Below are 57,671 nucleotides of genomic sequence, written 5' to 3' on the forward strand. Positions count from 1 at the left end.
GGGTACGCCCGATCAGCGCATGGCGGCCGACCGGCCCGCCGATGGTGTTCGACAGCGCATGACCGACGACGTCGGTGCGGCTGGGCAGGTCGCGGTCGTCGGCGCTGCGCAGGTCCGCCGCCGGCGCCGGAGGCTCTGCCGTGACGGAGGAGACAACCGAACGCCCTATGCGCTCACCCCGCCGGCTGGCGGCGGGGGCGGTGGTGGAGGCGGCGGAAACGGCTCCGGCATCGGGAAGCCCGGCGGCGGCGGCTCGTCAAAGTCCTGTGGTGGTGGCGGCGGCGAATACCAGTCGTTCTGCACCGGGATAGGTGCGCTGGCCGGCACCCCCGCGAAACCGCCGATCTCAGTGGGCTTGGGGAACTGCACGATCGGGTCGCCCCACAGCGCGCCATCCATGCTGGCTTTCCAGATGTCGGCTGGCAGGCCCGCGCCGTATACCGGCCCGCCCCACTTGTTCGTCAGCGGTTCGTCGCCGCCGGTGGTGCCCACCCAGACCGCGGTCGACAGGGTCGGCGTGTAGCCGACCATCCAGGCGTCCCGGTTGGCCCCGGTGTTGCCCAGCTGGGTGGTGCCGGTCTTGGCGGCGGCCGGCCGGCCACCCGCCAGGTCATGTCCACCCGACCAGCTGGGGATGGCCTTCATGGCGTCGGTCACGTTGTCGGCGACCGCTTTCGGGATCCGCTGCTCGCCGGAGTCCTTGGCGGCCGCGATGTCGAAGAGCACCCGGTCGTCGGGGCCCACGACCTTCGCGATGAAGTGCGGTCGGTGATACATCCCGGAGTCGGCAAGGGTGGCGTACGCCGACGCCATGTCGATCACCCGAGTCTGGTACTGGCCGAGCACGATGCCGTTCTCCGGGGGCCCGCCAAGGCCGTCCTGGGACAGGGTGTGCGCGACACCCGGGAAGCTCTCGGCGACCCCGAGCTGGTGTGCGGCATCGGCGACGTCCTGCGGTCCGTGCTTGAGCTTGAGCATCAGCCGGTAGTAGGCCGTGTTGAGCGACCGTTTGAGTGCCTCGGCGATGTTGCAGACACCGCAGCTGGCGCCGCCCACGTTGCTGATCTTGGTCTTGCCGACCGTCAGCGGGCCGCTGTCGATCTGCTCACCCAGGCCGATGCCCTGCTTCAGCGCCGCCACCAAGGCGAACACCTTGAACGAGGAACCGGTCTGCAAGCCGGCCTGGGCGAAGTCGAAGCCGCCGACCTCGTCGCCGCCGTAGTAGGCCCGCACCGCGCCGTTGCGTGGATCGATGGAGACCACGGCGGTCCGCATAGTCGGTCTTTGCCCAGCCATGGTCGCCCTGACGGCCTTCTCCACCGCCCGCTGTGCCTTCATGTCGATCGTGGTGGTGATGCGCAGTCCCTCCATGTTCAGGGTCTGCTCGTCGATGTGGAACATGTCGAGCAATTCCTCGGTGACCTGGCGCTGAATCAGCCCGTTGGGCCCGGAGGCCTGGTCGGCATTGCGCGCCTGGTCGGGCGGGATGGTCGTCGGGAAGAACTGCTTGGCCCGCTCGCTGAGTGTCAGGGCGCCGGTCTGCACCATGCCGTCGAGTACCCAGTTCCAACGCTCAACGGCCCGATCCCGGTTGATGGCCGGATCCAAGGCGGATGGCCGCTGAATCACCGCCGCCAGCAAAGCACCTTCGGAGATGGTGAGGTCCTCGACCCGCTTGTCGAAGTACGCTCGGGCGGCCGCGGCGATCCCGTAGGTGGTGCGGCCGAAGTAGATGATGTTGAGGTAGGCCTCCAGCACTTCGTCTTTGGGCCACGCCTCCGACATCTTGGTGGCGATGACGAGCTCTTTGCCCTTGCGGACCAAGCCGCCCATGCCGGCCCGCTCCGACCCGACCAGCGCGTTCTTGACGTACTGCTGGGTGATCGTCGAGCCGCCCTGGGTGTCACCGCCGGTCAGGTTGTTCTTGACCGCCCGGAACAGCCCCGAGACCGAGAAGCCGGAGTTGGTGTAGAAGTCGCGGTCCTCGGCGGCCAGCACCGCGTCACGTACGTGAACCGGCACTCGGTCGAGTTTGATGTCAATCCGATTCCCGTCCGGCGGAACGATTTTTGCCAGCTCAGTACCGTCGGCTGCCAGGATTGTCGACACCTGAGTGGTGTGGATGTCACCGGGTTCGGGGACCTCCACGGCGCGGTAGGCCATCCCGAAGGTGACGACCGGCACCACCAGCAGCACAGCGGTGGCGGCGTACAGGCCACGTCGGGCCCAGAGCCAATTCCGCCGCCGTCGGGCCCCGTGCTGGTCCGGCTCGTCATCGAGATCTGTCGGCGGTTCCTCTGGTACACAGAGCTTTTCGCTGTCCGGGCGGGGCCGCTCCATGGCGGCCTTGACCGCTTCGAGGCGCTCCTGGCGATCCGCCTCGTCATCGGAGCTCTCGCCGGAGTTGTGCGCGGAGCCGTCGGCGTCCGCGCCATTTGCTTCGTCGGTCGGCTTGGCGTCGGTCGTCGTCAAGAAGTGCTCTTCTTCAGCGCTGTCGGCACCCGGCGCTGTCGGGCCCTGGGTTTTCACCGGCGCCCAGGGCATCCCCGCGGGTTGGAGTCAGGCTTCCGGCCCTTCGCCAACCCGATTCGGGCGCAACCCATTTCGGCGATCGGCGAAGTGCTCAGCAGCCAGTCGTCCCCCACGCGTCGCTGCAGTCGCATGGCCAACAGACTACTTCCGTGGACTCACTATCGGGTTGAAACCAGGTCACAAACGCACTACGGCGCAGCGGGCGGCTGCTCTGCCGGCGGTGGACCGCCCGGTTCGGGCCCGGGCGGCGCCGCCGGTGCAGGCGGAGCGGCCGTGATCGTCGTGGGCGGACCGATCGGGATGGTGATGCCCGGGGCGATCTCGATGGTCGGCTGGATGACGGTCTCCTCCGGTGGCGGCGGCGGGCCGGCGTCCATCGGCGGGGGTGGTGGCGGCGCGGCCGGTACGCCGGCATAACCACCGATCTCGGTGGGCGTGGGGAAGGATTCGTTGGGGGTGCCCTTCAGGGCGCCATCCATGGTGGCCTTCCAGATGTCGGCCGGAATGCCCGCGCCGTAGACCGGGCCGCCCCACTGATTCACCAGGGGTTCGTCTCCCCCGGTGGTGCCCACCCAGACCGCGGTCGACAGCGACGGCGTGTAGCCGACCATCCAACCGTCGCGGTTGGCCCCGGTGTCGCCCAGCTGGGTGGTTCCGGTCTTGGCCGCCGACTGCCGGCCGCCGGCCAGGTTGTGCCCGCGCGACCAGCCCGCGATGGGCTGCATGGCGGCGGTGACGTTGTCGGCGACGGCCTTGGGGATGCGCTGCTCGCCGGTGTCTTCGGAGGTCTTCGCATCGAACAGCACACGGCCGTCGGCGCTGACCACCTTCTCCACGAAGTGCGGCGGGTGGTAGATCCCGGAGTCCGCCAGCGTCGCGTACGCCGAGGCCATGTCGATCACCCGGGTCTGGTACTGCCCCAGCACCACTCCGCCTTCGGGCGGGCCGCCGTCCTGCGACAGGGTGTGCGGCACACCGGGGAAGCTCTTGGCGACCCCGGCCTGATGCGCGGCGTCGGCGACGTCCTGCGCCCCGTTCTTGAGCTTGAGCATCAGCCGGTAGTAGGCGGTGTTCAGCGAGCGCTTGAGCGCCTCGGCGATGTTGCAGACACCGCAGCCCTCGCCCTCGGCATTGGTGATCTTGGTCCGGCCGTTGTCGAGGGTCAGCGGCGAACTGTCGATCTGGTAGCCCAAGCCGATGCCCTGCTCGAGCGCGGCCACCAGCGCGAACACCTTGAACGACGACCCGGTCTGCAAACCGGCCTGGGCGAAGTCGAAGCCGGTCGCATCCGAGCCGCCATAGTAGGCGCGCACCGCACCGTCACGCGGGTCGATGGACACGACCGCCGAGCGCATGTTGGGGATCTGGTCCTTGAGGTAGGTGGTGACCGCTTCCTCGGCGGCCTCCTGCGCCTGGGGATCGATGGTGCTGGTGATCTGCAGGCCCTGGGTGTTGAGCGTCTGTTCGTCGATGTTGAACAGCTCGAGCAGTTCCTGGGTGACCTGCCGCTGGATCAGCCCGTTGGGCCCGGTGGTGATGTTCTGGGTGCGGGCCAGCTCCGGCGACACCGTGAACGGAAACTCTTGGGCGGCACGCTCACCGGCGGAAAGGGCTCCGGTCTCCACCATGCCGTCGAGCACCCAGTTCCACCGGTCGAGGGCGCCTTCGGGATCGACCGCGGGATCCAGCGTGGACGGCCGCTGGATCAGTGCGGCCAGCAGCGCACCCTCGGCGATGTCGAGTTGCTCGACGGGCTTGTCGAAGTAGGCCCGAGACGCCGCGGCGATTCCATAGGCGCCGCGGCCGAAGTAGATGATGTTCAGGTAGGCCTGCAGCACATCGTCTTTGCGCCACGCACTGGACATCTTCGTGGCGATCACCAGTTCTTTGGCCTTGCGGACCAGCCCGCCCATGCCGGCCCGTTCGGATCCGACGAGGGCGTTCTTGACGTACTGCTGGGTGATCGTCGAACCGCCCTGGGTGTCACCGCCGAAGAGGTTGTTCTTGATCGCGCGGGCGAAGCCCGACACCGAGAAGCCCGGGTTGGAGTAAAAGTCGCGGTCCTCGGCCGCCAACACCGCGTTACGCACGTAGACCGGCACCTGGTTGATGTCGATGTCGACCCGGTTGCCTTCCGGCGGAATGATTTTGGCCAGCTCGGATCCGTCGCTGGCCAGGATCGTCGACACCTGGTTGGTCCGGATGTCGCCGGGCGAGGGCACATCGGTGATGGAGTAGGCCATCGCGAACGTGATGACCGGCAGCAGCAGCATCACCACCACAGCGATATAGAGCCCGCGCCGGACCCACCGCCAATTCGGCGGATGCGCACGCAGCCACTCCAGCGGATTCGGCACGGCCGGTGCGTCGGTGGGAGCAGAGTGCTCGGCCCGCCGCGGCGGCTGCGCGGCCGGTTTCTCGGGAGGCGGCTCGCGCCGCGGGATCCGGCCGCTCAGCGTCTGCTCGCGTTGCGGGGGCGCCCCGTCGAGGGCCGCCCGGACCGCGTCGATCGGGTCCCGCAAGTCGGCGGTCACGGCGTCGTCGACCGCGGGAATGATCGCGGTCAGTCGGTCATCCGGCCCCGCCGGTGGGCGTCGGCTGCCGGCGTCGGAGGGCCGGGGCGAGCCAGCATCGGACCCGTCATCGTGGTGTTTACTCACTGGCGGTACGGGCTCCGCTGCGTGCCGGCCGTCGACCGCGGGATCCCTTGGGCGGGCGCGCGATGCCCAGCACGTATGACTTCACCAGATGATTCCAGCTACAGGTCCGGCAGACCTCGACCACGTGCACCGAGAACTCCGGGTAACGGGTGGCCAGCAGCACCAGCTCCTCGGCGGACCGCGCCGAGCCCGAGACCGGACCCAGATGGTCGCCGTAGACCCAAGACACCAGGGTGAGCTGCTCTTTGCGGCAGATGGGACAGACCACCGCGCTCTGCTTGCCGTGGAACTTCGCGGCGCGCAGCAGATACGGGTTGGCGTCGCACACTTCGGAGACCCCGGTACGTCCGGAGTAGACCTCGGCCAGCAGGGAACGGCGCCGAAGCGCGTAGTCCACTACCTGTCGCTGCAATCGCACGCTGACCAGAGTACGTCGGGTGCTGACCGGCGGTCGCGATCAACGCCCCCAACCGCCGCTAACCGGCGGATTCGGCGTCACCACGGGGCGGAGTTCTTCTACTATCGTCGCCGTGGCGACACGGCAGACCGCGGGCACCCGAGCCAAAGACAGCGACCGGGAAGACGTCTGCCGAATCCTGGACAGCGCCCTGGGTGAGGGGCAGCTTTCCAGCGCCGAGCACCAGGAGCGGATCAGTGCCGCCACCCGCGCCGTGACCCTGGGAGATCTGTATTCACTGGTCAGCGACCTGCAGACCGAGACCGCGCCGGTGAAGCTTCCGACGTTGGGCAATCCCGCGAAATTCGCCGTGCGCAGCGTCGCCGTCAAAGCACTGGCCGCGTTGGGCACCGCCGTGCTGGCGGGCATGCTGCTCGGTTGGGCGATGTACGGAAACACCAGCTCCCCGCTGAGTTTCACCTCCGACCCCGGCGCCAAGCCGGACGGTGTCGCGCCGCTGGTGCTCACCCCGCCGCGGCAGCTGCACTCGCTGGGCGGGCTCACCGGCCTGCTGGAGCAGGCCCGCCAGAAGTTCGGCGACACCATGGGCTACCGGCTGGTGGTCTATCCCGAATACGCGTCCCTGGAGCGCGCCGACCCAGGCGAGGAGCGCCGCAAACTGGACTACTCCTACCGGGGCGGCTGGGACGATCCGTCCACCTCGTCCCGAAGCAGTGACGACGTGCTGGTCGATCTGGGCGCATTCGACGTGAAGACCGTGGTCGGGATCCTGCGCGGCGGCGCCGAGACGCTCGGCATCAAACCGTCCGAGGTGAAAAACACCTACCTGATCGTCGATCCGGCCAGGGATCCGACGACGCCGGGGGCGCTGTCGCTGTCGGTCTACGTTTCCAGCGACTACGGCAGCGGCTACATCGCCTTCGCCGGCGACGGCAGCATCAAGCGCATCAATTACCCGTCCTGAACCAGCTTTACCTCCCCTGAACCGCCGGATTCGCCTGCCTGAACACCGGGCGAACAATAGCCACTTGGGCTTGGTTATATCGGCGCGATACTATGGCGCGAACCGTCGACCGATCGTAGCTACGCCACCTGGAGGAGGTGATTGGAGTGCTTGAGCTTGCCATTTTGGGCTTGCTGCTCGAGTCTCCGATGCACGGCTACGAACTCCGGAAGCGGTTGACCGGTCTGCTGGGTGCGTTCCGGGCGTTCTCCTACGGCTCGCTGTATCCCGCGCTGCGGCGCATGCAGCTGGCCGGAGTGATCGCCGAGGACGCCGCACCGACGGGGACCCCGGTGCGCCGGGCCCGGCGGGTGTACCGGCTGACCGACGCCGGCCGTCAGCGGTTCAACGAGCTGGTGTCTGACACCGGCCCGCAGAACTACACCGACGACGGCTTCGGAGTCCACCTGGCGTTCTTCAACCGCACCCCCGCCGAGGCTCGGATGCGGATCCTCGAAGGCCGCCGCCGGCAGGTGGAAGAACGCCGGGAAGGCCTGCGCAATGCGGTGGCACGGGCCAGCAACTCATTGGACCGCTACACCCGCCAACTGCACCAGCTCGGGCTGGAATCCAGTGAGCGGGAGGTCAAGTGGCTCAACGAGCTGATCGCGGCCGAACGCGTATCGCAGGGTCGGGCCGAACAACCCTGAGCCTGCCGGACGCGGGCATCGGGGAAACACAACAGCACGTCAGCAGTGAAAGCAGAAAAAGGAGAGCGTCGAAAATGACTGAGCAAACGACGGATGTGCGGGTCGCCATTGTCGGCGTCGGTAACTGCGCGTCCTCGCTGGTCCAAGGCGTCCAGTACTACCAGAACGCCGATGACACCTCGACGGTCCCCGGCTTGATGCACGTGCGCTTCGGTCCGTACCACGTCCGCGACGTCAAGTTCGTCGCCGCGTTCGACGTGGACGCCAAGAAGGTCGGCTTCGACCTCTCCGAGGCCATCTTCGCCTCGGAGAACAACACCATCAAGATCGCCGACGTGCCGCCGACCAACGTCATCGTGCAGCGCGGCCCGACCCTCGACGGCATCGGCAAGTACTACGCCGAGACCATCGAGGTGTCCGACGTCGAGGCCGTGGACGTAGTCGCCGCGCTGCGGGAAGCCAAGGTCGACGTGCTGGTCTCCTACCTGCCGGTGGGATCGGAGGAAGCCGACAAGTTCTACGCCCAGTGCGCCATCGACGCAGGCGTGGCGTTCGTCAACGCGCTGCCGGTGTTCATCGCCTCCGACCCGGTGTGGGCCAAGAAGTTCGCCGACGCCGGTGTGCCGATCGTCGGCGACGACATCAAGAGCCAGGTCGGCGCCACCATCACCCACCGGGTGATGGCCAAGCTGTTCGAGGACCGCGGCGTCACCCTCGACCGCACCTACCAGCTCAACGTCGGCGGCAACATGGACTTCAAGAACATGCTCGAGCGCGAGCGCCTGGAGTCCAAGAAGGTCTCCAAGACCCAGGCTGTCACCTCCAACCTGACCGGCTCGCTGGCCGGCAAGGTCGAGGACAAGAACGTCCACATCGGACCGAGCGACCACGTCGCCTGGCTCGATGACCGCAAGTGGGCCTACGTGCGGCTGGAGGGCCGCGCCTTCGGTGACGCACCGCTGAACCTGGAGTACAAGCTCGAGGTGTGGGACTCGCCGAACTCGGCCGGCATCATCATCGACGCGGTGCGTGCCGCCAAGATCGCCAAGGACCGCGGCATCGGCGGGCCGATCCTGCCGGCGTCGGCGTACCTGATGAAGAGCCCGCCCAAGCAGCTGCCCGACGACGTCGCGCGCGCCCAGCTCGAAGAATTCATCGTCGGCTAGACGCCGACTCTGCGCCGAACATGACTGACGACGAGCTGGCCGGCCTCTCGGAGTTCGCCCTATTGGGGGGCAACGCCGAGCAGGCCGGCCTAGCTGGTCCGTTGCCCGACGTCGAGCGCATCGAGACCGCCGACGTCAGTGCGCTGCGCTGGGGGTCGGCGCCGCCGCGGGTGGTGTTCCTGCACGGCGGCGCGCAGAACGCCCATACCTGGGACACCGTCATCCTCGGGCTCGGCGAGCCCGCGCTGGCGGTGGACCTGCCGGGGCACGGCCGCTCGGCGTGGCGCGAGGACGGCGACTACTCACCCCAGCGCAATGCCGCCACTCTGGCGCCGGTGCTGCAGGAGCTGGCACCCGACGCCGAGTTGGTGGTCGGTATGTCCCTGGGCGGGTTGACCGCGATCCGGTTGGCGGCCACCGCCGGCGAGCTGGTGCGCCGGTTGGCCATCGTGGATGTGACACCGTCGGCGTTGCAGCGGCATGCCCAGATGAGTGCCGCCGACCGCGGGACCGTGGCATTGGCCCAAGGGGATCGGACCTTCCCCGACTTCGAGTCACTGCTGGCGGTCACCACGGCCGCGGCACCACACCGGGATCCGGAATCCCTGCGACGCGGGCTGTTCCACAACACCCGTCGGCTGCCGGACGGCAGTTGGACGTGGCGTTACGACGCCATCCGGTCGGTCGGCGACTTCACCGAGCTGTGGACCGATGTCTCGGCGATCACCGCGCCGACCACCTTGATCCGCGGCGGCGATTCGTTCTTCGTGACCGCCGACGACGTCGCCGAGTACGCGCAACGCTCACCGGGGTTGACCACGCACGTCGTGGACGGTGCCGGACACTCGGTACAAAGTGATCGGCCTCGCGTGCTGGTCGAGCTGCTTCGCATGACCCTCGCCTGAATCCGTCGGTTCACTGGCATCGATCCCGCAATTCCGGGGATAAGGTGGCGAGATGGCCCGACCCCTCCGCATCGCGGTGCAACTGCAGCCTCAGCACGCGGCGCACTACGGCGCGATCCGCGACGCGGTCCGGCGTTGTGAAGACGCCGGGGTCGACATCGCCTTCAACTGGGATCACTTCTTTCCGCTCTACGGCGACCGCGACGGACCGCACTTCGAGTGCTGGACCATGCTGGCCGCCTGGGCGGAGCAGACCTCGCGCATCGAGATCGGTGCGCTGGTGTCGTGCAACTCCTACCGCAACCCGGAGCTGCTCGCCGACATGGCCCGCACCGTCGACCACATCGGCGACGGCCGGCTGATCCTGGGCATCGGCTCGGGCTGGAAGCATCGGGACTACCGGGAATACGGCTACGAGTTCGGGACCGCAGGCAGCCGCCTCGACGACTTGGCCGGCGCACTGCCGCGAATCAAAAGCCGCCTGGCCCAGCTCAATCCGCCGCCCACCCGCGCGATCCCGTTGCTGATCGGCGGCGGTGGCGAGCGCAAGACGCTGCGCCTCGTCGCCGAGCACGCCGACATGTGGCACAGCTTCGCCGACGCCGACAGCTACCCGCACAAGGCCGCCGTGCTGGCGCAGCACTGCGCCGCAGTCGGGCGTGACCCCGCCACGATCGAGCACTCCGCGGCGCTGGGCGGCGACCAGACGCGCGGCAGCGTGGCCGAGTTGCTCGCCGAGGCCGACGCGTTGACCGGACTCGGGGTGAGCCTGCTGACCATCGGCAGCACCGGCCCCGACTACGACCTGTCCGCCGCCGAGGCGCTGTGCCGATGGCGCGACCAGCAATAAGGCTCGCGGCGTTCATCGCCACCTGCCTGATCGTGTGCGGTCTGGCGGCGGTGCCGCCGGCCGGGGCCGCCCCGGACCTGTGCACCCCGCCCGGGGAGCAGGCCGCCGTCGCGCTGCCGGTCAAACTGGCCAACGCCAAGTGGCCACGCGAGGACAAATACACCACGGCGGGCGTCGAACCGCTCAGTTCGATTGATGTGACCAAGCTCGGGCTGGGCACCCCGGGTGTGCTGACGGTCGGCACGCTGACCGAAAGCCCGCCGACGAACTGCATCAACGCCAAAGGCCGCTACAGCGGGTTCGACAATGAACTGCTGCGGGCCATCGCCAAGAAACTGGGCCTACGAGTCCACTTCGTCGGCACCGACTTCTTCGGCCTGCTGGCCCAAGTGGAGTCGGGACGTTTCGACGTCGGGTCGGCATCGATCAACGCCACCGACGAGCGGCGCCGCACCGTTGGTTTCACCAACGGCTACGACTTCGGCTACATGGCCCTGGTGGTCCCGGCCGGATCGGGAATCACCGGATACGACTCCCTGACCAGCGGGCAGCGCATCGCGGTGGTCCAGGGCACCGTCGAAGACGCCTACGTCGTCGACACCCTGGAAGTCGAACCGGTGCGGTTCCCCGACTCGATCACGCTGTACGCCAGCCTGAAAAGCCGCCAGGTGGACGCGTGGGTGGCGCCGTCGCTCACCGCACTGAACCTGCTGAAGCCCGGCGATCCGGCGCAGATCGTGAGCTATACCTTCAGCCCGGCCGGCTTCGAGGCCTACGCGGTGGCCAAGGGCAACCAGGCGCTGATCTCGGCGCTGAACTCCGGCCTGGACGCGGTCATCGACGACGGCACCTGGCCGCAGCTCTTCACCGACTGGGTGCCGCGGCCGTTGCCGCCGGACTGGCAGCCGGGTTCCAAGTCGGCGGCCACCCCGCATCTGCCGGACTTCGCCGCGATCGCGGCGCGGCATCACCGGCTCGAGTCAGAGCCGTACACGCCCAAATCGACGCTGGCGCAGCTCCGCGACTCCTTCTTCGACTGGCACCTGTACCGGCGCGCGCTGCCGGACCTGCTCAAGACCGGTCTGCCCAACACGCTGCTGCTGACGGTGAGCGGTGGCGCCATCGGCTTGGTGGCGGGGCTGGGTCTGGCCGTGGCCGGACTCTCGCGCACCCGATGGCTGCGCTGGCCGGCGCGGATCTACACCGACATCTTCCGGGGACTGCCCGAGGTGCTGATCATCCTGCTGATCGGCCTGGCGGTCGGGCCGCTGGTGGGCGGGCTGACACACAACAACCCGTACCCACTGGGGATCGCGGCGCTGGGGCTGACCGCGGCGGCCTATATCGGGGAGATCTTGCGCTCGGGCATCCAGAGCGTGGAGTCCGGCCAGCTGGAGGCCTCGCGCGCACTGGGTTTCGGCTACCCGGCGGCGATGCGCCTGGTGGTGATCCCGCAGGGCATCCGGCGAGTACTGCCGGCGCTGGTCAACCAGTTCATCGCTCTGCTGAAGGCATCGGCGCTGCTGTACTTCCTCGGTCTGGTCGCCGGTCAGCGGGAGCTTTTCCAGGTGGGCCGCGACTTCAACGCCCAGACCGGCAGCCTCTCCCCCCTGGTGGCCGCCGGCGTCCTCTACCTGGCCCTGACCATCCCGCTGACACACCTGGTCAACTTCGTCGATCATCGGTTGCGGCGCGGCCGGCCCGCCGAAGCCGACGATTTCGTCGAGCTGAGCCCGGCGATCTCCAGTCAGGAGATGACGTGACAGCGCCGTCGGACCGCGAGCCGGTGTCGTTGGCGGCCAAGGGGATTCAGTTGTCCTTCGGCAAACATCAGGTGCTGCGCGGGGTCGACCTCGACGTGCCGGCGGGCGCCACCGCCGCGGTGATCGGTCCCTCCGGCTCGGGTAAGTCGACGATGCTGCGCACCTTGAACCGGCTCCACGAACCCGACGCAGGCGATGTCCTGCTGGGTGGCCGGTCGGTGCTGGCCGACGACCCCGACGAGCTGCGCCAGCGGATCGGGATGGTGTTCCAGCATTTCAATCTGTTCCCGCACCGCAGCGTGCTGGACAACATCACGCTGGCTCCGCGCAAGCTGCGCGGGATGTCCGACGACGCGGCCCGCGAGCTCGCGCTGGGCCTGCTGGACCGCGTCGGGCTGAAGAACAAGGCCGCCTCGCGCCCGTCGGCGCTCTCCGGCGGCCAGCAACAACGGGTGGCGATCGCCCGGGCGCTGGCGATGCAGCCGCAGGTGATGCTTTTCGACGAGGCCACCTCGGCGCTGGACCCGGAGTTGGTCAAGGGGATCCTGGCGTTGATCGCCGAACTCGGCGCCGACGGCATGACGATGGTCGTGGTCACCCATGAGATGGGCTTCGCCCGCTCCGCGTCGGACACGGTGGTCTTCATGGACCGGGGCAGGGTCGTGGAGTCCGGCCCGCCGGATCAGCTGTTCGACAACGCAGCGACGGAGCGGCTGCAGAAGTTCCTGTCCCAAGTGTTGTGACAGCAACCTTCGCAGACCTATCACCCCTCGTGGGAACCGCCGGTTAGACTGGCGAACTATGACGGAGAGCACTGCCGATACGCCGCAGGTGACGGCGATCGCGGAAGGCTTGCACCGCTCGCTGTCCAAACTCTTTTCGATACTGCGGCGCGGCGACATCAGCAGAGGCACGCCGACCGGTGAGTTGACCCTGGCTCAGCTGTCGATCCTGATCACGCTGCTGGACCGCGGCCCCATCCGCATGACCGAGCTGGCCGCCCACGAACGGGTCCGCACCCCCACCACCACGGTGGCGATCCGCCGCCTGGAGAAGATCGGCCTGGTCAAGCGCAGCCGGGATCCGTCCGACCTGCGGGCGGTGCTGGTTGACATCACCCCCGAAGGCCTGGCCAGCCACCGCGAGTCGCTGGCAAACCGGCACGCCGCGCTGGCGGCGATGCTGAGCAAGCTCAGCCAGGAAGACCTGGACACCCTGACCCGGGCGCTGGAACCGCTGGAGCGGCTGGCCACCTGCGATGGGGTCGAGGCCGCCGCTGACGACGGGGCGGGCTGCCCCCTGGACTGCGGTTGATGCCGACCGCGCTGATCACCGGAGCCGGCGGCGGGATCGGTTCGGCGATAGCAGAGGCGCTGGCGCCCACCCACACGCTGTTGCTGGCCGGCCGGCCGTCAGCGCGTCTGGACGCGGTGGCGCAGCGGCTCGGCGCCACCACCTGGCCGCTTGACCTCGCCGACGCCGACGGGATCGAGGCGGCCACCGAGATCGTCGACGAACTCGACGTGCTGGTGCACAACGCCGGGGTGATGCTGCCCGGGGCGGCCGGGGAGTCCTATATCGAAGAGTGGCGGGCCACTTTCGAAGTGAACGTGTTCGGTGCGGTGGCCCTGACGTGCGCGCTGCTGCCCGCGTTGCGGGCGGCCCGAGGTCAGGTGGTCTTCATCAACTCCGGTGCCGGGCAACGGGTCTCTGCGGGCATGGCGTCGTATTCGGCGAGCAAGTTCGCGCTTCGGGCGTTCGCCGATTCACTGCGCAGTGACGAGCCGGCGCTGCGGGTCACCACGGTCTACCCCGGCCGGGTCGACACCGACATGCAGCACGACCTGGTGGCCTATGAGGGCGGCGAGTACGACCCCGGCCGCTTCCTGCGTCCCGCCACCGTCGCCGAAGTGGTGGCCGCCGCGATACGCACCCCGGCCGACGCGCAGCTACAGGAAGTGGTGATCCGGCCGCGCTGACCCGGGTCAGCCGGTGATTCCCGCCCGTACCTGGTCGGCGACCTTGAGTGCCTGGTCGGACACGATCCCGCTGCTGCACACCAGAACCTCGATGGCCGCGTTGGACTTTCCGGTGATCACGTGCGAGCACGTCGAGTGGTCTGACACCCGGTTGGTGCGCACCGCGAAGCCGTCGCCGGCCTCCGACGGGGTCTGCACGTACCACTGCTCGTCGTCCTGCCCGGGCAGCGTCAGGTTGACCTGGTCGCCGGCGCAGTTCTGCCAGGACTGCGCGGTCTCACTCACGAAGGCCGACGCGGCTTCCTCGGTCGGGAACGCCGCTATCACTGTCGTCACCCGCACTCGCACCGGGCCGGTGGTGTCACTGGTCAGGGTCTGCAGATCGATCCCTCGGTAGGAGCTGCCGCCGTAGGTCGCTTCGGTGGCCGGATAGACCGCTCCGACACACCCCTGCTCAACGGATTTGTAGTTGCGCAGCCCATTGGAGTGGTCGGTGACCGTCAGCGACGGATTCCGCAGTCCCGGCCCCGCGAAGATGCTGTTGAGCGAGGCGGGATCGGGTTGCAGCGCCGCGAGGTCATCGGCGTCGACCGGGGCGGCGACGGCCGGTGCCGCAAGCAACAGGCCGACCGCAGCGATGCCGGCGGTGAACATGCCGAGGGAGTGCGAATTGCGCATGGAGAGCTGGCCTTTCGTCGACATAGTTTGCGAGCCGGGGTTAGCCGAGGTTCCGGACGATCTGCGAACGCAGGCTGCGCCCCTTGCCGCCCGGGTTGTCGTCGGTGCATAGCCGGACGTCGACGACGTAGTTGCTCTTGGCCTGTAGCACCCGCTCGCAGCCCGCGGTGCCCTTCATGGGATTCGCGAACAGGGTGGCGAACAGTTCCAGCCCTCCCGCGGTGACGACACCGGCCTTGACGTCGGCAGTCATCCCGTTGGTGTATTCGGCGGTCAACGGCGTGCCTTTGCAGCCCTTCCAAATGGCGGCCTGGTCGTTGAGGTAGGTCTGCGCAGCCTTGGCGTCGGGGAATTCGGCAACGGCCTGCACCACGTTGGGGTTCACCTCGCCACCGGGCTGCCGAAGGGTCTGCACGACGAAGTCCGTGTAGCCGGAACCGTCGTAGGCCGCTGCCGAGCCAGGCGCATACACCGCCGTGCAGTTCGACGGTGTGGTGGTCGGCGTGCTCAGCGGCTGGGTGCCGGACTCGGAGCTGATCACCTGCATCGTGGTGTCCAGCCGCTCGCTGACCTCATCGGCGGGAACCAGCACGTCAGCCAGGTCCACCGCACTGGGCGCAGCCTGCGCGATCGAACCGTCTGTGACCACCCCGATTAACGTCGCGGCCGAGACTGCCACCACTGCGGCTAGGTGAATTCGCATCGAAATCCCTTCTGTTTCGCCGTGCTGAAATCCCCCTACCGGCGGCTGGGGCTGACCGCATGTTATCCGGTGTTCCGCGCGGAGACCCCACCGTTGGAGTCCGCGATGTGGTTCCATCGATAACCGAACCGACCGACCCCAACGTGAAGGACGTGTAATGCAACGGGACGACACCGACCGGAGAATCGGTTACCTGGCGCTCGCGATCGCGACCGGCGCCGCCGGGGCGCTGACGGTACTGCCCGGCCTGGCCTCGGCCACCCCGGGCGCGCCCGGCATCGACGACACCACCACCTCCGCGGGCGTCGACCTGGCCGCTCTCCAGCTGACCTCGGCGGAGGCGTCGCCCATCGTCAAGTGGCCGTCGGATCCGCCCGCCGAGTTGACCGTCTACAAGACTGCGACCTCACCGATCGCCGGTGCGGCCAGCACCTCCGATGCGCAATGCGCCAGTGCCGTCTACGCCGGCCTGGACAAAACCTATGACGGCAGTGGCTACACCGGACTGAACTACCAAGAGCTCACCGGATTCGGTTCCAAGAACAGCTATACGGTGATCTCGGTGGCCTCCAGCTACACCGACGAACACGCCGCGGCCAACATGGTGGCCAACACCATTCAGAACTGGACCGACTGCAACCGCAAGAAGGTGACCGGCGACCTCAGCGGCTCGACGCAAACCCGGACCGTCAACAACGTGGTCTCCACCACCGACGACATCTACCTCGTCAACAACATCACCGACGACGGCGGTGCCTGCTCGCACGCGATGACGTCGCGGGGCAACGTGGTGGTCGAGGTGTCGGCATGCCGATCCAACATCGGTCTGGTCAAGCAGAGTCTTCAGCTGGCCAACAAGATGCTGGTCAAGCTGCCATGACGCACCGACTTATCGCCGGCTGGTGTGTCGGGCTGGCCGCGCTGGCTCTCGCCGGGTGCGCCGGTGACGACCCCGACCAGGACAGCGCTGCCGCGGTTGCGCCGGCGGCGGCAGCGACGCCGCCCCGCGTCCAACAAGACCCGACGGCACCCGCCGCCCCGGCCGGTGAGTCGGGCGGCAAAGCCGCAACGGCTCCGACTCCGGCACCGGCCGCCGGGCCCCGTTTGGTGACACCAGGCAAGCTTGGCGCACTGTTGGTCCCGATCGAGGACCTCAACGACGTCGTCGGCGCGAAGCTGGGGTTCGAGACGGTGTTCACCAGGCCCGGCGCGCCGGCGGGCGGCCTGGGCGACAAGGCCGGCTGCGCAGTGTTGTTCGGCTCCAACACCGACAGCTACGCAGGCGAATACACCGCATTCCGGCGCCAGAGCGTGCGCGACGGTGAGGACAGCTCGCAACATTTCGTCGCCCAGGAAGTGGCTGCCTTCGCCGATGTCGCCACCGCGACCGAGAACTTCGGCAAGACCTTCGACAAGAAGGCACTGGCCGGCTGTGACGGTGCCGTCGTGCATCGCCAGGGTGACGACGACCGCATCACCTGGCGTCTCAACCTGGCCGGCATCACCGCCGACACCGCCCGGTGGACGCTGGACCAGTACGCCGACGGCAAACCCAACGACTGGACTTGCGCGCATGAGGCGCGCACCCGCAGCAACGTCGAATTCACGGTCACCGTATGCCAGTTCGGCAACGCGGCGCCGGCTGCGACAGCGATCGGCGATCAGATCACCGACTGGATCCCCCACCCGTGACCGGCATGCGAGGAAAGGCGGCAGCGATGAAGGCACCGCAGGGACTGCTTTTCGGGATAGGCGTCATGTGCCTGAGCACGGTGACCGCAGGACTCCTTCCAGTCGCGGCGGCCGACTCGGGCGAGGCGACTGTGCCTGCCGGCAAGGTCGAGTCACTGCTGTTGTCCCCAGACGCGGTCGGCGACGTAGTCGGGGTCACGTTCGAGTGGCAGAAGGCGAACCGGCGGCCCTACAAATCCGATGACCTCGGCAAGGATTCGGCCTGCGCCATGCTGACCGGTCCCGACGTGGAGACTTTCGGCCGCGACTACACCGGCTACCGGTTCCGCGCCGACCGCGACGACGCCGAGAACTGGGAGTTCACCGTCCAGCAGCGGGTGGCGACCTACGCCGACGCCGCCACGGCCACGCAGACCTTCCAGAAAGTGTTCACCAAGGCCGCGATGGCCAAGTGCAATGGCGTCATCGCCAGCATCAAGGACAACACGGATGCGCAGTGGCGGTTCCGGATTCAGACGGTCGCCCCGACTTCGGCACGGTGGGTGGAGGACCAGCTGTCCGACCAGCAGCCCATCGGCTACAGCTGCTCGGACGTTGCCGGGGTGACACACAATGTGCTCTACAGCGTCAAGGTGTGTCAGTACGGCAACGGCGGACCGGCCGCGGCCACCATCGCCGAACGCATCACCAGTCAGGTCGCCGGCGTGCGCACCTGATTCGCGCGACGACTGAAACACCCATGGCCCCGAACAAGGTCACGTACCGCCTCGCAGCGCTGGGCCCCTGGCTGCGCGGTGAGCTCAAGCGGCGCAAGCTGCGTCAACTGCGGACATTCACGGCCGGCGTGATCCTGGCCGTTGCCGGCCTCTTCGGCGGCCTGGACACGGTCGAGTCCGGTCCCACGGTCTTTGCGGCCGACGAAGCACACAGCGACGGCGAATTCACCCTGACCGTCGCGCGTGCTTCGGTGGTCAAAGAGCTGCGCGCCGGGCGCCGGATCATCGCACCGGCACAACCCGGCCATCGCTATCTCGGGGTGGTGAGCACTGTCCGCAACGACGGCACCATCCCAGGCCGGCTGATCGGCGAACTGCAGCTGCGCGACCAGCCGCACAGCACCCCGGTCGGAGTGTTTCGAATGATCGACGGCTCCCCCATCACCCAGTTGGGGCCGGGACTCGAGGAGCAGCTCGTGTTCGTGTGGCGCATTCCCGACAGTGCGATTCATCCGGACCTCACCGTGACCTTGCGGGTCACCCAGAAGCGCTTCACCGAGCTGCTGGTCACCTACGGACGGGACTGGGTGGACAGCTCCGACTACGCCGAGATCACCCTGCCGGTGACGGTCAAATGAGCGCACCCATCCGGCGATCCCGCGCCGGACTGACTGCAGCCCTGGTCGCGGCGCCTATCCTGGTGGCCGCCGCGCTGCTGTGGCAACACCTTCCCGACAGCACCCGCGTCTACGGACCGTTCGATGTCCCCGGCCGGTTCGGAGTCGAGACCAGTGGGCGGTCACTGACGGTCACCGTCGACGGCGTGCAGCTGACCCGGGAGGTGCAGGGTTCGGCCCGGTGGGCGAATCCGCCGCCCGTGACCGCGGCAGGTGCGTGGGTGGTGGTGCGCGCGAGCGTGTCGGCGACGGTGCGCACGGTAATGCCCAGCGTCGAACTTCGTGTCGGCCCGAACACCTACCGGCCCTCCGACCGGTTCCCCAGCTACACGCTGGGCTATCGGGCCGATCCCGGCATCACCCAGCGCGGCGCCTGGGTCTTCGATGTGCCGCCCGAGCTGTTCGACCCGCCCGGAGCCGACCCGTTCGAGCTGCGGGTGTGGCCCGGCCTCGACGACCGGCTGGATGACCGGCTGGTCATCAACCTGCGCGGCCACTTGGATTCCACCTCCGGCACGGTTCTGGTGCTGGCGCCCGAGGTGACCGGATGAGCGACCGTACGCTTCGCCCCTGGCAGCGCAACGTGATCGGCCTCGCGGTGGCCGCGATCGCCGCGACGGTCCTCGTGATCACCGACTTGTATCCGGACTGGTCGGCCTACCGCGCCCGCGTCACCCCGGCCGCGCTGGTCGCCAAGGGTGACACTGTCACGGCCTACGGGCAGACCTGGCGGCTGGGTTCGATCCACCATCTCAACGCAGTGCCGCACGCGCCCGCGAGCACGCTGCCCGTCCACACGGCGCTAACCGTTGTCACCGTCGAGCGGACCGGGACGCCACCCGCCGGGGAGTGCACCGCGGTCATCACCGACGGGCGGCGGCGCTGGCAGACCGCCGCCATCGGAAACGCGGCGCCATTGGTCGGCGACGCCACCGACCGGTGCACCAAGCCCGGGCCGCTGCAGCTCAGTTTCCTGCTGCCCTCGGAGGCAGTGCCCACCGCGGTCGACCTGATCGACACGGACGGCGGAATCATACTGCGAATCACCTTGTGAAACAGGGCTTCCCGCTGCCGTGGTGACGGCGGCCAGGTTGGCCCGGCGCACGCAATAGGCGAACATCGCCGCGACCAGGGCGATGCGCAACGGCTGAACGATCAGCTGCGAGGCCAGGCTCATGGTGCCGCCGAAAGCCGACCAGAACTCCGGGCCGTGCGGTCCGAGAATCTTTGCCATCCCCCGGTATAGGTAGCCCTCGGTCAATTGGCTGCGGTAGAAGCTGCCCCGCATGTCCAGCCATGCCAACACGAGATACGCCAGCACGTAACCCGACAGACCGACCACACCGCCGTGCAGGATCAGCCGGGCCGCATCGACTATCGGGCCGAACCGTCCGGTCTTGGACTTGGCATACTCCGTGGCCCGGGATCGCAGCTGTTCGGGTGTCTGTCGCCAGCGCTCGGTGACCCCGGCGGCCGTCTCACCCCGCGTGCCGGCCCGGCGCAAGATCGTCGGCCAATCGATCTGTACGGACACCCCGTAGACGATTCCCGCCGCGGCCAGCCACATCAGCGGTACGGCAGCGCCACCGAAGGCGGTCCGCACCAACCAGATGAACCCCTGCCAGGCTGTCTGCAGTGGTTGGATGTGGGAGAAAGCATCGGCACGAACGGTGTTGAACCACACCACAAGCCGACGGTGGCTGATCCAGTCGCCGGGTTTGATCAACACGGTGATCCCCGCCGCCAGCGAGAAGGTCAGCACCAGGAACACCCACAGCGCGTCGATGTAGACGCGCAGCGCAATCAGTGCCGTTGGCAGCCGACTACTGAAGTGCCCCAACACATAACGGGCCGCCAACGCGGCGCCGACGACCACCCACGTGGTCCGGGAGATCGGCAGCATCTCGGTGTTGATCCCGCTCATCGCGTCGGCCACCCGGTAATTGAGCGCCAGACGCTGATAGGCCAGCCAGTCTTCCTTGAACATCTGCCAGGCCAGATAGATGGCGAAGAACGGCACGATCACACTGGTGAACAGGTCGACGCTGCGCAGCGACCGGCGCGGCAGCGCAGCCACCTCGGGGAGCCCGCGGCGCAGTACCAGGAACATCGCCACGTAGGACCCCAGCTGCGCCAGCCCCGCACCGGGCATGATCAGCGCCGCCCACAACGGATTGCGGTGCCCGGCCCACGCGGCCGCGGCGATCACCACCCGTCGGGCCACCAGTCCGGCTAGGTAACACGCTGCCAGTTGCGGCCAGTACCGCCACCACAGGACGAATGGCGTCAGGAGGTTCCGCAGCACCGCCATCGTTGTCACACCACCAAATTCACCAACCGGCCGGGCACCACGATCACCTTCTTCGGGGTGGCACCGGACAGGAACGCCTGCACCTTCTCGTCGGCCAGGGCGGCGGCCTTGATCGCCTCGTCGGTCGCGTCGGTGGGCACCGTGACCAGCCCGCGCTTCTTGCCGTTGACCTGTACCGGGTAGTCGACGGTGTCGGTCACCAGGTAGGCCGGGTCGGCCACCGGGAACGGTCCGTGTGCCAACGAGGAGTCGTGGCCGAGTCGACGCCACAGTTCCTCCGCCAGGTGCGGCGCCAGCGGCGCGAGCATCAGCGCCAGCGGCTCCACGGCCGCGCGCGGAACCCCGTCGCGGTGCTCCTTGGTGAGGTGGTTGGTGTACTCGATCAGCTTGGCGGCTGCGGTGTTGTTGCGCAACGCCGCATAGTCTTCCGACACTCCGACGATGGTGCGGTGCAGCAGCCGCAGGGTCTCGGTGTCGGGTTCGCCGTCGAGCACCCGGGTCTCGCCGGTTTCCTCGTCGACGACCAGCCTCCATACCCGCTGCAGGAAACGATGTGCGCCGACCACGTCCTTGGTGGCCCACGGCCGCGACATCTCCAACGGGCCCATCGACATCTCGTAGACCCGCAGGGTGTCGGCGCCGTAGCTGTCGCAGATCTCGTCGGGCGACACCGAATTCTTCAGGCTCTTGCCCATTTTGCCGTATTCGGCGAAGACTTCCGTGTCGCCGTCCGCGCCCGGGAGGTAGAACTTTCCGTCGCGTTCCACGACATCGGCGGCCGGCACGTAAGACCCCCGGGAGTCGGTGTAGGCGGCGGCCTGGATGTAGCCCTGGTTGACCAGGCGACGGTAGGGCTCACGCGAGCTGACGTGGCCGAGGTCGTAGAGCACCTTGTGCCAGAAGCGGCAGTACAGCAGGTGCAGCACCGCGTGCTCGACGCCACCGACGTAGACGTCCACGCCGCCCGGATCGTCGGGGCCGTGCTCGGCCGGCCGTGGACCCATCCAATACGCCTCGTTCTCCGGGGCGCAGAATTGTTCGGCGTTGTGCGGGTCGGCGTAGCGCAACTCGTACCAGGAGCTACCGGCCCACTGCGGCATGACATTGGTGTCGCGGGTGTAGGACTGCAGGCCGTCGCCGAGGTCCAGGTCGACATGCACCCAGTCCGTCGCCTTGGCCAACGGCGGTGAGGGTTCACTGTCCGCGTCGTCGGGGTCGAACAGCACCGGCGAGTAGTCCCCGACGTCGGGCAGCTCGACCGGCAGCGCCGCGGAGTCCAGGGCGTGCGGGCGCCCGTCGCTGTCGTAGACGATCGGGAACGGCTCGCCCCAGTACCGCTGCCGGGCGAAAAGCCAGTCCCGCAACTTGTATTCGATGCGTGCCCAGCCGCGGCCCTGCGCCTCCAGCCGCTGCGTCATGGCCTTCTTGGCGTCGCCGACGGTCATGCCGTCCAGCGGGCCGGAATTGACCAGCGTGCCGTCGCCTGCGTAGGCGGCTTCCGAAATGTCGCCGCCGGCAATGACTTCCACCACCGGCAAGCCGAACTCCGCGGCGAACTCCCAGTCCCGCTGATCGTGTCCGGGAACCGCCATGATGGCGCCGGTGCCGTAACCGGCCAACACATAGTCGGCGATGAAGATCGGCACCCGTTGCCCGTTGGCCGGGTTGGTGGCGTAACTACCCAGGAACACACCGGTTTTGGTCTTGTTCTCTTGGCGCTCAAGGTCGGATTTCGCCCCGATCGCCTTGCGGTAGTCGGCGACGGCCGCCGCCGGGGTGGCGGCTCCGAACGTCCAGCGCCCGTCCACCCCGTCCGGCCACTCGGCGGCGGTCAGCCCGTCGACCAGCTCATGCTCGGGTGCCAGCACCAGGTAGCTGGCGCCGAAGAGCGTGTCCGGGCGGGTGGTGAACACCTCGATGTCCACCGTGGAACCGTCGGTGGTGGCCGCACCGAACAACGCCGCCGCACCGGTGGAACGTCCGATCCAGTTGCGCTGCATGGTCTTGACCTTCTCCGGCCAGTCCAGCAAGTCGAGGTCGTCGAGCAGTCGGTCGGAGTACGCCGTGATCCGCATCATCCACTGCCGCAACCGCTTCCGGAACACCGGGAAATTGCCGCGGTCGCTTCGCCCATCAGCGGTGACCTCTTCGTTGGCCAACACGGTGCCCAGCCCCGGACACCAGTTGACCATCGAGTCGGAGCGGTAGACCAGCCGGTGGCCGTCGATGACGTCGGCGCGCTCACCGGCCGACAGTTGCGCCCAGTCCCGGCCGTCGTCCAGAGTGCGTGTTCCGGAGTCGAATTCGGCGATCAGCTCGCCGATCGGGCGGGCCTTGTTCGCGCTCGTGTCGAACCAGGCGTTGTAGATCTGCAGGAAGATCCATTGCGTCCACTTGTAGAAGTCGACGTCGGTGGTGGAGAAGCTGCGCCGGCCGTCGTGACCGAGTCCGAGGCGCCGCAGTTGCCGGCGGAAGTTCTCGATGTTGGCCTCGGTCCGGATGCGCGGATGGGTGCCGGTCTGCACGGCGTATTGCTCGGCGGGCAGGCCGAACGCGTCGAAGCCCAGGGCGTGCAGCACGTTGTGGCCGGTCATCCGGAAGTAGCGGGCATAGACGTCGGTGGCGATGTAGCCCAGCGGGTGCCCGACGTGCAGGCCGTCACCGGACGGGTAGGGGAACATGTCCTGGACGAACATCTTGTCGGCGGGCACCGCCGAACCGTCCGTCGGTGCGAGCGAGCCGACCGGGTTGGCGACGTTGAAGGTCCCCGCCTGCTCCCAGTGCTGCTGCCAGGTGTCTTCGATACGCCCGGCCAGCGTCGCGTTGTAGCGGTGCCGGGGTGCCTGGTCGCTGGATCCCTGGGTGGTCGGGGCTTCGTTCACCTCAACAGGGTAAGGGGCGGCGTTTCCCGGTCTGATCGCCACAGCTTGGTATCGGTTGGATTGCGACCCGGTGAGGGCTTCGTTCCAGGTCGGTTGCAGCCCTGGCGACGCTGCCGGCACCTGGCTACCGTCATTTCACGGCCAGGGCATCGCTGCCCGGCCCGCCCCGGAAGGACCCTGGAGATGACGAACACCGCGCCCCGTTGGCGATTCCTTTTCGGCTGCGCCGCAGTCATGGCGGCCGGCCTGGCAGGTATTCCCGCCGTGGCGGCTGATCCGCTGGTCCCGGTGCAGCCGAACCCCTATGCCCCACCCGCCCAGGCGGCGGGGGCGCCGGTGACCGGGCCACTGGCGGCAGCGGCGCGCCCGGCGGCTCCGGCGCCCGCGGTCCCAGCTCCCGCGGGCGTACCGGCCGCTCCGGGTGCCGTAGCGCCGCCCGCGCCGCCGAGCGGTCTGGTGCCGGCGACCTCAGGCACCCTGCGCGACTACTTCGCCGCCAAGAAGGTGCAGTTGGAACCGCAACAGCCCGCCGGATTCGACGCGTTCAACATCACCTTGCCGATGCCGGCGGGATGGTCCCACGTTCCCGACCCGAACGTCCCCGACGCGTTCGCCGTGATCGCCGACCGGCGCAGTGGGTCGCTCTACACCCCCAACGCCCAAGTGGTGGTCTACCGGCTGGTTGGGCAGTTCGACCCGAAAGAAGCGATCACTCACGGGTTCGTCGACAGCCAGTCGCTGCTGGCCTGGCAGACCACCAACGCCTCCCTGGACGACTTCAACGGATTCCCGTCCTCGATCATCGAGGGGACCTATCGCGATGCCGACATGACGCTGAACACGTCGCGGCGCCACGTGATCGTGCCGACGGAGGACGCGGCCTACCTGGTGTCGCTGACCGTGACCACCGGTGCAGGTCGCGCGATCGGTGCCGCCCCGGCGACCGACGGGATCATCAACGGATTCCGCGTCGAGCGCCCCGGTACCAACCCGCCGCCCCCCGCCCCGAGCGGTCCGGTGCAGTCGGGCACGGTGCGGCACCAGGTGGGGACCGCCCCGCCGCCGCTCGACGCCCCCCACCCTCCGGTGGAGTCGGGCGTCATCCGGCACCAGGTGGGCACCACGGGCTGACGGCCCGGCTCGTATTGTGGACCCATGCTGATCATGGGTGTGTTGTGCCTGGTTGCGGCGGCGGTGTCGCTGGTGTTCGGGGTTCGGACGCTGGTGCGCCCGCTCACCGGTGACCCCGAGCAGCTGGTGCTGCGGGCCGTCGCGCCCGCCCAGGTAGCCGTCGGGGTGATCCTGGGGGCGGGCGGTGCACTGGTGCTGGCCGGCCCGTCGTCGATGGCACTGCTGGCGCTGATCATCTCGATCACCGGGGCGCTCGCCACCCTCGCCGCCGGAGCCTGGCAGGGCGCCCGCTACGCGGCACGCCTGTCTGCTCAGGCCGGCGCGGCGGCCGACGCCGGCTGTTGCGGGTCGGGCTGCGGCTGCGGTGACAGCGCGCCCGTCGAGGAGGCGGGTTGTGGAGCGGGCTGTGGCTGCGGCGAAGCCGCGCCGGCGGAGCCGGCCTCCGGGTGCGGCAGCGGCTGCGGCTGTTCCTGAAGCGTTTCGAGCGGCGCTGACCGCCGGCTCAGTTGCGGCTGATGTCGATGGGGTGGGTGGCCAACAACGCGGTGGGCCAGGGCTGGCGTCGCAGGGCACGCCCCCACAGGTCAACTCGCGGCGGCACCATCACGTCCGACGGCAGCGCCGACAGCACGATCCAGTCGTCGCGCTCGATCTCTCCCTCGAGCTGGCCGATGGTCCAGCCGGCATAGCCGGCGAAGATCCGGACTCCCTCCACATGCGGCGCGATCGTCTCGGGGTCGGCGTCGAGGTCGACCATCACCAACCGGCCGTCGATGTGACGGAGACCGGGCACACCGTGGGGTTCGGCACCGACCCGCAACAGCCCGACGCACAGCGCGGCATCGCGTTTCACCGGGCCGCCGATGAACATGGTCTTGGGTTTGGCGGCCAGCTCGGACCACTGCGGCAGCACGTTGTAGACGGCGGTCTCACTGGGGCGGTTGAGCACCACGCCCAAGGTTCCCCCGTCGTTGTGCTCGACCACGTAGATCACGGTGCGACGAAAGGTGGGTTCGAGCAGATCCGTGTTGGCCAACAGCAGCGTGCCGGCCCGTACCCGATGCGCAGCGGGCGCGACATAGTCCTCGGGGTCTTCGGGTTGGGCCATTTTTCCATCATGGCACCCGACGCCGTCATTCGTGTTGAGCTGTGCCGAACATCGGCCGGCCCGCAATATTTGTAGGCTGGTTTGGGGCCGGCGCCGCGCCGCCGCCCGAGTCTGGAAGAGGTTCTGTGGTGGACAACCGCGCACCGGCATCACTGTGGCGGTCGGCGCGTGGCCTGCCGGAGTTCCGCCGTCTGCTGGAACTGCGGGCCGCCAGCCAATTCGGGGACGGGCTGTTCCAAGCCGGGTTGGCCGGGGCGTTGCTGTTCAACCCCGACCGGGCCGCCTCCCCGTGGGCGATCGCGGGCGCTTTCGCCGTACTGTTCCTGCCGTATTCGGTGCTGGGGCCGTTCGCCGGCGCGCTTTTAGACCGGTGGGACCGGCGCCTGGTGCTGGTGGTGGCCAACCTCGCCCGGCTGGTGCTGGTGCTCGGGATCGCGGCGCTGCTGGCGTGCGGCGCGGGTGATCTGCCGGTGCTGTGCGCGGCGCTGATCGCCAACGGGTTCACCCGGTTCATCGCCTCCGGGCTGTCGGCGGCGCTGCCGCATGTGGTGCCGCGCGACCAGGTCGTGACGATGAACGCGTTGGCGATCGCGACCGGTGCGGTGGCGGCCTTCTTGGGCGCCAACTTCATGCTGCTGCCGCGTTGGCTGATCGGTGCCGACGACCGCGGTGCGGCATCGATCATCGCGGCGGTGGCCGTTCCGGTCGCGATCGCGCTGGTGCTCTCGCTGCGCTTCGGTGCCCATGTGCTCGGTCCGGACGACACCAAACGTGCGATCCATGGCTCGGTGCTCTATGCCGTGACGACGGGCTGGATGCACGGCATCCGGACGGTGCGCGACCGGCCCACCGTGGCCGCCACCCTGTCCGGACTGGCCGCGCACCGGATGGCCTTCGGCATCAACACCCTGGTGGTGCTGGTGCTGGTCCGGCATGTCGGCGAGCACACGGTATCCGGCCTGGGAACCACCGCATTGTTCGTCGCCTCGGCGGGCGCCGGGTCATTTCTGGCCACGGTGCTGACCCCGCCGGCGGTGCATCGCTGGGGCCAATACGCCACCACCAACGGTGCCCTGGCCGCGGCCGCGGTCATCCAACTGGCCGCCGTCGGCCTGTACCTGCCGGTGCTGGTGCTGTGCGGCTTCCTGCTTGGAGTGGCCGGGCAGGTGGTCAAGCTGTGTGCCGACACCGCGATGCAGATCGACGTCGACGACGCCCTGCGCGGGCATGTCTTTGCGGTGCAGGATTCGCTGTTCTGGGTGTCGTTCATCATCGCCGTGGCCGGTGCCGCGGCGCTGATTCCTCCTGACGGACAGGCTCCGTCGCTGATCGTGGCCGGCACCCTGCTGTATCTGGCCGGTTTGGCCGGGCACGCGTTCATCGGGCGGCGCCGCGAACCGGTGGGCCTAAAGTAACGAACATGGCCGAAACTGAACCGATCGTCGCCGATCTGAGTGCCGAAAGCGACGAGCTCGACGCCCTGGTGGCCCCCCTTGCCGACAGCCAGTGGGGTACGCCCACACCGGCGGCCGGCTGGTCGATCGCCCATCAGATCGGCCATCTGTTGTGGACCGACCGGCTCTCGCTGACCGCCATCGTCGACGAGGCGGGTTTCGCTGCCGCACTCACCGACGCGATGAAAGATCCGGCCGGATTCGTCGACGCCGGCGCCGCCGAACTCGCCCAGCTGCCGCCGGCCGAGCTGCTGGCGGACTGGCGGTCGACCCGGGCCAAGTTGCACGAAGCGTTGCTCGGTGTTGCCGACGGGCGCAAGCTGCCGTGGTTCGGCCCGCCGATGAGCGCCGCCTCGATGGCCACCGCCCGGCTGATGGAGACCTGGGCGCACGGTCTGGACGTGGCCGACGCGCTCGGGGTGCGGCGCCGCCCCACGGCGCGGTTGCGGTCGATCGCACATCTGGGGGTGCGGACCCGTGATTTCGCCTTCAGCGTGCACAATCTGACCCCGCCGGCCGAGCCGTTTCGCGTGGAACTACACGCTCCCGAGGGCGGGGTATGGGCCTGGGGACCGGTGAATGCCGAGCAACGGGTGACCGGAACCGCCGAGGACTTCTGCTTTTTGGTCACGCAGCGGCGTGCGCTGGCGGACCTGGACATCACGGCCCACGGTGACGATGCGCAGCGCTGGTTGGAGATCGCCCAAGCCTTCGCGGGGCCTCCCGGCCGGGGGCGCTGAGCGCGCCAGCGCGAAAGCGAGACCCGGCCGCACCAGCACTGCGGGGGCGCTGAGCGCGCCAGCGCGAAGGCGAGACCCGGCCGCATCAGCACGGCACTGGTCGCTGGAGGCGCAAACCCCTCCCCCACAAGGAATTCAGCGACGCCGCCACGGCGTGTCGCGTCGTCAGATTCCGCCTCAGCGCGGCGCCGGAAGCGATGAGCGCGCGGCTCAGAACCAGGCCAGGACTCCGCCCATGATCATGTCGAGCGAATTCAGCAACGCCTGGAACATGTCCACGTTGGCGGAGTCGATCATGTGATAGGTCGTGTTTCCGATCACCTCATCGGTCGCACCGGCGATCTCCGCCGGCGTCAGGCCCAGGTACGCGAGGTGGTCGCTGAACATGCCGGCCATCTGCTGGCCGTTATCCCAGTTCGCGAAGCCGTCGCTGGACAGGGAGTAGATGTCTGTCGTGTACAGATCACTCGGGGTCACCAGGCCGATGACCGAGTCGATGTGCATCATCTCGGCGAACTGATAGACCATGTTGATCACATCGTCATGCCACGACTCTGGCACCCATTGCAGCAGCGTCGGCATGAATCCGCTCAAGAATCCGCCGACTGCGGCACTGTCGCCCACCATCACGAAATGCAGTGCGTCCAAAGGCATGTCGGGATACTGCTGATGAAGTTGTTCTTCAGCCAGCCCCGCCGCGACATCGGCCTGCGAATACCCGAAGATGTACAGCGGGTCTTCGGAGCTGAACTCGTCGGCGCTCCACCGCTGCGCGATCGCGTCAACCAGGATCTGGGTGGCTCCGCTGATGCTCGTGTTCAGGTCGGAGGTCTCCGGCACCTGAAGGAACGTCGCCGTTCCGTCTTGGGCGAATCCGTTCGGCACCAGGTACAGGTCTTTGCTCAGGTCGAGCCAATCCTGATTCATCGCCGGGATCATGATCAGGGCCTCTGCGGCCAAGCCGTATTCGAGGATCTGGTGATCGACGTCCGGAACCACGGCAGCGCCGCTCGCCGCTCCGATCACCGTCGGAACGGCCACCATCGGTGCCCCCAGGAGGGCGCCCACCCACATCTTCTTCACTGGTGCCTCCCCGGTTGGGCGTCGTAACGGAGGCAGAGCTGTCGCCGCGTCCAGTATTTCTGGCTTCGTCGTTCGCCGACACCCCTAGAGCCTGGGCAGTTGCTGTCGCTTCGCGGCAGTTTCACAGCACGGTGGCGCCATCGGCGGCACCGTCACCATCGGCGTCGGTGAGCTTGATGTCCCACCTCCCATCGCCGTCGGTGTCGACGTAGGCCGAGCCATAGCCGCCCGCACCATTGCCGATCAGCACCCGATCGGCCCGTCCGTCACCGTCGGCGTCCAGCAGCCGGTCACTGATACGTCCGTCGCCGTCGAAATCCACCAGGGGACCGCCGGTGTGCTCGACACCGTCGAGCCCCATCCAGCGCAGCCCGCCCGATCGATCCGCTGAACCCGCCGCGACGCCGTGTCCCCAGGTGCCAGAGCCGTCGTCGATGAAGGAGGCCTCCGGAATGCCGTCGTCGTCGAGGTCCAGCAGGAGGTGGTCGGCCACCCCGTCCCCGTCAAGATCCACCAGCGCGTCGTCGCGCAGTCCGTCCCCGTCGAAATCGAGGCCGATGGCGTCGGCCAACCCGTCCCCGTCGAGATCCAAGTCGGCAGGGCCGGTCCACATCGTCGCCGCGCCGTCACCGTCACCCAGGCAGTAGTCCATACCCTGCTCAGACGCGGCGCTGCGGCTATCGGTTCCCCTGGGTCTGCCACCACGACAGCAGCTCGGCCGTCGCCTCCTCGCGGGTCAACGGCCCACGCTCCAGGCGCAGCTCCTTGAGATAGCTCCACGCGCGTCCCACCTGCGGGCCCGCCGGAATGTCGAGCAGCGCCATGATCTCGTTGCCGTCGAGGTCCGGCCGCACCCGCTGCAGGTCTTCCTGCTCGGCCAGGACTGCGATGCGTTCCTCGAGCTGGTCATAGCTGGCCTGCAGGCGCGCCGCGCGCCGCTTGTTGCGGGTGGTGCAGTCGGCCCGGACCAGCTTGTGCAGCCGCCCCAGCAGCGGTCCCGCATCGGTGACGTAGCGCCGCACCGCCGAGTCGGTCCACTTGCCGTCGCCGTAGCCGTGAAACCGCAGGTGCAGGTAGACCAGCTGGGACACGTCGTCGATCATCTGCTTGGAGTAGCGCAGCGCGCGCATCCGTTTCCGGGCCATCTTCGCGCCCACCACCTCGTGGTGGTGGAAACTGACGCCCCCGTCAGTTTCGTGGCGGCGGGTGGCCGGCTTGCCGATGTCGTGCAGCAGCGCCGCCCAGCGCAGGACCAAATCGGGGCCGCCTTCGGGACCAGGGTCCTCCAGGTCGATCGCCTGACGCAGCACCGTCAGCGAGTGCTGGTAGACGTCCTTGTGCTGGTGATGCTCGTCGATCGCCATCCGCATGCCGCCGACTTCGGGCAGCACCACATCGCCCATGCCGGTGGCCACCATCAGATCCAGACCGGCCACCGGGTCAGCTCCCACCAGCAGCTTGTCCAATTCGGCGGCCACGCGTTCCGGAGTGATCCGGCCGAGCTCCGACGCCATGTCCTCGATCGCGGCGCGCACCCGCGGCACCACCGTGAACCCGAGTTGGGAAACGAACCGGGCGGCGCGCAGCATCCGCAGCGGGTCATCGCCGAAGGAATCCTGCGGTGCGGTGGGTGTGTCCAGCACCCGGTCCCGCAACGCCGCCAGCCCACCGAGCGGGTCGAGGAACTCCCCCGGCCCGGCCGACGTGATGCGGACCGCCATCGCGTTGGCGGTGAAGTCGCGGCGCACCAGATCCACCTCGAGCGAATCACCGAAGCGCACTTCGGGATTGCGGGTCACCCGGTCATATTTGTCGGCCCGGAACGTGGTGATCTCCACGCGTTGACCGCCCAGGGTTGCCCCCACGGTGCCGAACTCGATGCCGGTGTCCCACATCGCGTCGGCCCGGCCCCGCAGAATGTGCTGCACCTGCTCGGGGCGCGCGTCGGTGGTGAAGTCCAGATCCGGGCTCGGCCGGCCCAGCAGCGCATCGCGGACCGATCCGCCGACCAGGTAGAGCTCCTGGCCCGCTTCGGCGAACATCGCGCCGAGGCCGCTCAGCAGTTCGGCGTGCCGGTTCAGCGCGACGGCCGCCGTGGTCAGCAGGTCGGCGTCTTGATGGGCTTCAGGCACGTTCGATGAGCTTAGACGGTGGGGCTGGCCGAGGCCCCCTGCACCGGCGCCCGCAACCGAGTGTGCGGTTTCGTAGGTTTTTCGCGGGCCGCGCCCACAATTCCGCACACTCGGCGGACTCAACCCGGCGAAGCCGGGCGACGCGGGGAACCGGCGAGGGAGGCAGGTCGGCCCGCGCGTGCCAGCTACTATCACATGGGTGTCGGCCGACGGCGGAGAAGCCAATTCGGGACGGCGCCGCAGGCGGCGTCGTGGTCGACGCACGTCTGGCCCGAAAATCAACCACGCCGAAACTCCTGCCACCGAGGGCTCCCCGAGCGCGAACGCGACCCCCGGGCGTGTCGCCCAGCGCCGGCCGCGCACCGCGCGACACGGACCGGAACGCTTGCGCACCGTGCACGAGACCTCCGCGGGCGGGCTTGTCGTCGACGGCATCGACGGCCCGCGGGAAGAACAGGTCGCGGCGCTCATCGGCCGCGTCGACCGGCGAGGCAGGATGCTGTGGTCGCTGCCCAAGGGACATATCGAGGTCGGTGAGACCGCCGAACAGACCGCGATCCGCGAGGTCGCCGAAGAGACCGGCGTGCGGGGCAGCGTGCTGGCCGCGCTGGGCAGCATCGACTACTGGTTCGTCACCGACGGCCGCCGGGTGCACAAGACCGTGCACCACTACCTGATGCGGTTCGCCAGCGGAGAGCTGTGCGACGACGACATGGAGGTCGCCGAAGTGGCGTGGGTGCCGATCCGGGAGCTGCCGTCCCGGTTGGCTTACGCCGACGAACGACGGTTGGCGCTGGTCGCCGACGAATTGATCGACCGACTGCAGGCCGACGGTCCGGCAGCCCTGCCGCCCCTGCCGGTGACCGCACCCTGGCGACGCCCGCAGACGCATTCCCGCGCCCGCCGTACTCGCGCAGGCGAGAACTCGCCGGACCCGAAGAACGGTCGCAGGCTGGACCCGTGACCCGCACGCGACGAAGCGGTGGGGGTCCCTTGCCGAGGCGGTTGGCGGCCCTCCCGATGGTGGTGGCCGCCCTCTTGATGACCCTCGGCACGGCGCTCGGTGGCGCCTCCCCGCACGTCGCCGCCGGCGAACCCGACGTGGCGCCGTTCGTCCAGATCCGCATCGACCGCGTCACCCCGGAGGTCGTCACCACTTCCAGCGTCCCGCTGGTCACCGTCGCCGGCACGGTGAGCAACGTCGGCGACCGACCGGTCCGCGATGTGATGGTGCGCCTCGAGCAGGCCGGCGCCGTCGCCTCCTCCGCGGGCCTGCGCACCAACCTCAGCGGAGCCAACGACCAGTACCGCGCGGTGGGCGCCTTCAGCACGGTGGCCGCCGAACTACAGCGCGGTCAGGAAGCCCGCTTCACGCTGACCGCGCCGCTGCGCTCGGCGAGCGAGCCGGCCTTGAACGTCGACCGCCCCGGCATCTATCCGGTGCTGGTCAACGTCAACGGCACACCCGACTACGGCGAGCCGACCCGTCTCGACGACGCCCGCTTCCTGCTCCCGGTGACCGGCCTGCCCAAACCCGACCCGGACTCCGAGCTGCCCGCCGGCGCCGTCGCACCCGACATCTCCCAGCCGGTGCGGCTCACCATGTTCTGGCCGCTGGCCGACCGGCCCCGGCTGACACCCGGAGCGCCCGGCGGCACCCTGCCGGTTCGGCTCACCGACGACGACCTGGCGACATCACTGGCTCCGGGCGGGCGCCTCGACGCCCTGCTGTCCGCCGCCGAATTCGCCACCAGCCCCGCGGTGGACGCCAACGGAGTGGTCAACCGGGCGCTATGCCTGGCCATCGACCCCGACCTGGTGGTCACGGTCAACGCGATGACCAACGGCTACGTGGTCGCCGACTCCCCCGACAGCGCTACCTCGCACCCGGGCACCGGCCGGGACGCCGCCCGGACCTGGCTGGAACGGCTGCGGCGGTTGGCGCACCACACCTGTGTCACGGCAACCCCGTACGCGCAGGCCGACCTGGACGCGCTGGCGCGGGTGGGCGACGCGCGGCTCAACGAGATCGCCGTGCACAAGCCCGCCGACATCGTCGACCGCATCCTCGAGGTGACCTCGACCCGTGGCGCGGTCCTGCTCGGCGACGGCCGGCTCACGACCGGCGCCGCGGACCTGATCAGTGCGCAGGGCTCAGAGGGCACAGCGGTGGTGATCAACGCCGGCGACTGTGCGGCCCAGGACTCGGTGGCGGGCGCCTCTGCCACCGCCGACGTCACCCCGCGGCGACTGTCCCCGCACCTGGTGTCGGTGCCCTACGACCCCGCCGTCGGCGCCGCGCTGGCGGCGATGGGCACCGACCCGTTCGCACCCAGCTACCAGGACACCTCGCTGGCCGTCCGGCTTCGCCACGACTCCGCGCTGGCCCGTCGCCAGGACGCCCTGGGCTCCATGCTGTGGCGCGGACTGGAATCCCCGGACAGCCCCGGCGCGCCACGCGACGAGATTCTGATGCCGCCGGCGTACTGGAAGCCCCGGGCCGACGACGCCCAGGCGGTGCTGACCACCTTGGCCACCGCACTGCGCTCCGGGCTGGCCGTGGCCCGGCCGCTGACCACGGTGCTCGCCGAATCGCGTGACGTCACAGCCCAACCCGAGCACCCGCTGCCGGCCCAGCAGCCGGCGGGCGGTTTCAGCCCGGACGTGCTCGGCGCAGTAGCCAACGACATCGGCCGGCTGACCGCCTTGACCTCGGCGTTGACCACCGACGCCCGCACCGGCCTGACCGGTGAGGCGTACACGGCGCCGCTCGCCGAGGGCATGCTGCGCGCGCTGACCCAGTCCGAGCCGGTCGATGTCCGCAACGGCCTGGCGGCGCAGCGGCTGGCGATCATCGGCAACACCGTCACCGACCTGATCGGCGCGGTCACCATCGTCAACCCCGCCGACTCCTACACCCTGGCCACCGAGCACAGCCCCCTGCCGCTTGCGCTGCGCAATGACCTGGCGGTGCCGATCCGGGTGCGGCTGCACGTCGATGCCCCACCCGGAATGACGGTGACCGACGTCGGGGAATTGGAGCTGCCGCCGGGGTATCTGCCGCTGCGGGTCCCGGTCGAGGTGCGCGTCAACCAGCACTTCGTCGTCGACGCAGCGCTGCAAACCCCCGACGGTCTGCCGCTGGGCGAGTCCGTGCGGCTCTCGGTGCATTCCAACGCCTACGGCATGGTGCTGTTCCTGATCACCATGACCGCCGCGGCGGCGCTGACGGTGCTGACCGGGCGCCGGCTCTGGCACCGCTTCCGCGGCCAGCCCGACCGCGCCGACCTGCCCGCGCCCCCAGCCGGCCCGGGCGGTGCCCGGTGAGCCCGCCGGCCCAGCAACCCGCGCGCCCCGAGCTGACCGACGCCGCGGTGGTGTCGCGCTCCTGGGGGATGGCGTTAGCGACCCTGGTCAGCCGGATCACCGGGTTCATCCGGGTGGTGCTGCTGGCGGCCATCCTGGGCGCCGCGCTGTCCAGCGCCTTCTCGGTGGCCAACCAGTTGCCGAATCAGATCGCCGCCCTGGTGCTGGAGGCGACGTTCACCGCGATCTTCGTGCCGGTGCTGGCCCGCGCCGAGCGCGACGACGCCGACGGCGGCGCGGCGTTCGTGCGTCGGCTGGTGACGCTGGCCACCGCGCTGCTGCTGGCCACCACCGTGATCTCGGTGGCGGCGGCGCCGCTGCTGGTGCGGTTGATGCTGGGCGGCGACCCACAGGTCAACGAGCCGCTGACCATCGCGTTCGCCTATCTGCTGCTGCCGCAGGTGATCTGCTACGGGTTGTCCTCGGTGTTCATGGCGATCTTGAACACCCGCAACATCTTCGGGGCACCGGCTTGGGCGCCGGTGGTCAACAACGTCGTCGCGATCGCCACCCTGGTGGCCTACCTGCTGGTGCCGGGGGAACTGTCGGTCGACCCGGTGCGGATGGGCAACGCCAAGCTGCTGGTGCTCGGCCTGGGCACCACGGCGGGCGTCGTCGCCCAGACCGCCGTTCTGCTGGTGGCGATCCGGCGGCAGCGGATCAGCCTGCGCCCACTGTGGGGAATCGACGACCGGCTCAAGCGTTTCGGCACCATGGCGTCGGCGATGGTGCTCTACGTGCTGATCAGCCAGATCGGCCTGGTGGTGACCAACCAGATCGCCAGCACCGCTGCCGCGTCCGGCCCGGCGATCTACTACTACACCTGGCTATTGCTGCAGCTGCCGTTCGGCATGATCGGCGTGACGGTGCTGACCGTGGTGATGCCCCGGTTGAGCCGCAACGCCGCCGCCGGCGACGACCCCGCGGTGCTGGCCGACCTGTCCCTGGCCACCCGGCTGATGATGATCACCCTCATTCCGATCGTGGCGCTGATGACCGTCGGCGGCCCGGCGATCGGCAGCGCGCTGTTCGCCTACGGCAACTTCGGCAACGTCGACGCGGGATATCTGGGCGCCGCAGTCGCCATGTCGGCCTTCACGCTCATCCCCTACGCCATGGTGCTGCTGCAGCTGCGAGTGTTCTACGCCCGGGAACAGCCGTGGACTCCCATCGCCATCATCGTGGTGATCACCGCGGTGAAAATCGTCGCGTCGGTGGCAGCCCCGCACCTGACCGACAATCCGGATCTGGTGGCCGCCTACCTCGGCCTGGCCAACGGCCTGGGCTTTCTCGCCGGGGCAATCGTGGGGCACCTGCTGCTGCGGCGCTCCTTGCGCCCGGTGAGTGGAGATCTGTTGGGGCCGGACGTGATCCGCACCGTTCTGGTCACACTGACGGCGTCGCTGCTGGCCGGACTGGTCGCCGAGGTGCTGGATCGCGCCCTGGGCCTGCGGACACTGACCGACCACGGGGCAGCGGGATCGATGCTGCGCCTGCTGGTGATGACGGTGGTGATGCTGCCGATCATCGGCGCGGTCATGGTGCGCGCCGAGGTGCCCGAGGCCGTCGCCGCCCTGGCCGCGGTGCGCCGCAGAATCGGCGGGGGCCGGCCCCCGTCCGGCATGCCGAACCCGCCTTCTCCCGATCTCGCCGTCCCGTACGCTGAGCACAACCGTTTGCCCACAGCCGGCGGGGACGTGCCGAACGATCCCGCCGCGCACACGCCGCCGGAGCACATCGCCGGTGGCTGGACACCGAAAGGCGCGGAGGTGGCCAACACTCCTTCCGAAGGCGCCGGGTCTCGGGCCGCGTCGCGGACCGTTGCTCCGCAGCAGCCGCAGCGGGCCGCCGAGGCCCCCGAGTCAGCCAGCAACGACAGCTTGCTGACACCGGGCCTGAGCATCGCCGGCGGCCGCTACCGGCTGCTGGTACGCCACGGCGGCACCCCGGTGCTGCAGTTCTGGCAGGCACTGGACACCGCGCTGGACCGCCAGGTGGCCCTGACGTTCGTCGACCCGAATCAGACCATGCCCGACGACCAGCTCACCGGCATCCTGTCGCGCACCCAGCGGCTCAGCCAGATCGACCTGCCCGGTATCGCCCGCGTACTCGACGTGGTGCGCATCGGGGCGGGCGGGCTGGTGGTCTCCGAATGGGTGCGCGGCGCCTCCCTGCAGGAGGTGGCCGGCACGTCGCCGTCGCCGATCGGCGCCGCCCGTGCGATCCGGTCGCTGGCCAGCGCCGCCGAGTCCGCGCACCACAGCGGCGTGGCACTGTCGATCGACCACCCGGCGCGGGTCCGGGTCAGCATCGACGGCGACGTCACCTTGGCCTTCCCCGCCACGCTGCCCGACACCAAGCCCGAGGACGACATCCGCGGGATCGGCGCCACCCTGTACGCGCTGCTGGTCAACCGGTGGCCGCTGCCCGATGCCGGGGCCGACGTCGGGCTGGAACCCGCGGACCGGGACGAGACCGGCAACCCGGTCAAACCCGACTCGATCAACCCCGACATCCCGTTCCAGATCGCGGCAGCGGCCAGCCACGCGATCCAGCCCGACGGCGGGATCCGCGGCGCATCCACGCTGTCGAACCTGCTGCAGCAGGCCACCGCCCTGCACGAGCAGACCGAGCTGTTGGGCACGGTCGGCGACGAGCCGCCCGCGCCGCGTCCGGCACCGGTACCACCAGACGCCGAGACGCGGGCCGAGCGGCGCCGCCGGGTGCTGATCGGCCTGGGCATCGGCGGGGCGGTCATCCTGGTCGCGCTGCTGGTGTTGGCCTCGGTGCTCAACCGGATCTTCGGCGACGTCAACGGGTTGGACAAGACCGAACTGGGCTTGAGCAGCCCCTCGGCGTCGTCGCAGCCGGGCGCGTCCGGCCCCAGCGGCATCGTGAAGCCGGTGCAGGTGACGGTCTTCTCCCCCGGCGGCGAGGCGGACCGGCCCCAGGACGCCGGTCTGGCGATCGACGGAAACCCGGCCACCGCCTGGTCGACAGACACCTACTCGGATTCCGTGCCGTTCCCGAATTTCAAGAACGGCGTCGGGCTGATGCTGCAGCTGCCCAAGCCCACGGTGATCGGCACCGTCACACTCAACGTGTCCAGCACCGGCACCCGAGTGGAGCTGCGCTCCGCGCCCACCCCGAAGCCCTCGCGGCTCGAAGACACCACCCTGCTGGCCCCGGCAAAGGCGCTGCAGCCCGGTTCCAACAAGATCACCGCCGACTCGGCGTCCCCGACGTCGAACCTGCTGGTGTGGATCTCCACCATGGGCAACACCGGAGGCGAGAGCCGCACCCAGATCTCCGAGATCACCGTGCAGGGGGCTTCCTAACCGGGCTGTGCACAAGTCCTTTGGGTGAAGTGCCGGCGACGACGACGCTGGTTACTGTCCGCCCATGGGGCACCCGGATCGCAGTGACGCCGAGCTGTTGGCCGCGCATGTCGCCGGTGACCGCTACGCCTTCGGCGAGCTCTATGGCCGCCACCACCGCCGGCTGCGGCGGTTGGCCCGGCTCACCACCGGATGCCCGGAAGAGGCCGAGGACGCCCTGCAGGAGGCGATGTTGTCGGCGCATCGGGCGGCGGGCTCGTTTCGCCACAACGCCGCCGTCAGCAGCTGGCTGCACCGGATCGTGATCAACGCCTGCTTGGACCGCTTGCGCCGCAACAGGGTTCCTTCCACCGAGCTGCTCGTCACCCACGCCGTCGTTGGTGATCGCACCGCTGAGGTAGAGACCGCGCTGGAAGTGCACGCGGCATTGCGCCGGTTGCCCGCCGACCAGCGTGCCGCGGTGGTCGCCGTCGACATGCAGGGCTATTCGGTGGCTGATGCCGCCCACGCGTTCGGCGTGGCACCGGGCACCGTCAAGAGTCGCTGCGCCCGGGGCCGCGCTCGGCTGGCCGTCCTGCTCGGGCGATCCCACCACCCCGGGCCCGGCGCTGCGGTCTCGCCGGCCCGCGGCCGGATAGCCTTGGCGCCTGAGGGCGGGTTACCAGAGCGAGCGGAAGCGGCGGCATGCCAATCGATGCGGGCGACGAACAGTCCCGGGCCCAGTCCGGGCCACCAGCGCACTCCAGCCGGCCCCTCCCCTCGCTCAGCCGGATCGCCGCCTGGGCCGGTGGTGCGGCCGCGGTGATCGCGATCGGGGTCGGCACCGCCGCGTTGATCCGGTTCCCCGGCGACACTCCCAGCGGCCCCCGCTCCCTGGACGCCATAACGGTGGCGTCCGCGCCCACGGCGGTGCTGCCACTGTCCGAACCGGAGATTCTCGAGCTACTGGACCGGCGCCCCGAGTACGGCCCGCTGGCCGACCCGGCACGGCGGGCCGGCTGCCTGGCCGGGCTGGGCTACCCGGCCTCGACGCACGTCCTGGGGGCCCGTGAGGTCACCGTCAACGGTCACTCCGGCGTCGTGCTGCTGCTGCCGGGCACGCCAGAGGGCACGATCATCGCTTTGGCGGTGGCTCCGCACTGCAGTTCCGCGGACACCGGACTGCTGGCCGACACGACCGTCCGGCGCCCCTAGACCCGTCCGTCGAGGTTCGGGGAACAATCGCCGCCTACGCTGACGTTGCTAGCCCCAGTGACCAAGATCCCCGAGCGGATCCGAGAAGAAATGGCCCTCGATGTCTGAGACACCATCCACCCACGATGTGATCATCATCGGCTCCGGCCCGGCCGGGTACACCGCCGCCATCTACGCCGCCCGGGCACAACTGGCCCCGCTGGTGTTCGAGGGAACCGCGTTCGGCGGCGCGCTGATGACCACCACCGAGGTGGAGAACTTCCCCGGCTTCCGCAACGGCATCATGGGCCCGGAGCTGATGGATGAGATGCGCGAGCAGGCGTTGCGCTTCGGTGCTGACCTGCGCATGGAGGACATCGAATCGGTGGAGCTGGACGGGCCGGTCAAGACCGTCGTCACCGCCGACGGCGAGACGCACCGGGCCCGGGCGGTCATCTTGGCCATGGGCGCCGCGGCCCGCTACCTGAACATCCCCGGTGAGCAGGAACTGCTCGGCCGCGGGGTGAGCTCGTGTGCCACCTGCGACGGGTTCTTCTTCCGTGACCAGGACATCGCGGTGATCGGCGGCGGCGACTCCGCCATGGAGGAGGCCACCTTCTTGACCCGCTTCGCCCGCAGCGTGACCCTGGTGCACCGCCGCGAAGAGTTCCGCGCCTCGAAGATCATGTTGAAGCGGGCCCGCGAGAACGACAAGATCCGGTTCCTCACCAATAGCGTGCCGGTGGCGGTGGAGGGCGAGGCGACGGTGACCGGGCTGCGGGTGCGTGACACCAAGACCGACGCGGAAACCACCCTGCCGGTGACCGGCGTGTTCGTCGCGATCGGCCACGACCCGCGCTCGGCGCTGGTGCGCGGAGCCGTCGACCTGGACCCGGACGGCTACGTGTTGGTCGAGCAGCCGAGCTCCCGCACCTCGTTGGAGGGGGTATTCGCGGCCGGCGACCTGGTGGACCGCACCTACCGGCAGGCGATCACCGCCGCCGGGACCGGCTGCGCGGCCGCCATCGACGCCGAACGCTGGCTGGCAGAATCCGAAGATGCGGCCGACACCGCCGACGCCCACGACACCGGTACCGAAACCTTGATGGGAGCACCCCGATGACCGACCACGCCACGGTGACCGTCTCCGACGCCACCTTTGCCGCCGACGTCCTGGCCAGCAGCAAGCCCGTGCTGGTGGACTTCTGGGCGACTTGGTGCGGCCCCTGCAAGATGGTGGCCCCGGTGCTCGAGGAGATCGCCGCCGAGCAGGCTGACCAGCTCACCGTCGCCAAGCTCGACGTGGACGCCAACCCGGACACCGCGCGGGACTTCAACGTGGTCTCCATCCCCACCCTGATCCTGTTTAAGGACGGTCAGCCGGTGAAGCGGATCGTCGGCGCCAAGGGCAAAGCGGCCCTGCTGCGCGAGCTCGCCGACGCCACCTAGCGGTTCCGGGCACTGCCTGGCGGGCTTGTGAGTCTCGGCTCTCAGGGCCCGTTTGTGGCCTCGCCGTTTTCGAAAATTGGCCGAGGATCTGAGACAATTCTGGCTAATCTGCTGGCAACCACCAGCTACGGCTCCACTGCCAACAGCGACGACCGGAGGGCTCAGTAATGTCGGGTCGGCATCGCGGCACCGAGCAGGGCCTGCGCCGCGGCGACCGCAGCGGTGCCGTTGTGGAAATCCGGGCAGCGCTGGCCGCGCTGGGTCTGGTGGACAGCCCCGACGCGGACTTGAGCACCGGCAAACACGTCGCGCTGGACGTCTTCGACGACCACCTCGACCAAGCGGTGCGTGCCTTCCAGCAGCAGCGTGGCCTGCTGGTCGACGGCGTGATCGGCGAGGCCACCTACCGCGCGCTCAAGGAGGCGTCCTACCGACTGGGCGCCCGCATCCTCAACCACCAGTTCGGGGCGCCGATGTACGGCGACGACGTGGCCACGTTGCAAGCCCGCCTGCAGGATCTGGGTTTCTACACCGGGCTGGTCGACGGCTACTTCGGCATCCAGACGCACAACGCGTTGATGTCGTATCAGCGCGAGTACGGTTTGTACGCCGACGGTATCTGCGGGCCGGAAACGTTGCGTTCCTTGAACTTCCTGGCCTCGAGGGTGACCGGCGGCTCGCCCCACGCGATCCGCGAAGAGGAATTGGTGCGGCGGTCCGGACCCCGGCTGTCCGGCAAGCGGATCGTCATCGACCCAGGCCGTGGCGGTCGTGACCACGGGCTGATCACCCAGACTCCGTCGGGACCGATCAGTGAAGCAGATATCTTGTGGGACTTGGCAAGTCGTTTAGAAGGCCGGATGACGGCCATCGGGATGGACACCTTCCTGTCCCGTCCCAGCGGCCGCAACCCGTCGGACGCCGAGCGTGCCGCGACCGCGAACGCCGTGGGTGCCGACCTGATGATCAGCCTGCGCTGCGCCACCCATGTCAGCCCGGCGGCCAATGGTGTGGCCTCGTTCCACTTCGGCAACTCCCATGGTTCGGTGTCCACCATCGGCCGGAATCTCGCGGACTTCATTCAGCGAGAGATCGTGGCCCGCACCGGATTACAGGATTGCCGGGCACACGGCCGGACCTGGGACTTGCTGCGCCTGACCCGGATGCCCACCGTCGAGGTCGACGTCGGTTACATCACCAGCCCGCGTGATCGCGGGATGCTGGCCTCTCCGGCAACCCGCGACGCCATCGCCGAGGGAATGCTCGCCGCGGTCAAGCGGCTGTATCTGCTCGGCAAGAACGACCGGCCCACCGGAACCTTCACGTTCGCCGAACTGCTGGCCCACGAACTGTCGGTCGAGCGGACCGGCCAGCTCGGCGGTTCCTGACCCGGCGGTTCAGCAAGGCTCGACGCAGGAGAGCCGAAGCTGGAACCGCCGCACCAGCCCGGTCGCAGACCCCGAGGCGGCGGGGGCGCCCGCCCCGATCGGTTGCTCCAGCCGCGAGCTCTCCAGCAGACGCTCCAGCGCAGCCTCCACCTCCGCCTTCCAACCCAGGCCCTTGTCGAGTTCCAGTCGCAGCCGCGGGAAGTACCGGTGCGGTGACACCACGGTGAACCCGACGTCGGTCAGGAAATCCGCCGAGATGATGCAGTGCTCGACCGAGCAGTCGCCGACCGCCTCCAACACCGGCGCGACGTCGGGCGGGACGGTGCCCCCATCCAAGAGTTCGGAAACCGCCGACGTACGGCCGAAGGCTTCCAGGGCGCGGACCCCGCGCCGCATCAACTCCTCGACGACCCGGGCGATCAGTTCCCGCGGCAGACCGTCGGCCATCGGAGCCGGATCGGTGCCGATCGAAGTCAGTAGCACCGCGTCGGCCGAAACCGGCCCGGTGGGAAAGCGGTGCGCCCGGGGCACAGCACGCGGGGGTGCGTACAGCACGTAGCCGAGGCACGGCGGATCCCCGACTCCTCGCGCGGCGGCCGACGGCGTGGCTACCTGCCCACAGGTCCCCCACTCCAACATCACCATCGACAGCCAGGCTTCCTTCTCGAACTCCGGGTCCGAGAGGTGATCGTCACGGCCGAGGGTGGCCGGATCCACCTCCCAGAAGACGCAGCGGCGTGCGTGCTTGGGAAGCTGCTCGAAACCCTCGAGCTTCAGGGGTGCGATGCGGACAGACACTGGACTCCCGGTCTCAACCCGTGCTGTCGGCGACGACAGCCCCTTAAGAATAGGAGGGTCGAGCCGCCGGATGCCACCCTCGGCGCCATTTGGTGGATCGACCCATCGAAAAAACGAAAGCTGCTGTTAATCAACATGTTTCAGCTCCGCCAGCGGACCGGGGCCGCCGTACCGTCACAGTGACGTAACGGCCGTGTGGCCCTGGACCTGGGCGAACAACGCCTCAGGAGGTTGTCGAGTCCATCATCGCGACGATGCGCTGCAAATCGTCGACGGATCCGAACTCGACCACGATCTTGCCCTTGCGCTTACCGAGACTGACCGTCACGCGGGTGTCGAAGGTAGTCGACAGCCGCTCGGCGACGTCCTGCAGACCGGGCATCTGGATCGGCTTGCGCCGCGGCGCGACCGGTGTCGGGGTGCCTCCGCGGTTGGCCAGGGTGACCGCCTCCTCGGTGGCGCGCACCGACAGGCCCTCGGCCACGATCCGCGCCGCAAGCTCCTCCTGGGCCTCCGATCCGGCCTCCAGAGACAGCAGCGCCCGGGCATGGCCCGCCGACAACACGCCGGCGGCGACCCTGCGCTGCACGGCGATGGGCAGTCGCAACAGCCGGATCATGTTGGTCACCAAGGGGCGGGAGCGTCCGATGCGGGTGGCCAGTTCGTCGTGGGTCACCCCGAACTCGTCCAGCAATTGCTGGTAGGCCGCTGCCTCTTCCAACGGGTTCAGCTGTACCCGGTGGATGTTCTCCAGCAGCGCGTCGCGCAGCAGGTTGTCGTCCTCGGTCTCCCGAACGATCGCCGGGATCGTCTCCAGACCGGCTTGCTGGGAGGCCCGCCAACGCCGCTCCCCCATGACTAACTGGTACCGCGACGAGCCGGGCACCGCCCGCACCACGATGGGCTGCATGAGCCCGAATTCTCGGATCGAATGCACCAGCTCGGCCAGTGCCTCGTCATCGAAAACCTGTCGGGGTTGGCGGGGGTTGGGCTCGATGTCGGCCGGTCTGATCTCGCGGTACACCGCGCCCACGTCGGGGGTTGCCGCCGGGGCTGCGCTGCGCGCGCCGCCCAGAACGACATCGGCGGCGGCATCGCCCATCCGCGGGCCCAGGCCGGCGCCGCGGTCGCCCTGGGCGTCGTTCCCCTCGCCGGGGCCGGTCGGGATGAGCGAGGCCAGGCCGCGGCCCAAGCCGCCCTTCTTACGCGACGGTCCGGTCATCTGTGGCGCTCCTGTTCTTCTCCGGGTCGTCGGATACCGGCGGTCACTGCTGTCCCCCTCCGTCGACCAGGTCCCGCTCGACGAGCTCCCGGCTGGCGTCCAAGTAGCTCATCGCCCCGCGTGAGCCGGGGTCATAGTCGATGATCGTCATGCTGTAGCCCGGCGCTTCCGACACCTTGACGCTGCGTGGGATGACCGTGCGCAGCACCCGGTCGCCGAAGTAGCGCCGGACCTCGTCGGCTACCTGGTCCGCGAGCTTGGTGCGCCCGTCATACATCGTCAGCAGCACGGTGGTCACTTCCAGCCGCGGGTTGAGGTGCGCCTTGACCATCTCGATGTTGCGCATCAACTGGGACACGCCTTCCAGCGCGTAGTACTCGCATTGGATCGGGATCAGCACCTCCGGCGCGGCAACCAACGCGTTGACGGTCAGGAGGCCCAGCGAGGGCGGGCAGTCGATGAAGACGTAGTCGAAGTCGAAGCTGTCCAGATCGGTCAGCGCATTGCGCAGCCGGTTCTCCCGCGCCACCATGCTTACCAATTCGATCTCGGCGCCGGCCAGATCGATGGTGGCCGGGATGCAATACAGCCGCTCGTTGTGCGGGCTCTGCTGCAAGGCGGATGTCACCGGGATCGCACCGATCAACACTTCGTACGACGACGGTGTGCCGGATTTACGGTCGGCGATTCCCAATGCGGTGCTCGCGTTGCCCTGCGGGTCGAGATCGATCACCAGGGTCTTGATCCCCTGCACCGCGAGGGCGGCGGCGAGGTTGACCGCGGTGGTGGTCTTGCCGACGCCGCCCTTCTGGTTGGCGACGGTGAACACGCGCCGGCGCTTCGGGCGGGGCAGCAGGTTGTTGGTGTGCAGTACCTGCATCGCCCGCTCAGCGGCCGCGCCGATCGGGGTGTCGACAAAGTCCGGCGATGTTTCACGTGAAACCGGGCCGTGCGATGTTTCACGTGAAACCGCCTCGGCAGAACCCGCGGCGTTCGTGGCTGACGACCGTGGCGTGACGCCCGGGGGGACTGATCTGCTCATGCGTTCCTCCTGGTCGACCGTCGCGCCGGGCTGCCCGATGTCCGACGGCCCGCGCGCCTCGCTTCGGGCTCTGCCCGCAGTGCCAGCACCACGGTCGCGGGCGGGGTTAAATAGTTCACGCCACATCTCACCACCCTTACGTCGTTCGCGCCTAGTCTGGCCATCACGCCGCGGTGCTCGTCGACCTCGGCCTGTGCCCGCTCCCCCTTCATCGCCAGCATCCGGCCGCCCTTGCGTAGCAGCGGCAGGCTCCACCGGCTGATCTTGTCCAGGCTCGCGACGGCCCGTGACAGGACGGCGTCGCAGTCCCCGACCGCGTCGCGCACCGCGGGATCTTCGGCACGTCCGCGGACCACCTCCACCCCGCCGAGGTCCAGCTCCGCGACCGCCTCACGCAGGAAGTCGCTGCGCCGGAGGAGCGGTTCGACGAGGGTCATAGCTACGTCCGGACGGACGATCGCCACCGGTATTCCCGGCAAGCCGGCTCCGCTTCCGATGTCTGCGACCCGCTCCCCGGCCTCCAGCAGCTCCCCGACCGCCGCGCAGTTGAGCAGGTGGCGTTCCCAGAGCCGCTCGACTTCCCGGGGTCCGATCAATCCGCGCTCGACACCGGGGCCCGCCAAGAGGGCTGCGTAGCGCCGCGCCGTGGGAAGGCGATCGCCGAAGACTTCCGCCGCCTCCGGGGGCGGCTCGGGTGCCGGTGCTCCCTCGACATGTTTCACGTGAAACATTCCTCCGGCTTCCCGGGAACGGACCGCGGGCAGGGAATCACATTGCTGTAATTCCCTACGCTGGGTCTGGTCAGTCCCGCCGAACCACTACTCGGCGCGACGGCTCGACGCCCTGACTCTCGCTGTGCACGCCGGCCACGGCGGCCACCGCATCGTGGACGATCTTACGTTCGAACGGGCTCATCGGGGCCAGTTCCTCGTCGGCACCGCTTTCCAACACGCGCCGGGCCACCTCGTCGCCCAGGGCGGTCAAGTCGTCGCGGCGCCGGCGGCGCCAGCCGGCGATGTCGAGCATCAGCCGGCTGCGCTCACCGGTCTTCTGGTGCACCGCCAATCGAGTCAGCTCCTGCAGTGCATCGAGCACCTCACCCTTGCGGCCCACCAGCTTGGTCAGGTCCGCGCCGCCGTCGATGCTCACCACCGCGCGCCGGCCTTCGACGTCGAGATCGATATCCCCGTCGAAGTCCAGCAAGTCGAGCAACTCTTCCAGGTAGTCGCCGGCGATCTCGCCTTCGGCAACCAGTCGGTCTTCCAGGTCGACCGCGGGCGCGGCCTGCCCCTCCTGCGTCGTCTCCCCCTCGGAATTCACAGCCTCGCGCTCCGTGGTGTCCGAATCGGTCGTGTCAGTCATGTCGTCTCCCTCCGTGCCCGGCGGCTCACGCGCCGGTTGGCTTGTCGCGGTACGTCACCGCTTACGTTTCTTCGGCTTCGCTCCGGCGCCGGGGCGTCCGCCGCGGGCGGCAGGTCGGCCCGGGTTCCGCTTGGCGGCCTCGGGGTTCGCGGGCTCGCCGGTCTCTGCCTCGGTCACGCCCGGCTCCTCGACTTCGGCCTCGGACTCCGCTGTCGCCGCCCGGGCGCCCCGTTTCGGCTTGGCCCCGGGCGCCGGGGCGTTGGCGGCACGGCGCCGCAGCGCCTCCTCCTTCTTGGCCTCTTCCTCCTTGGCGATCAGGCCGAACACGTAGTGCTGCTGGCCGAACGTCCAGATGTTGTTGGAGAACCAGTACAGGATGATCGCCAGCGGCAGGAAGGGCCCGCCGACCACCACGCCCAGCGGGAAGACGTAGAGCGCCAGCTTGTTCATCATCGCGGTCTGCGGGTTGGCCGCGGCTTCCGGACTCTGCCGCGCCACCGAAGCCCGGCTGTTGAAGTACGTCGCGATGCCGGCCGCGATCATGATCGGCACCCCGACCGCGATCACGGAGAACCGGTTGAACTCGGCGAAGGCGTCCAGCCCGGTGCGTTGGATCATGGTCGCGCCCAGTGGGGCGCCGAACAGATTCGCATCCAGGAAGTTGCCCACGTCGGCGGCGCTGAAGAAGTAGTTGCCCAGCTGACGGTTCAGGTCAGGCGACAGGCCCAGCTGGCCGATCCCGGTACTGGTCCGGTTGAACGACCGCAGCACATGGAACAGACCCAGGAAGACCGGGACCTGCGCCAGCATCGGCAGGCATCCCAGGATGGGATTGAAGCCGTGCTCACGCTGGAGCTTCTGCATCTCCAGCGCCATCTTCTGGCGGTCCTTGCCGTACTTCTTCTGCAACGCCTTGATCTGCGGCTGCAGCTCCTGCATCTGCCGGGTGGTCCGGATCTGCTTGACGAACGGCTTATACAGCAGCGCCCGCAGCGTGAACACCAGGAAGACCACTGAAAGCGCCCAGGTGAAGAAGTTCGCCGGCCCTAGTAGAAGTCCAAAAGCCTTGTACCACAACCACATAATGCCCGACACCGGGTAGTACACGTAGTCCAGGCTGCCCGGATCAAAGGACACGGTATTCACCCTCCGCTCGATTGTCCGAGGAGTTCTCGGACGGGCAGCCGTACTCGGCAGCCCTCTGGGACCGTTCGGGGATGGGGTCCCATCCGCCTTGATGCCATGGCCCGCACTTGGCCAGCCGTACTGCCGCCAACCAGCTACCCCGGATCAACCCGTACTCGGTCAACGCATCCACCGCGTACTGGCTGCAGGTCGGCATGAACCGACAACTGGGCAGACGCAGCGGGGAGATCAGATTCCGGTACAGCTCAATCACGAAGATCAGTCCGCGTACCGGTGCGACCGCGAGCGCGTGCATCAGCGCACCGCCCCCGCGGCGCGGCGGATCGACCGCAAGCCGGCCCGCAGTTGTGTGCCGAGGGCGTCCGAGGTGGCACCGTTGCTTCCGGGCAGTGCCCGAATCACCAGTTGCTCACAGGGTTCCAAGTCGGCCAACACGTCGCGCGCCACATGGCGCAGTCGCCGAGCCACGCGATGGCGGTCAACGGCAGACCCGACCGACTTGGCGATGATCAGGCCTACCCGTGGAGGACTTGCCGTCGCGGCATCCAACGCCGACTCCTCGGACAGGTCCGTCCGTCGGTCGCAGATGACCCGGCTGTACACGATGACGTCCGGCTGCACTGCCCTTTGGCCATGCTTGACCGTTGCACCGAAGTCGGCCGATCGTCTCATCCGGTATTGAGCCGGGAGCACCGCCGAGCTGCCTGTGCTCAGGCGGTCAGCGAGCGCCGGCCCTTATTGCGCCGGGCGGTGACGATGGCACGCCCGGCACGGGTACGCATCCGCAGCCGGAACCCGTGCACGCGGGCCCGACGACGGTTGTTGGGCTGGAAGGTCCGCTTGCCCTTGGCCACGGCACACTCTCCTTATTGCATCTTGCGCCGCGTAAGCCCGACACACCGGAAGCCCGTTGTGCCTGCCGCACGCGACGCACTCGGTAAGCTCGGTGAACTTCTGCGTCCTGCTCGTAACCGGCGCGGGCTCCGGCCTACAGGCCGGTCGCTGCCGTATCGCCAGCGTTCGGGCGACTGTTCGAGGGTACTGATGCGCGTTCGCCGGGTCAAACCCCGGTGCAATCGCCGTGCGGACCCCCCTCGCCCGCCTACGAAACTGGCCCACTGTTCACACTGGTCACACGCGTATCGATCGTCTTCATGACGCTCGTTTTCATTCGATTCATCTCGGTGAAATGAGTAGTCGTCTGCCCAGAAACCTGTTAGCTTGCTTGCCAGCGCCGTTTCGGAACCGGAGCGGTTCTCGTCCACGAACCGAAGATCACGAAGCGGCTGGCGCTTCAGATATAGCGTCTTTTGTCTGGAGTATCCGTTGCTGAGCAACCGGCCCAGGGGGCCTCACCGCGGAATGCGCACCTCATCCACACCTGTGGATAAGTGTGTGGATAGCATGTCCCGGGAGGGCATCCGCGCACCGGGTGCCCGGCCAGACGGCGTCGAACCAGGGGGATGGGGCTTTGAGTGAGGACCCCGGCACTGCGTTCCTCAGTCTCTGGGACGAGGTAGTAGCCGAACTCAACGGTGACGCCCCACCAACCAACGGTTCGGCCCCAACCCTGACTCCACAGCAGAAGGCCTGGCTCAAACTCGTCCACCCGCTGGCCATCGTTGAGGGCTTCGCCCTGTTGGCGGTGCCGAGCAGCTTCGTCCAGAACGAGATCGAACGGCATCTGCGTGCCCAGATCACCGAGGCGCTCAGCCGGCGCCTCGGTCACGCCATCGAGCTCGGTGTTCGGATCTCACCGCAAGCCACCGACGAGCAACCCAGCACCTCGAACACCGACGGTGCCGCCGACGTCCGCGCCGACGAAGAGGACGACGAGACCACCGACGTCGAATACGACTGGCCCAACTATTTCACCGAACGACCCAGTGATGACTCGCCCACGGCCGACGGTGCGAGCCTCAACCGGCGCTACACCTTCGACACCTTCGTCATCGGAACCTCCAACCGATTCGCCCACGCCGCCGCCTTGGCCATCGCCGAAGCACCGGCGCGTGCCTACAACCCGCTCTTCATCTGGGGTGAGTCCGGACTGGGCAAGACCCATCTGTTGCACGCGGCCGGCAACTACACCCAGCGGCTCTTCCCCGGGATGCGCGTCAAGTACGTCTCCACCGAAGAGTTCACGAACGACTTCATCAACTCTCTTCGTGACGACCGCAAGGTCGCTTTCAAGCGCAGCTACCGCGACATCGACGTACTGCTGGTCGACGACATCCAGTTCATCGAGGGGAAAGAAGGTATCCAGGAAGAGTTCTTCCATACCTTCAATACTCTGCACAACGCCAACAAGCAGATCGTGATCACGTCCGATCGGGCGCCCAAACAGCTTGCCACCCTGGAAGATCGGCTTCGCACTCGTTTCGAATGGGGCTTGATCACCGACGTCCAGCCGCCGGATCTGGAGACCCGGATCGCCATTTTGCGCAAGAAGGCGCAGATGGAGCGCCTCGACGTGCCGGGCGACGTGCTCGAACTCATTGCCACCAGCATCGAGCGGAACATCCGGGAACTCGAGGGCGCGCTGATCCGTGTCACCGCATTTGCTTCGCTCAACAAGACCCCGATCGACCGGTCCTTGGCCGAGATCGTGTTGCGTGACCTGATCGCCGACGCCAGCACCATGCAGATCAGCGCCGCGATCATCATGGCGGTGATCGCCGAGTACTTCGACACCTCAGTTGAGGAACTGCGCGGTCCCGGCAAGACCCGGCCGCTGGCGCAGTCCCGCCAGATCGCGATGTATCTGTGCCGCGAACTGACCGACCTGTCGCTGCCCAAGATCGGCCAGGCATTCGGCCGTGATCACACCACCGTGATGTATGCCGAGCGCAAGATCCGCGGCGAGATGGCCGAGCGTCGTGAGGTCTTCGATCAAGTCAAAGAGCTCACCACCCGGATCCGGCAGCGCGCCAAGCGCTGATTCCCGGGCTGTTGTTGCGGACGTTCTTACAAAAAACTTTGGACCCACTCGTACCACCCGTCACGGTGTGGCCCTGTGGATACCGCTGCGGACAACCTGTCCACGATCGAATGAGGAACCGTCAGTCGATACACACCGGCTGCTTCATGCACAGCCGCGCCGACCGGCCCGGGCGTGTCATTCACCGCTCCTCCCCAACCCCGCGCCCCCGCTCAGCAGCGACGATGCCACGCTGTACCCACCATCCACAGGACTTACTACTAATACTGGAAGTTATCCCTCGATTCTTTCTAAAAACAGGTCGTTGGGGATTCGGGTGAACCCGGCCTGTTCACAACCGGCTCGTCTCCGCGCCGGCCAAGCCCGTCCTGAGCCACTCGGTGTCGAGGTTTAACTTTCAAGAAGGCCGTCCAGGCTCTACGGTTGGTGACCTACCGCTCTTACACTTCGGCGTGGGGCGTTACACGGCCGCGGGTGGGGGTGTTCACCAGTCGCCGCAGGGTAGAGCTCGATATCGGGGTGACGAGAGGACGCTATGGACGCGGCGACCACGAACGCGGGTCTGACCGACTTGAAGTTCCGCCTGGACCGGGATGACTTCGCTGACGCGGTGGCGTGGGTGGCGAAGTCTTTGCCTGCCCGGCCCACCGTGCCACTGCTGGCCGGGGTGCTGCTGACCGGTTCCGACAACGGCTTGACGGTGTCCGGATTCGACTACGAAGTCTCCGCTGAAGTTCAGCTGGCCGCTGAGATCGCTTCTCCGGGAAGCGTTTTGGTGTCCGGTCGACTGCTTTCGGATATCACCAGGGCACTGCCCGCCAAGCCGGTCGAAGTCCAGGTCGAGGCCACCCGGGTCTCTTTGACCTGTGGTAACGCGCGATTCTCGCTGCCGACCATGACGGTCGAGGACTACCCCACCCTGCCGACCCTGCCCGACGAGACCGGTGTGTTGTCCGCAGATGTGTTCGCCGAGGCCATCGGCCAGGTAGCCGTGGCGGCCGGCCGCGACGACACGTTGCCCATGTTGACCGGCATACGTGTCGAAATCTCTGGTAATACAGTGGTTTTGGCAGCGACCGACCGCTTCCGTCTGGCGGTCCGAGAGTTGAGTTGGACCGCGGCACCAGGTACCGAAGCCGCGGTACTGGTTCCGGCCAAAACTCTCGCCGAAGCGGCGAAGGCCAGCAGCGACGGCAACGAGGTGCACCTGGCTCTGGGAGCTGGGGCGGCGGTCGGCAACGAGGGGCTGTTGGGAATCACCAGCGCTGGAAAGCGCAGCACCACCCGACTGCTGGATGCGGAATTCCCGAAGTTCCGGCAGCTATTGCCCAGCGAACACCTCGCGGTAGCGACCATCGGTGTGGCCGAGCTCACCGAAGCGATCAAGCGTGTGGCGTTGGTGGCTGACCGGGGCGCCCAGGTGCGCATGGAGTTGTCCGAGGGCACCCTGCGCCTTTCGGCGGGCGCCGAAGATGTCGGCCGCGCCGAGGAGGATCTGCCGATCGACTTCGTCGGCGAGCCGTTGACCATCGCGTTCAACCCGACCTACCTCACGGACGGCTTGGGTTCGCTGCACAGCGAGAAGGTGTCGATGGGTTTCACCGATCCGAAGAAACCCGCGGTGCTGCGCCCCGCCAGTGCGGAGGACCCGGCGCTGATCGGCGAGGGTCCGTTCCCGGCGGTGCCGTCGGATTACGTCTACCTGTTGATGCCGGTTCGCCTGCCCGGCTGATCGGCGCGGGCCCCGACGACGGGAGGGGTTGGTTTCTCGGTGTATGTCCGCCACGTGGGCCTGCGGGATTTCCGGTCCTGGGCGCACGTCGACCTGGAACTGGAACCGGGCGCGACGGTGCTGGTCGGGCCGAACGGCTTCGGGAAGACCAATCTTGTTGAAGCACTGTGGTATTCATCTACTTTGGGTTCACACCGGGTGGCCACGGACGCGCCACTGATTCGATCCGGCGCCACTCGCGCGGTGGTTTCTACGATCGTGGTGAACGAGGGCCGCGAACTGGCGGTTGATCTGGAGATCGCCGCAGGCCGAGCCAACAAGGTGCGGCTCAACCGCGCTCCGGTGCGGCACGCCCGTGAAGTCATAGGGGTACTGCGCGCGGTGTTGTTCGCCCCGGAAGACCTGGCGCTGGTGCGCGGAGATCCCGGTGAGCGCCGCCGCTACCTCGACGAGTTGGCAAGCGTGCGCCGTCCGCGGATCGCCGCGGTGCGGGCCGACTATGACAAGGTGCTGCGACAACGCACCGCACTGCTCAAGAGTGCGCCGGGTGCACTGCATCGCGGTGACCGAGCGGTGCTCGACACCCTCGACGTGTGGGATTCCCAATTGGCCCTGCACGGTGCGGAGCTGATGGCCGCCCGGATCGAGCTGGTCAACCAGTTGGCGCCGGAAGTCGAGAAGGCCTACCAACTGCTGGCGCCCGGAACCAGGACCGCCGCCGTGGCCTATCGGCCAAAACTGGAGATCGCCCTCGGTGCGGAGAACCAGGGCGCGGCCGAACTACAAGAGGCCCTGCTCGCCGAGTTGGCGCGCCGCCGCAGCGCGGAGTTGGACCGCGGCGTGTGCTTGGTGGGCCCGCACCGCGATGAGTTGGAGTTGCGGCTCGGCGACCGACCGGTGAAAGGCTTTGCCAGCCACGGTGAGTCGTGGTCGATGGCGCTGGCGCTGCGATTGGCTTCCTATGAACTCCTCCGTAGTGAGGGTGCCGAACCAGTGCTGCTGCTCGATGACGTCTTCGCGGAATTGGACGCGGCGCGGCGCCGGGCGCTGGCCGGCGTCGCCGCGTCGGCCGAACAGGTCTTGATCACCGCGGCCGTCCCGGACGACATCCCCGCCGACTGGCAAGCCCGCCAGATTCGGATCGCCGTCACCGAAGGCGACGAGGGCAGGGTGTCGGAATTGGTTGGTGGCATTCCGTGACCGACTTCGACGAGTCGAAGGACGAACCGGCTCTGCAGCCACCGGCGCACCTGGCCGGGCTGACTGGCATGGATCTTGTTCGCCGGACCCTTGCCGAAGCGCGCGAAGCGGCCCGCAGCCAGGGCAAAGACGTCGGGCAGGGACGCCGCGCCCCGCTGCGCCGCCGTACCCCGGCTACCGGTGGCGGTCGCCGCAGCTGGTCGGGGCCGGGACCGGATCGGCGTGATCCCCAGACCCTGGGCGCGGCCACCCGCGATCTTGCGCAGTCCCGAGGATGGTCAGCACAAGTGGCCGAAGGCACGGTGCTGGGACAGTGGCGTTCGGTGGTCGGTGACGACATCGCCTCGCACGCAACCCCGACCCGGCTCTCCGACGGTGTGCTCAGCGTCGTGGCCGAATCGACCGCCTGGGCCACCCAGTTGCGCCTGGTCCAGGCCCAGTTGCTGGCCAAGATCGCCGCCGCCGTCGGTGACGGCGTGGTCAAGACCCTGAAGATCACCGGTCCGACCGCGCCGTCGTGGCGCAAAGGACCGTTGCACGTCTCGGGCCGGGGACCGCGCGACACCTACGGCTGAGGCGCCGCCGGAATCGGGCGGCTCAGTGGCGCTACGAGCAAAAAAATCGTTCCGGCCAGCGGCCGGACACGAGGCAAACCGTGATATCGACGCCACGGCGCAACCAGATAGGCAGAAACACCCCGAGAAAATGCTCGCCGTCGGGACCCCAAGGTAGACTGGCTCAGTATCCCGCCCATACACCTGAGTGATGCGGCGAATGCTGACTTGCGAACCTGAGGAGAGCTCCCCGACCGTGGCTGCCCAAAACAAGTATGGTGCCGATTCGATCAAGGTTCTCGAAGGCCTCGAAGCAGTCCGCAAAAGACCCGGTATGTACATCGGCTCCACCGGTGAACGCGGTCTACACCACCTGATCTGGGAGGTGGTCGACAACGCGGTCGACGAGGCCATGGCCGGGTTCGCCTCCAAGGTGACGGTGCGCATCCTCGAAGACGGCGGCGTCGAGGTCACCGATGACGGTCGTGGCATCCCGGTGGCGATGCACGCCACCGGCGTACCGACGGTGGACGTCGTCATGACCGTGCTGCACGCCGGCGGAAAATTCGAAGAAGGCGCCTACAGCGTCTCCGGCGGTTTGCACGGCGTCGGCGTCTCGGTGGTCAACGCGCTGTCGACCCGCCTGGAAGCCGACATCTTCCGGGACGGTTACGAGTGGTTCCAGACCTACGACAAGTCGGTGCCAGGAACCCTGCGCAAGGGTGAGAAGAGCAAGAAGACCGGCACCACCATCCGATTCTGGGCTGATCCGGACATCTTCGAAACCACCACCTACGACTTCGAGACGGTCGCGCGGCGCCTGCAGGAGATGGCGTTCCTCAACAAGGGCCTGACCATCGACCTGACCGACGAGCGGGTGCGGGTCGAAGAGGTCGTCGACGAGGTGGTCAGCGACACCGCCGAAGCCCCGAAGACCGCCGAGGAACAGGCCGCCGAGGCCGTCGCCCCGCACAAGGTCAAGCACCGTGTCTTCCACTACCCGGGCGGCCTGCGCGATTTCGTTCAACACATCAACCGCAGCAAGACCGCGATTCACCCGACCATCGTCGACTTCGACGGCAAGGGAACCGGACACGAAGTCGAGATCGCTCTGCAGTGGAACGGTGGTTACTCGGAGTCGGTGCACACCTTCGCCAACACCATCAACACCGCCGAGGGCGGAACGCATGAAGAGGGCTTCCGGTCGGCGTTGACCAGCGTCGTCAACAAATACGCCAAAGACAAGAAGCTGCTCAAGGACAAAGACCCCAACCTCACCGGCGACGACATCCGGGAGGGTCTGGCCGCGGTCATCTCGGTGAAGGTGTCTCAGCCGCAGTTCGAGGGCCAGACCAAGACCAAGCTGGGCAACACCGAGGTCAAGTCGTTCGTGCAGAAGGTCTGCAATGAGCAACTCGGCCACTGGTTCGAGGCCAACCCTGCCGAAGCCAAGACCATCATCAACAAGGCGGTCTCCTCGGCGCAGGCTCGGATGGCCGCCCGCAAGGCCCGAGAACTGGTGCGGCGCAAGAGCGCTACGGATCTGGGCGGCCTTCCCGGCAAGCTGGCCGACTGCCGCTCCAACGACCCAAGCAAGTCCGAACTGTATGTGGTGGAGGGTGATTCGGCCGGCGGCTCGGCCAAGAGCGGCCGGGACTCGATGTTCCAGGCGATCCTGCCGCTGCGCGGCAAGATCATCAACGTCGAGAAGGCACGCATCGACCGCGTCCTGAAGAACAACGAGGTCCAGGCGATCATCACCGCCCTGGGCACCGGTATTCACGACGAGTTCGACATCTCCAAGCTGCGCTATCACAAGATCGTGCTGATGGCCGACGCCGACGTCGACGGCCAGCACATCTCGACACTGCTGCTCACCCTGCTGTTCCGTTTCATGCGGCCGCTGGTGGAGCACGGACACGTGTTCTTGGCGCAGCCGCCGCTGTACAAGCTCAAGTGGCAGCGCGGTAACGAGGCCGAATTCGCCTACTCCGACCGCGAACGCGACGGTCTGCTCGAGGCCGGCAAGGCCGCCGGCAAGAAGATCAACATGGACGACGGCATCCAGCGCTACAAGGGTCTCGGCGAGATGGACGCCAAGGAGCTGTGGGAAACCACGATGGACCCCAGTGTGCGGGTGCTGCGTCAGATCACCCTCGACGACGCCGCCGCAGCGGACGAGCTGTTCTCGATCCTGATGGGCGAGGACGTTGAGGCCCGGCGCAGTTTTATCACGCGGAACGCGAAAGACGTGCGTTTCCTGGATGTTTAGCGATGTACCGCGACGTTGGACGACGTCGACGAGATAACGCGATATCCGACCCGACTGACCTCTGACAGAACGAGGAATAGATGACAGACACCACGCTGCCACCCGGAGACGACTCGGTAGACCGGATCGAGCCGGTCGACATCCAACAGGAGATGCAGCGCAGCTACATCGACTACGCCATGAGCGTGATCGTGGGCCGTGCCCTTCCCGAAGTTCGTGACGGTCTCAAGCCGGTGCACCGCCGGGTGCTCTACGCGATGTACGACTCCGGATTCCGGCCGGACCGCAGCCACGCGAAATCCGCACGGTCGGTTGCCGAAACGATGGGTAACTACCACCCGCACGGTGACGCCTCGATCTACGACACCCTGGTCCGGATGGCCCAGCCCTGGTCGCTGCGCTACCCCCTGGTCGACGGTCAGGGCAACTTCGGGTCGCCGGGTAACGACCCCGCGGCCGCGATGCGTTACACCGAAGCGCGCCTCACCCCGCTGGCCATGGAGATGCTGCGCGAAATCGACGAGGAAACAGTCGATTTCGTTCCGAACTACGACGGCCGGGTGCAGGAGCCGACCGTGCTGCCCAGCCGGTTCCCGAACCTGCTGGCCAACGGTTCTGGCGGTATCGCGGTCGGTATGGCGACCAACATCCCACCGCACAACCTGCGGGAACTCGCCGAGGCGGTGTTCTGGTGCCTGGACAACCACGAAGCCGATGAAGAGAGCACCCTGGAAGCGGTGATGGAGCGGGTCAAGGGCCCGGACTTCCCCACCTCCGGCCTGATCGTCGGTTCCCAGGGCATCAGCGACGCCTACCGCACGGGCCGGGGTTCCATCCGGATGCGCGGTGTGGTCGAAATCGAGGAGGACTCGCGCGGGCGGTCCCTGCTGGTCATCACCGAGCTGCCGTACCAGGTCAACCACGACAACTTCATCACGTCGATCGCCGAGCAGGTGCGCGACGGAAAGTTGGTGGGAATCGCCAACATTGAGGATCAGAGCAGCGACCGGGTGGGCCCGCGCATCGTCGTGGAGATCAAGCGCGACGCCGTGGCCAAGGTGGTGCTGAACAACCTTTACAAGCACACCCAGCTGCAGACCAGCTTCGGTGCCAACATGCTCTCGATCGTCGACGGCGTGCCGCGCACCCTGCGGCTGGACCAGATGATCCGGTACTACGTGGCCCACCAGCTCGACGTGATCGTGCGGCGCACCACCTACCGGCTGCGCAAGGCCAACGAACGGGCCCACATTCTGCGCGGCCTGGTCAAGGCGCTCGACGCCCTGGACGAAGTCATCGCGTTGATCCGCCGGTCGGAGACCGTCGACGTGGCCCGCCAAGGGTTGATCGAACTGCTCGACATCGATGACATTCAGGCGCAAGCGATCCTGGACATGCAGCTGCGCCGGCTGGCCGCGCTGGAACGCCAGAAGATCATCGACGACCTGGCCAAGA

The 57,671-nt window shown here is 68.1% G+C and carries 51 protein-coding genes and 2 pseudogenes (1 of these 53 running past the window's edge); 32 read left to right on the plus strand and 21 right to left on the minus strand.

Features of this window, described 5'->3' with window-relative positions:
• The 4 genes and pseudogenes from ABW16_RS27540 to ABW16_RS20775 all read right to left on the minus strand — a co-directional run.
• A pseudogene (locus ABW16_RS27540) lies at window positions 1–169 on the minus strand (hypothetical protein); the annotation flags it as partial.
• Window positions 166–2,529, minus strand: coding sequence for a transglycosylase domain-containing protein (locus ABW16_RS20765; RefSeq protein ID WP_412178221.1), 2,364 nt, complete (start codon window positions 2,527–2,529; stop codon window positions 166–168). The gene ABW16_RS20765 and the pseudogene ABW16_RS27540, both read right to left, overlap by 4 nt.
• Window positions 2,530–2,720: 191 nt before the next feature.
• Window positions 2,721–5,192 carry a transglycosylase domain-containing protein gene (locus tag ABW16_RS20770; RefSeq protein WP_047321093.1) on the minus strand — a complete coding sequence of 824 codons (2,472 nt, stop codon included), beginning with the start codon at window positions 5,190–5,192 and terminating at the stop codon, window positions 2,721–2,723.
• Window positions 5,185–5,610 carry a DUF5318 family protein gene (locus ABW16_RS20775; protein ID WP_047321094.1) on the minus strand — a complete coding sequence of 142 codons (426 nt, stop codon included), beginning with the start codon at window positions 5,608–5,610 and terminating at the stop codon, window positions 5,185–5,187. Before ABW16_RS20775 ends, ABW16_RS20770 begins: the two co-directional genes overlap by 8 nt.
• Window positions 5,611–5,722: 112 nt before the next feature.
• On the opposite strand from ABW16_RS20775, the gene ABW16_RS20780 reads away from it, so the two are divergent.
• The 9 genes from ABW16_RS20780 to ABW16_RS20820 all read left to right on the plus strand — a co-directional run bounded on the left by ABW16_RS20780 (window position 5,723) and on the right by ABW16_RS20820 (window position 13,926).
• Window positions 5,723–6,574, plus strand: a complete 852-nt coding sequence (locus ABW16_RS20780; protein WP_082134247.1) for a DUF1707 SHOCT-like domain-containing protein — start codon at window positions 5,723–5,725, stop codon at window positions 6,572–6,574.
• A gap of 146 nt (window positions 6,575–6,720) precedes the next feature.
• Entirely contained in the window at window positions 6,721–7,263 is a 543-nt protein-coding gene (locus ABW16_RS20785) for a PadR family transcriptional regulator (protein ID WP_047321095.1), read from the plus strand.
• Window positions 7,264–7,337: 74 nt separating this feature from the next.
• Entirely contained in the window at window positions 7,338–8,429 is a 1,092-nt protein-coding gene (locus ABW16_RS20790; RefSeq protein WP_047321096.1) for an inositol-3-phosphate synthase, read from the plus strand.
• A gap of 20 nt (window positions 8,430–8,449) precedes the next feature.
• Window positions 8,450–9,334 carry an alpha/beta fold hydrolase gene (locus ABW16_RS20795; RefSeq protein ID WP_047321097.1) on the plus strand — a complete coding sequence of 295 codons (885 nt, stop codon included), beginning with the start codon at window positions 8,450–8,452 and terminating at the stop codon, window positions 9,332–9,334.
• A 52-nt stretch (window positions 9,335–9,386) separates the two neighbouring features.
• Window positions 9,387–10,184: an LLM class F420-dependent oxidoreductase gene (locus ABW16_RS20800; RefSeq protein ID WP_047321098.1), complete on the plus strand. Its 798-nt coding sequence runs from the start codon at window positions 9,387–9,389 to the stop codon at window positions 10,182–10,184.
• Window positions 10,166–11,947, plus strand: coding sequence for an ABC transporter substrate-binding protein/permease (locus tag ABW16_RS20805; protein ID WP_047321143.1), 1,782 nt, complete (start codon window positions 10,166–10,168; stop codon window positions 11,945–11,947). The genes ABW16_RS20800 and ABW16_RS20805 overlap by 19 nt, the downstream gene beginning before the upstream one ends.
• Window positions 11,944–12,690 carry an amino acid ABC transporter ATP-binding protein gene (locus ABW16_RS20810; RefSeq protein WP_109519698.1) on the plus strand — a complete coding sequence of 249 codons (747 nt, stop codon included), beginning with the start codon at window positions 11,944–11,946 and terminating at the stop codon, window positions 12,688–12,690. The genes ABW16_RS20805 and ABW16_RS20810 overlap by 4 nt, the downstream gene beginning before the upstream one ends.
• Window positions 12,691–12,748: 58 nt before the next feature.
• On the plus strand, window positions 12,749–13,261 hold the full coding sequence (locus tag ABW16_RS20815; RefSeq protein ID WP_047321099.1) for a MarR family winged helix-turn-helix transcriptional regulator: 513 nt from the start codon (window positions 12,749–12,751) through the stop codon (window positions 13,259–13,261).
• Window positions 13,261–13,926, plus strand: a complete 666-nt coding sequence (locus tag ABW16_RS20820) for an SDR family oxidoreductase (protein ID WP_047321100.1) — start codon at window positions 13,261–13,263, stop codon at window positions 13,924–13,926. Before ABW16_RS20815 ends, ABW16_RS20820 begins: the two co-directional genes overlap by 1 nt.
• A 6-nt stretch (window positions 13,927–13,932) precedes the next feature.
• Here ABW16_RS20820 and ABW16_RS20825 read toward each other — a convergent pair whose 3' ends face one another.
• Together ABW16_RS20825 and ABW16_RS20830 are read right to left on the minus strand one after the other, a co-directional pair.
• Entirely contained in the window at window positions 13,933–14,604 is a 672-nt protein-coding gene (locus tag ABW16_RS20825) for a sensor domain-containing protein (RefSeq protein ID WP_047321101.1), read from the minus strand.
• 40 nt (window positions 14,605–14,644) lie between these two features.
• The gene (locus ABW16_RS20830; RefSeq protein WP_157864267.1) at window positions 14,645–15,253 is read right to left on the minus strand and encodes a sensor domain-containing protein; all 609 of its coding nucleotides are present in this window, start codon (window positions 15,251–15,253) and stop codon (window positions 14,645–14,647) included.
• 211 nt (window positions 15,254–15,464) lie between these two features.
• Here ABW16_RS20830 and ABW16_RS20835 point away from each other — a divergent pair, with 211 nt between their 5' ends.
• Genes ABW16_RS20835 through ABW16_RS20855 form a run of 5 tightly spaced genes read left to right on the plus strand, consistent with a single transcriptional unit; the run spans window position 15,465 to window position 18,943 of the window.
• Complete coding sequence (locus ABW16_RS20835; RefSeq protein WP_047321103.1) at window positions 15,465–16,187, plus strand: sensor domain-containing protein; 723 nt, start codon at window positions 15,465–15,467, stop codon at window positions 16,185–16,187.
• Window positions 16,184–16,999: a sensor domain-containing protein gene (locus ABW16_RS20840; RefSeq protein WP_047321104.1), complete on the plus strand. Its 816-nt coding sequence runs from the start codon at window positions 16,184–16,186 to the stop codon at window positions 16,997–16,999. Before ABW16_RS20835 ends, ABW16_RS20840 begins: the two co-directional genes overlap by 4 nt.
• 26 nt (window positions 17,000–17,025) lie before the next feature.
• The gene (locus ABW16_RS20845; RefSeq protein ID WP_157864268.1) at window positions 17,026–17,715 is read left to right on the plus strand and encodes a sensor domain-containing protein; all 690 of its coding nucleotides are present in this window, start codon (window positions 17,026–17,028) and stop codon (window positions 17,713–17,715) included.
• A 23-nt stretch (window positions 17,716–17,738) separates the two neighbouring features.
• Window positions 17,739–18,353, plus strand: a complete 615-nt coding sequence (locus tag ABW16_RS20850; RefSeq protein ID WP_052957030.1) for a hypothetical protein — start codon at window positions 17,739–17,741, stop codon at window positions 18,351–18,353.
• Window positions 18,350–18,943, plus strand: a complete 594-nt coding sequence (locus ABW16_RS20855; protein ID WP_047321106.1) for a hypothetical protein — start codon at window positions 18,350–18,352, stop codon at window positions 18,941–18,943. The genes ABW16_RS20850 and ABW16_RS20855 overlap by 4 nt, the downstream gene beginning before the upstream one ends.
• Window positions 18,944–19,194: 251 nt before the next feature.
• Here ABW16_RS20855 and ABW16_RS20860 read toward each other — a convergent pair whose 3' ends face one another.
• Together ABW16_RS20860 and leuS are read right to left on the minus strand one after the other, a co-directional pair.
• Entirely contained in the window at window positions 19,195–20,703 is a 1,509-nt protein-coding gene (locus tag ABW16_RS20860; protein WP_047321107.1) for a hypothetical protein, read from the minus strand.
• 5 nt (window positions 20,704–20,708) lie between these two features.
• Window positions 20,709–23,585, minus strand: a complete 2,877-nt coding sequence (gene leuS, locus ABW16_RS20865) for a leucine--tRNA ligase (protein ID WP_047321108.1) — start codon at window positions 23,583–23,585, stop codon at window positions 20,709–20,711.
• 183 nt (window positions 23,586–23,768) lie between these two features.
• On the opposite strand from leuS, the gene ABW16_RS20870 reads away from it, so the two are divergent.
• Window positions 23,769–24,716, plus strand: coding sequence for an LpqN/LpqT family lipoprotein (locus tag ABW16_RS20870; RefSeq protein ID WP_082134252.1), 948 nt, complete (start codon window positions 23,769–23,771; stop codon window positions 24,714–24,716).
• Between the two features lie 24 nt (window positions 24,717–24,740).
• Window positions 24,741–25,190 (plus strand): hypothetical protein, encoded by a 450-nt coding sequence (locus ABW16_RS20875; RefSeq protein ID WP_047321109.1) that lies wholly within the window; start codon window positions 24,741–24,743, stop codon window positions 25,188–25,190.
• 28 nt (window positions 25,191–25,218) lie between these two features.
• Here ABW16_RS20875 and ABW16_RS20880 read toward each other — a convergent pair whose 3' ends face one another.
• A complete protein-coding gene (locus ABW16_RS20880) occupies window positions 25,219–25,824 on the minus strand; it encodes a YqgE/AlgH family protein (protein WP_046285198.1) in 606 nt (201 codons plus the stop codon).
• A 128-nt stretch (window positions 25,825–25,952) separates the two neighbouring features.
• Between ABW16_RS20880 and ABW16_RS20885 the strand changes: the two genes are divergently transcribed.
• Window positions 25,953–27,239 carry an MFS transporter gene (locus ABW16_RS20885; RefSeq protein ID WP_109519701.1) on the plus strand — a complete coding sequence of 429 codons (1,287 nt, stop codon included), beginning with the start codon at window positions 25,953–25,955 and terminating at the stop codon, window positions 27,237–27,239.
• 5 nt (window positions 27,240–27,244) lie between these two features.
• Window positions 27,245–28,018 (plus strand): TIGR03084 family metal-binding protein, encoded by a 774-nt coding sequence (locus ABW16_RS20890; RefSeq protein ID WP_047321111.1) that lies wholly within the window; start codon window positions 27,245–27,247, stop codon window positions 28,016–28,018.
• Between the two features lie 210 nt (window positions 28,019–28,228).
• Here ABW16_RS20890 and ABW16_RS20895 read toward each other — a convergent pair whose 3' ends face one another.
• From ABW16_RS20895 to ABW16_RS20905, 3 genes are all read right to left on the minus strand, one after another.
• Window positions 28,229–29,092, minus strand: a complete 864-nt coding sequence (locus tag ABW16_RS20895) for a PE-PPE domain-containing protein (RefSeq protein WP_233424833.1) — start codon at window positions 29,090–29,092, stop codon at window positions 28,229–28,231.
• Window positions 29,093–29,222: 130 nt separating this feature from the next.
• Window positions 29,223–29,753 carry a hypothetical protein gene (locus ABW16_RS20900; RefSeq protein ID WP_047321113.1) on the minus strand — a complete coding sequence of 177 codons (531 nt, stop codon included), beginning with the start codon at window positions 29,751–29,753 and terminating at the stop codon, window positions 29,223–29,225.
• A gap of 25 nt (window positions 29,754–29,778) precedes the next feature.
• Window positions 29,779–31,233 (minus strand): CCA tRNA nucleotidyltransferase, encoded by a 1,455-nt coding sequence (locus ABW16_RS20905; RefSeq protein ID WP_047321114.1) that lies wholly within the window; start codon window positions 31,231–31,233, stop codon window positions 29,779–29,781.
• A gap of 199 nt (window positions 31,234–31,432) precedes the next feature.
• Between ABW16_RS20905 and ABW16_RS20910 the strand changes: the two genes are divergently transcribed.
• The 8 genes and pseudogenes from ABW16_RS20910 (at window position 31,433) to ABW16_RS20945 (ending at window position 41,947) form a co-directional block, all read left to right on the plus strand.
• Window positions 31,433–32,197 carry an NUDIX hydrolase gene (locus ABW16_RS20910; RefSeq protein ID WP_200900698.1) on the plus strand — a complete coding sequence of 255 codons (765 nt, stop codon included), beginning with the start codon at window positions 31,433–31,435 and terminating at the stop codon, window positions 32,195–32,197.
• 56 nt (window positions 32,198–32,253) lie between these two features.
• The gene (locus ABW16_RS20915) at window positions 32,254–34,560 is read left to right on the plus strand and encodes a hypothetical protein (protein WP_047321116.1); all 2,307 of its coding nucleotides are present in this window, start codon (window positions 32,254–32,256) and stop codon (window positions 34,558–34,560) included.
• Complete coding sequence (murJ, locus tag ABW16_RS20920) at window positions 34,557–37,937, plus strand: murein biosynthesis integral membrane protein MurJ (RefSeq protein ID WP_047321117.1); 3,381 nt, start codon at window positions 34,557–34,559, stop codon at window positions 37,935–37,937. The genes ABW16_RS20915 and murJ overlap by 4 nt, the downstream gene beginning before the upstream one ends.
• A gap of 64 nt (window positions 37,938–38,001) precedes the next feature.
• Window positions 38,002–38,562 (plus strand): annotated as a pseudogene (sigM, locus tag ABW16_RS20925) (RNA polymerase sigma factor SigM); the annotation flags it as partial.
• 176 nt (window positions 38,563–38,738) lie between these two features.
• Entirely contained in the window at window positions 38,739–39,131 is a 393-nt protein-coding gene (locus ABW16_RS20930) for a hypothetical protein (RefSeq protein WP_052957031.1), read from the plus strand.
• A 100-nt stretch (window positions 39,132–39,231) separates the two neighbouring features.
• Window positions 39,232–40,233, plus strand: coding sequence for a thioredoxin-disulfide reductase (trxB, locus tag ABW16_RS20935; protein ID WP_047321118.1), 1,002 nt, complete (start codon window positions 39,232–39,234; stop codon window positions 40,231–40,233).
• Entirely contained in the window at window positions 40,230–40,559 is a 330-nt protein-coding gene (gene trxA / locus ABW16_RS20940) for a thioredoxin (RefSeq protein WP_047321119.1), read from the plus strand. The genes trxB and trxA overlap by 4 nt, the downstream gene beginning before the upstream one ends.
• A 167-nt stretch (window positions 40,560–40,726) precedes the next feature.
• Window positions 40,727–41,947, plus strand: coding sequence for an N-acetylmuramoyl-L-alanine amidase (locus ABW16_RS20945; RefSeq protein ID WP_047321120.1), 1,221 nt, complete (start codon window positions 40,727–40,729; stop codon window positions 41,945–41,947).
• Between the two features lie 9 nt (window positions 41,948–41,956).
• Here the strand turns inward: ABW16_RS20945 and ABW16_RS20950 are convergent, their stop codons facing one another.
• From ABW16_RS20950 to rpmH, 9 genes are all read right to left on the minus strand, one after another.
• A complete protein-coding gene (locus ABW16_RS20950) occupies window positions 41,957–42,745 on the minus strand; it encodes a hypothetical protein (protein ID WP_047321121.1) in 789 nt (262 codons plus the stop codon).
• Between the two features lie 223 nt (window positions 42,746–42,968).
• Window positions 42,969–43,967 carry a ParB/RepB/Spo0J family partition protein gene (locus ABW16_RS20955; protein WP_047321122.1) on the minus strand — a complete coding sequence of 333 codons (999 nt, stop codon included), beginning with the start codon at window positions 43,965–43,967 and terminating at the stop codon, window positions 42,969–42,971.
• Between the two features lie 43 nt (window positions 43,968–44,010).
• Window positions 44,011–45,009: a ParA family protein gene (locus ABW16_RS20960; RefSeq protein WP_082134255.1), complete on the minus strand. Its 999-nt coding sequence runs from the start codon at window positions 45,007–45,009 to the stop codon at window positions 44,011–44,013.
• On the minus strand, window positions 45,006–45,740 hold the full coding sequence (gene rsmG, locus ABW16_RS20965; protein ID WP_082134256.1) for a 16S rRNA (guanine(527)-N(7))-methyltransferase RsmG: 735 nt from the start codon (window positions 45,738–45,740) through the stop codon (window positions 45,006–45,008). The genes ABW16_RS20960 and rsmG overlap by 4 nt, the downstream gene beginning before the upstream one ends.
• 70 nt (window positions 45,741–45,810) lie before the next feature.
• Window positions 45,811–46,371, minus strand: coding sequence for a Jag family protein (locus ABW16_RS20970; protein WP_047321124.1), 561 nt, complete (start codon window positions 46,369–46,371; stop codon window positions 45,811–45,813).
• Between the two features lie 54 nt (window positions 46,372–46,425).
• Window positions 46,426–47,454 (minus strand): membrane protein insertase YidC, encoded by a 1,029-nt coding sequence (gene yidC, locus ABW16_RS20975; protein WP_047321150.1) that lies wholly within the window; start codon window positions 47,452–47,454, stop codon window positions 46,426–46,428.
• A gap of 43 nt (window positions 47,455–47,497) precedes the next feature.
• Window positions 47,498–47,812 carry a membrane protein insertion efficiency factor YidD gene (yidD, locus tag ABW16_RS20980; RefSeq protein WP_047321125.1) on the minus strand — a complete coding sequence of 105 codons (315 nt, stop codon included), beginning with the start codon at window positions 47,810–47,812 and terminating at the stop codon, window positions 47,498–47,500.
• Complete coding sequence (gene rnpA, locus ABW16_RS20985; RefSeq protein ID WP_047321126.1) at window positions 47,812–48,210, minus strand: ribonuclease P protein component; 399 nt, start codon at window positions 48,208–48,210, stop codon at window positions 47,812–47,814. The genes yidD and rnpA overlap by 1 nt, the downstream gene beginning before the upstream one ends.
• 17 nt (window positions 48,211–48,227) lie before the next feature.
• Window positions 48,228–48,371: a 50S ribosomal protein L34 gene (rpmH, locus tag ABW16_RS24990; RefSeq protein ID WP_046283926.1), complete on the minus strand. Its 144-nt coding sequence runs from the start codon at window positions 48,369–48,371 to the stop codon at window positions 48,228–48,230.
• 617 nt (window positions 48,372–48,988) lie between these two features.
• On the opposite strand from rpmH, the gene dnaA reads away from it, so the two are divergent.
• The 6 genes from dnaA to gyrA all read left to right on the plus strand — a co-directional run.
• Complete coding sequence (gene dnaA, locus ABW16_RS20990) at window positions 48,989–50,458, plus strand: chromosomal replication initiator protein DnaA (protein WP_047321127.1); 1,470 nt, start codon at window positions 48,989–48,991, stop codon at window positions 50,456–50,458.
• A gap of 535 nt (window positions 50,459–50,993) precedes the next feature.
• Window positions 50,994–52,190 (plus strand): DNA polymerase III subunit beta, encoded by a 1,197-nt coding sequence (gene dnaN, locus ABW16_RS20995; RefSeq protein WP_047321128.1) that lies wholly within the window; start codon window positions 50,994–50,996, stop codon window positions 52,188–52,190.
• Window positions 52,191–52,229: 39 nt separating this feature from the next.
• Window positions 52,230–53,390 carry a DNA replication/repair protein RecF gene (gene recF, locus ABW16_RS21000; RefSeq protein ID WP_047321129.1) on the plus strand — a complete coding sequence of 387 codons (1,161 nt, stop codon included), beginning with the start codon at window positions 52,230–52,232 and terminating at the stop codon, window positions 53,388–53,390.
• A complete protein-coding gene (locus tag ABW16_RS21005; RefSeq protein ID WP_047321130.1) occupies window positions 53,387–53,965 on the plus strand; it encodes a DUF721 family protein in 579 nt (192 codons plus the stop codon). The genes recF and ABW16_RS21005 overlap by 4 nt, the downstream gene beginning before the upstream one ends.
• Before the next feature lie 199 nt (window positions 53,966–54,164).
• Window positions 54,165–56,216, plus strand: a complete 2,052-nt coding sequence (gene gyrB / locus ABW16_RS21010) for a DNA topoisomerase (ATP-hydrolyzing) subunit B (RefSeq protein ID WP_109519704.1) — start codon at window positions 54,165–54,167, stop codon at window positions 56,214–56,216.
• Between the two features lie 80 nt (window positions 56,217–56,296).
• Window positions 56,297–57,671 carry the 5' portion of a DNA gyrase subunit A gene (gyrA, locus tag ABW16_RS21015; RefSeq protein WP_047321132.1) on the plus strand. 1,121 nt of this gene lie beyond the right edge of the window, so only the first 1,375 of its 2,496 coding nucleotides appear in the window; its start codon is at window positions 56,297–56,299; the stop codon falls past the right edge of the window.

Origin of the sequence: Mycolicibacter heraklionensis, from assembly GCF_001021505.1 — a bacterium.
In the GTDB taxonomy this organism is placed as follows: domain Bacteria; phylum Actinomycetota; class Actinomycetes; order Mycobacteriales; family Mycobacteriaceae; genus Mycobacterium; species Mycobacterium heraklionense.

What these genes read in the sequence shown, in the direction of transcription:
- ABW16_RS20875 (WP_047321109.1), top strand. Translation starts at nt 24,741, where the DNA reads ATGCTGATCATGGGTGTGTTGTGCCTGGTTGCGGCGGCGGTGTCGCTG.
- yidD (WP_047321125.1), bottom strand. Translation starts at nt 47,812, where the DNA reads ATGCACGCGCTCGCGGTCGCACCGGTACGCGGACTGATCTTCGTGATT.
- ABW16_RS20900 (WP_047321113.1), bottom strand. Translation starts at nt 29,753, where the DNA reads ATGGACTACTGCCTGGGTGACGGTGACGGCGCGGCGACGATGTGGACC.
- ABW16_RS20790 (WP_047321096.1), top strand. Translation starts at nt 7,338, where the DNA reads ATGACTGAGCAAACGACGGATGTGCGGGTCGCCATTGTCGGCGTCGGT.
- ABW16_RS20855 (WP_047321106.1), top strand. Translation starts at nt 18,350, where the DNA reads ATGAGCGCACCCATCCGGCGATCCCGCGCCGGACTGACTGCAGCCCTG.
- ABW16_RS20835 (WP_047321103.1), top strand. Translation starts at nt 15,465, where the DNA reads ATGCAACGGGACGACACCGACCGGAGAATCGGTTACCTGGCGCTCGCG.
- rsmG (WP_082134256.1), bottom strand. Translation starts at nt 45,740, where the DNA reads ATGTTTCACGTGAAACATGTCGAGGGAGCACCGGCACCCGAGCCGCCC.
- trxA (WP_047321119.1), top strand. Translation starts at nt 40,230, where the DNA reads ATGACCGACCACGCCACGGTGACCGTCTCCGACGCCACCTTTGCCGCC.
- ABW16_RS20915 (WP_047321116.1), top strand. Translation starts at nt 32,254, where the DNA reads ATGGTGGTGGCCGCCCTCTTGATGACCCTCGGCACGGCGCTCGGTGGC.
- ABW16_RS20890 (WP_047321111.1), top strand. Translation starts at nt 27,245, where the DNA reads ATGGCCGAAACTGAACCGATCGTCGCCGATCTGAGTGCCGAAAGCGAC.
- ABW16_RS20805 (WP_047321143.1), top strand. Translation starts at nt 10,166, where the DNA reads ATGGCGCGACCAGCAATAAGGCTCGCGGCGTTCATCGCCACCTGCCTG.
- ABW16_RS20955 (WP_047321122.1), bottom strand. Translation starts at nt 43,967, where the DNA reads ATGACCGGACCGTCGCGTAAGAAGGGCGGCTTGGGCCGCGGCCTGGCC.
- ABW16_RS20815 (WP_047321099.1), top strand. Translation starts at nt 12,749, where the DNA reads ATGACGGAGAGCACTGCCGATACGCCGCAGGTGACGGCGATCGCGGAA.
- yidC (WP_047321150.1), bottom strand. Translation starts at nt 47,454, where the DNA reads ATGTGGTTGTGGTACAAGGCTTTTGGACTTCTACTAGGGCCGGCGAAC.
- ABW16_RS20970 (WP_047321124.1), bottom strand. Translation starts at nt 46,371, where the DNA reads ATGACTGACACGACCGATTCGGACACCACGGAGCGCGAGGCTGTGAAT.
- ABW16_RS20825 (WP_047321101.1), bottom strand. Translation starts at nt 14,604, where the DNA reads ATGCGCAATTCGCACTCCCTCGGCATGTTCACCGCCGGCATCGCTGCG.
- trxB (WP_047321118.1), top strand. Translation starts at nt 39,232, where the DNA reads ATGTCTGAGACACCATCCACCCACGATGTGATCATCATCGGCTCCGGC.
- ABW16_RS20820 (WP_047321100.1), top strand. Translation starts at nt 13,261, where the DNA reads ATGCCGACCGCGCTGATCACCGGAGCCGGCGGCGGGATCGGTTCGGCG.
- ABW16_RS20945 (WP_047321120.1), top strand. Translation starts at nt 40,727, where the DNA reads ATGTCGGGTCGGCATCGCGGCACCGAGCAGGGCCTGCGCCGCGGCGAC.
- ABW16_RS20845 (WP_157864268.1), top strand. Translation starts at nt 17,026, where the DNA reads ATGAAGGCACCGCAGGGACTGCTTTTCGGGATAGGCGTCATGTGCCTG.
- ABW16_RS20795 (WP_047321097.1), top strand. Translation starts at nt 8,450, where the DNA reads ATGACTGACGACGAGCTGGCCGGCCTCTCGGAGTTCGCCCTATTGGGG.
- ABW16_RS20860 (WP_047321107.1), bottom strand. Translation starts at nt 20,703, where the DNA reads ATGGCGGTGCTGCGGAACCTCCTGACGCCATTCGTCCTGTGGTGGCGG.
- gyrB (WP_109519704.1), top strand. Translation starts at nt 54,165, where the DNA reads ATGCTGACTTGCGAACCTGAGGAGAGCTCCCCGACCGTGGCTGCCCAA.
- ABW16_RS20870 (WP_082134252.1), top strand. Translation starts at nt 23,769, where the DNA reads ATGACGAACACCGCGCCCCGTTGGCGATTCCTTTTCGGCTGCGCCGCA.
- ABW16_RS20895 (WP_233424833.1), bottom strand. Translation starts at nt 29,092, where the DNA reads ATGTGGGTGGGCGCCCTCCTGGGGGCACCGATGGTGGCCGTTCCGACG.
- ABW16_RS20850 (WP_052957030.1), top strand. Translation starts at nt 17,739, where the DNA reads ATGGCCCCGAACAAGGTCACGTACCGCCTCGCAGCGCTGGGCCCCTGG.
- ABW16_RS20880 (WP_046285198.1), bottom strand. Translation starts at nt 25,824, where the DNA reads ATGGCCCAACCCGAAGACCCCGAGGACTATGTCGCGCCCGCTGCGCAT.
- ABW16_RS20840 (WP_047321104.1), top strand. Translation starts at nt 16,184, where the DNA reads ATGACGCACCGACTTATCGCCGGCTGGTGTGTCGGGCTGGCCGCGCTG.
- ABW16_RS20800 (WP_047321098.1), top strand. Translation starts at nt 9,387, where the DNA reads ATGGCCCGACCCCTCCGCATCGCGGTGCAACTGCAGCCTCAGCACGCG.
- ABW16_RS20960 (WP_082134255.1), bottom strand. Translation starts at nt 45,009, where the DNA reads ATGAGCAGATCAGTCCCCCCGGGCGTCACGCCACGGTCGTCAGCCACG.
- dnaN (WP_047321128.1), top strand. Translation starts at nt 50,994, where the DNA reads ATGGACGCGGCGACCACGAACGCGGGTCTGACCGACTTGAAGTTCCGC.